At 43.3% G+C, this 57671-nt stretch carries 58 protein-coding genes and 1 other annotated feature (1 of these 59 running past the window's edge); of the genes, 34 read left to right on the forward strand and 24 right to left on the reverse strand.

Features of this window, described 5'->3' with window-relative positions; genetic code table 11:
- Positions 1–262 precede the first annotated feature (262 nt).
- On the forward strand, positions 263–1054 hold the full coding sequence (locus HC026_RS03670; protein ID WP_332871173.1) for a GRP family sugar transporter: 792 nt from the start codon (positions 263–265) through the stop codon (positions 1052–1054).
- Positions 1055–1318: 264 nt separating this feature from the next.
- On the opposite strand, the gene HC026_RS03675 is transcribed toward HC026_RS03670, so the two are convergent.
- Positions 1319–2509 carry an acetate/propionate family kinase gene (locus HC026_RS03675; RefSeq protein ID WP_168924646.1) on the reverse strand — a complete coding sequence of 397 codons (1191 nt, stop codon included), beginning with the start codon at positions 2507–2509 and terminating at the stop codon, positions 1319–1321.
- Between the two features lie 152 nt (positions 2510–2661).
- Positions 2662–3303 carry a histidine phosphatase family protein gene (locus HC026_RS03680; protein ID WP_168924647.1) on the reverse strand — a complete coding sequence of 214 codons (642 nt, stop codon included), beginning with the start codon at positions 3301–3303 and terminating at the stop codon, positions 2662–2664.
- A 162-nt stretch (positions 3304–3465) separates the two neighbouring features.
- Between HC026_RS03680 and HC026_RS03685 the strand changes: the two genes are divergently transcribed.
- A complete protein-coding gene (locus HC026_RS03685; RefSeq protein WP_168924648.1) occupies positions 3466–4251 on the forward strand; it encodes a carbon-nitrogen family hydrolase in 786 nt (261 codons plus the stop codon).
- Between the two features lie 62 nt (positions 4252–4313).
- Positions 4314–4787 (forward strand): S-ribosylhomocysteine lyase, encoded by a 474-nt coding sequence (locus HC026_RS03690; protein ID WP_168924649.1) that lies wholly within the window; start codon positions 4314–4316, stop codon positions 4785–4787.
- A 161-nt stretch (positions 4788–4948) separates the two neighbouring features.
- On the opposite strand, the gene HC026_RS03695 is transcribed toward HC026_RS03690, so the two are convergent.
- The 7 genes from HC026_RS03695 to HC026_RS03725 form a co-directional block, all read right to left on the reverse strand.
- Positions 4949–5149 (reverse strand): cold-shock protein, encoded by a 201-nt coding sequence (locus HC026_RS03695; RefSeq protein ID WP_089089176.1) that lies wholly within the window; start codon positions 5147–5149, stop codon positions 4949–4951.
- Between the two features lie 297 nt (positions 5150–5446).
- Positions 5447–6124 carry a phosphate signaling complex protein PhoU gene (gene phoU, locus HC026_RS03700; RefSeq protein WP_168924650.1) on the reverse strand — a complete coding sequence of 226 codons (678 nt, stop codon included), beginning with the start codon at positions 6122–6124 and terminating at the stop codon, positions 5447–5449.
- A gap of 14 nt (positions 6125–6138) precedes the next feature.
- Positions 6139–6894, reverse strand: coding sequence for a phosphate ABC transporter ATP-binding protein PstB (gene pstB / locus HC026_RS03705; protein WP_168924651.1), 756 nt, complete (start codon positions 6892–6894; stop codon positions 6139–6141).
- A gap of 14 nt (positions 6895–6908) precedes the next feature.
- A complete protein-coding gene (gene pstB / locus HC026_RS03710) occupies positions 6909–7709 on the reverse strand; it encodes a phosphate ABC transporter ATP-binding protein PstB (RefSeq protein ID WP_168924652.1) in 801 nt (266 codons plus the stop codon).
- A 7-nt stretch (positions 7710–7716) separates the two neighbouring features.
- Positions 7717–8604: a phosphate ABC transporter permease PstA gene (gene pstA, locus HC026_RS03715; protein ID WP_168924653.1), complete on the reverse strand. Its 888-nt coding sequence runs from the start codon at positions 8602–8604 to the stop codon at positions 7717–7719.
- On the reverse strand, positions 8601–9524 hold the full coding sequence (gene pstC / locus HC026_RS03720; protein WP_168924654.1) for a phosphate ABC transporter permease subunit PstC: 924 nt from the start codon (positions 9522–9524) through the stop codon (positions 8601–8603). Before pstC ends, pstA begins: the two co-directional genes overlap by 4 nt.
- Before the next feature lie 145 nt (positions 9525–9669).
- On the reverse strand, positions 9670–10566 hold the full coding sequence (locus HC026_RS03725) for a phosphate ABC transporter substrate-binding protein (RefSeq protein WP_168924655.1): 897 nt from the start codon (positions 10564–10566) through the stop codon (positions 9670–9672).
- Positions 10567–10748: 182 nt separating this feature from the next.
- Here HC026_RS03725 and HC026_RS03730 point away from each other — a divergent pair, with 182 nt between their 5' ends.
- Genes HC026_RS03730 through HC026_RS03740 form a run of 3 tightly spaced genes read left to right on the forward strand, consistent with a single transcriptional unit; the run spans position 10749 to position 12758 of the window.
- Entirely contained in the window at positions 10749–11462 is a 714-nt protein-coding gene (locus HC026_RS03730; RefSeq protein ID WP_168924656.1) for a winged helix-turn-helix transcriptional regulator, read from the forward strand.
- A gap of 43 nt (positions 11463–11505) precedes the next feature.
- Positions 11506–11973 carry an NUDIX hydrolase gene (locus HC026_RS03735; RefSeq protein ID WP_168924657.1) on the forward strand — a complete coding sequence of 156 codons (468 nt, stop codon included), beginning with the start codon at positions 11506–11508 and terminating at the stop codon, positions 11971–11973.
- Complete coding sequence (locus HC026_RS03740) at positions 11958–12758, forward strand: C39 family peptidase (RefSeq protein ID WP_232843613.1); 801 nt, start codon at positions 11958–11960, stop codon at positions 12756–12758. Before HC026_RS03735 ends, HC026_RS03740 begins: the two co-directional genes overlap by 16 nt.
- Here the strand turns inward: HC026_RS03740 and HC026_RS03745 are convergent.
- A complete protein-coding gene (locus HC026_RS03745; RefSeq protein ID WP_168924658.1) occupies positions 12755–13849 on the reverse strand; it encodes a DmpA family aminopeptidase in 1095 nt (364 codons plus the stop codon). The two genes, HC026_RS03740 and HC026_RS03745, sit on opposite strands and share 4 nt — an antisense overlap.
- 211 nt (positions 13850–14060) lie before the next feature.
- On the opposite strand from HC026_RS03745, the gene hisJ reads away from it, so the two are divergent.
- From hisJ to HC026_RS03810, 13 genes are all read left to right on the forward strand, one after another.
- Positions 14061–14903 carry a histidinol-phosphatase HisJ gene (gene hisJ, locus HC026_RS03750; RefSeq protein ID WP_211089398.1) on the forward strand — a complete coding sequence of 281 codons (843 nt, stop codon included), beginning with the start codon at positions 14061–14063 and terminating at the stop codon, positions 14901–14903.
- Between the two features lie 137 nt (positions 14904–15040).
- Positions 15041–15299, forward strand: a binding site (T-box leader).
- A 53-nt stretch (positions 15300–15352) separates the two neighbouring features.
- Complete coding sequence (locus tag HC026_RS03755; RefSeq protein WP_211089399.1) at positions 15353–16498, forward strand: ATP phosphoribosyltransferase regulatory subunit; 1146 nt, start codon at positions 15353–15355, stop codon at positions 16496–16498.
- On the forward strand, positions 16499–17137 hold the full coding sequence (gene hisG, locus HC026_RS03760) for an ATP phosphoribosyltransferase (RefSeq protein ID WP_168924659.1): 639 nt from the start codon (positions 16499–16501) through the stop codon (positions 17135–17137).
- Complete coding sequence (hisD, locus tag HC026_RS03765; protein WP_168924660.1) at positions 17137–18417, forward strand: histidinol dehydrogenase; 1281 nt, start codon at positions 17137–17139, stop codon at positions 18415–18417. The genes hisG and hisD overlap by 1 nt, the downstream gene beginning before the upstream one ends.
- Positions 18418–18428: 11 nt before the next feature.
- Positions 18429–19013, forward strand: a complete 585-nt coding sequence (gene hisB / locus HC026_RS03770) for an imidazoleglycerol-phosphate dehydratase HisB (protein WP_168924661.1) — start codon at positions 18429–18431, stop codon at positions 19011–19013.
- Entirely contained in the window at positions 19013–19639 is a 627-nt protein-coding gene (gene hisH, locus HC026_RS03775) for an imidazole glycerol phosphate synthase subunit HisH (RefSeq protein WP_168924662.1), read from the forward strand. Before hisB ends, hisH begins: the two co-directional genes overlap by 1 nt.
- A complete protein-coding gene (hisA, locus tag HC026_RS03780) occupies positions 19617–20345 on the forward strand; it encodes a 1-(5-phosphoribosyl)-5-[(5-phosphoribosylamino)methylideneamino]imidazole-4-carboxamide isomerase (RefSeq protein WP_168924663.1) in 729 nt (242 codons plus the stop codon). The genes hisH and hisA overlap by 23 nt, the downstream gene beginning before the upstream one ends.
- Positions 20335–21093, forward strand: coding sequence for an imidazole glycerol phosphate synthase subunit HisF (gene hisF, locus HC026_RS03785; protein ID WP_168924664.1), 759 nt, complete (start codon positions 20335–20337; stop codon positions 21091–21093). The genes hisA and hisF overlap by 11 nt, the downstream gene beginning before the upstream one ends.
- Before the next feature lie 2 nt (positions 21094–21095).
- Positions 21096–21431: a phosphoribosyl-AMP cyclohydrolase gene (gene hisI, locus HC026_RS03790; RefSeq protein ID WP_168924802.1), complete on the forward strand. Its 336-nt coding sequence runs from the start codon at positions 21096–21098 to the stop codon at positions 21429–21431.
- Position 21432: 1 nt separating this feature from the next.
- Positions 21433–21753: a phosphoribosyl-ATP diphosphatase gene (gene hisE, locus HC026_RS03795; RefSeq protein WP_168924665.1), complete on the forward strand. Its 321-nt coding sequence runs from the start codon at positions 21433–21435 to the stop codon at positions 21751–21753.
- Between the two features lie 10 nt (positions 21754–21763).
- Positions 21764–22840, forward strand: coding sequence for a histidinol-phosphate transaminase (gene hisC / locus HC026_RS03800; protein ID WP_168924666.1), 1077 nt, complete (start codon positions 21764–21766; stop codon positions 22838–22840).
- A gap of 169 nt (positions 22841–23009) precedes the next feature.
- A complete protein-coding gene (locus tag HC026_RS03805) occupies positions 23010–23879 on the forward strand; it encodes a helix-turn-helix transcriptional regulator (protein ID WP_168924667.1) in 870 nt (289 codons plus the stop codon).
- Between the two features lie 215 nt (positions 23880–24094).
- The gene (locus tag HC026_RS03810; protein WP_168924668.1) at positions 24095–25189 is read left to right on the forward strand and encodes a PTS transporter subunit IIC; all 1095 of its coding nucleotides are present in this window, start codon (positions 24095–24097) and stop codon (positions 25187–25189) included.
- 49 nt (positions 25190–25238) lie between these two features.
- Here the strand turns inward: HC026_RS03810 and HC026_RS03815 are convergent, their stop codons facing one another.
- Positions 25239–25853, reverse strand: coding sequence for a DedA family protein (locus tag HC026_RS03815; RefSeq protein ID WP_168924669.1), 615 nt, complete (start codon positions 25851–25853; stop codon positions 25239–25241).
- 221 nt (positions 25854–26074) lie between these two features.
- Here HC026_RS03815 and HC026_RS03820 point away from each other — a divergent pair, with 221 nt between their 5' ends.
- From HC026_RS03820 to HC026_RS03840, 5 genes are all read left to right on the forward strand, one after another.
- On the forward strand, positions 26075–26395 hold the full coding sequence (locus tag HC026_RS03820) for a PTS lactose/cellobiose transporter subunit IIA (protein WP_168924670.1): 321 nt from the start codon (positions 26075–26077) through the stop codon (positions 26393–26395).
- Between the two features lie 117 nt (positions 26396–26512).
- Positions 26513–27811, forward strand: coding sequence for a nucleobase:cation symporter-2 family protein (locus tag HC026_RS03825; protein WP_168924671.1), 1299 nt, complete (start codon positions 26513–26515; stop codon positions 27809–27811).
- A gap of 290 nt (positions 27812–28101) precedes the next feature.
- A complete protein-coding gene (locus HC026_RS03830; RefSeq protein ID WP_168924672.1) occupies positions 28102–28890 on the forward strand; it encodes a hypothetical protein in 789 nt (262 codons plus the stop codon).
- 75 nt (positions 28891–28965) lie between these two features.
- Positions 28966–29439 (forward strand): nucleoside 2-deoxyribosyltransferase, encoded by a 474-nt coding sequence (locus HC026_RS03835; protein ID WP_168924673.1) that lies wholly within the window; start codon positions 28966–28968, stop codon positions 29437–29439.
- A 381-nt stretch (positions 29440–29820) separates the two neighbouring features.
- Entirely contained in the window at positions 29821–31653 is a 1833-nt protein-coding gene (locus HC026_RS03840) for a glycoside hydrolase family protein (protein WP_168924674.1), read from the forward strand.
- A gap of 263 nt (positions 31654–31916) precedes the next feature.
- Here HC026_RS03840 and HC026_RS03845 read toward each other — a convergent pair whose 3' ends face one another.
- The gene (locus HC026_RS03845; RefSeq protein ID WP_168924675.1) at positions 31917–32798 is read right to left on the reverse strand and encodes a matrixin family metalloprotease; all 882 of its coding nucleotides are present in this window, start codon (positions 32796–32798) and stop codon (positions 31917–31919) included.
- A gap of 172 nt (positions 32799–32970) precedes the next feature.
- Between HC026_RS03845 and HC026_RS03850 the strand changes: the two genes are divergently transcribed.
- Positions 32971–34164, forward strand: a complete 1194-nt coding sequence (locus tag HC026_RS03850; protein ID WP_168924676.1) for an acetate/propionate family kinase — start codon at positions 32971–32973, stop codon at positions 34162–34164.
- Between the two features lie 94 nt (positions 34165–34258).
- Here the strand turns inward: HC026_RS03850 and HC026_RS03855 are convergent, their stop codons facing one another.
- On the reverse strand, positions 34259–34870 hold the full coding sequence (locus tag HC026_RS03855) for an alpha/beta hydrolase (protein ID WP_168924677.1): 612 nt from the start codon (positions 34868–34870) through the stop codon (positions 34259–34261).
- Positions 34860–35834, reverse strand: coding sequence for a ring-cleaving dioxygenase (locus HC026_RS03860; RefSeq protein ID WP_168924678.1), 975 nt, complete (start codon positions 35832–35834; stop codon positions 34860–34862). The genes HC026_RS03855 and HC026_RS03860 overlap by 11 nt, the downstream gene beginning before the upstream one ends.
- Positions 35835–36334: 500 nt before the next feature.
- Here HC026_RS03860 and HC026_RS03865 point away from each other — a divergent pair, with 500 nt between their 5' ends.
- The 6 genes from HC026_RS03865 (at position 36335) to HC026_RS03890 (ending at position 41947) form a co-directional block, all read left to right on the forward strand.
- Positions 36335–37237, forward strand: coding sequence for a GH25 family lysozyme (locus HC026_RS03865; RefSeq protein WP_168924679.1), 903 nt, complete (start codon positions 36335–36337; stop codon positions 37235–37237).
- Between the two features lie 601 nt (positions 37238–37838).
- Positions 37839–39008 carry an aminotransferase class I/II-fold pyridoxal phosphate-dependent enzyme gene (locus HC026_RS03870; protein WP_168924680.1) on the forward strand — a complete coding sequence of 390 codons (1170 nt, stop codon included), beginning with the start codon at positions 37839–37841 and terminating at the stop codon, positions 39006–39008.
- Between the two features lie 8 nt (positions 39009–39016).
- The gene (locus tag HC026_RS03875) at positions 39017–40033 is read left to right on the forward strand and encodes a D-2-hydroxyacid dehydrogenase (protein ID WP_211089400.1); all 1017 of its coding nucleotides are present in this window, start codon (positions 39017–39019) and stop codon (positions 40031–40033) included.
- A 167-nt stretch (positions 40034–40200) separates the two neighbouring features.
- Positions 40201–40968: an alpha/beta hydrolase gene (locus HC026_RS03880; protein WP_168924682.1), complete on the forward strand. Its 768-nt coding sequence runs from the start codon at positions 40201–40203 to the stop codon at positions 40966–40968.
- A 180-nt stretch (positions 40969–41148) separates the two neighbouring features.
- On the forward strand, positions 41149–41442 hold the full coding sequence (locus tag HC026_RS03885; protein ID WP_168924683.1) for a hypothetical protein: 294 nt from the start codon (positions 41149–41151) through the stop codon (positions 41440–41442).
- 13 nt (positions 41443–41455) lie between these two features.
- Positions 41456–41947 carry an alcohol dehydrogenase gene (locus HC026_RS03890; protein ID WP_168924684.1) on the forward strand — a complete coding sequence of 164 codons (492 nt, stop codon included), beginning with the start codon at positions 41456–41458 and terminating at the stop codon, positions 41945–41947.
- 125 nt (positions 41948–42072) lie between these two features.
- Here HC026_RS03890 and HC026_RS03895 read toward each other — a convergent pair whose 3' ends face one another.
- The 4 genes from HC026_RS03895 to serC form a co-directional block, all read right to left on the reverse strand.
- Complete coding sequence (locus tag HC026_RS03895) at positions 42073–43875, reverse strand: hypothetical protein (protein ID WP_168924685.1); 1803 nt, start codon at positions 43873–43875, stop codon at positions 42073–42075.
- A 16-nt stretch (positions 43876–43891) separates the two neighbouring features.
- Entirely contained in the window at positions 43892–45370 is a 1479-nt protein-coding gene (locus HC026_RS03900) for a BglG family transcription antiterminator (RefSeq protein WP_168924686.1), read from the reverse strand.
- A gap of 673 nt (positions 45371–46043) precedes the next feature.
- A complete protein-coding gene (locus tag HC026_RS03905; RefSeq protein WP_168924687.1) occupies positions 46044–47207 on the reverse strand; it encodes a phosphoglycerate dehydrogenase in 1164 nt (387 codons plus the stop codon).
- A gap of 12 nt (positions 47208–47219) precedes the next feature.
- Positions 47220–48296, reverse strand: coding sequence for a 3-phosphoserine/phosphohydroxythreonine transaminase (gene serC, locus HC026_RS03910; protein WP_168924688.1), 1077 nt, complete (start codon positions 48294–48296; stop codon positions 47220–47222).
- Positions 48297–48733: 437 nt separating this feature from the next.
- Between serC and HC026_RS03915 the strand changes: the two genes are divergently transcribed.
- Positions 48734–49345, forward strand: a complete 612-nt coding sequence (locus HC026_RS03915) for a histidine phosphatase family protein (RefSeq protein ID WP_168924689.1) — start codon at positions 48734–48736, stop codon at positions 49343–49345.
- A gap of 12 nt (positions 49346–49357) precedes the next feature.
- Here the strand turns inward: HC026_RS03915 and HC026_RS03920 are convergent, their stop codons facing one another.
- The 5 genes from HC026_RS03920 to HC026_RS03940 all read right to left on the reverse strand — a co-directional run bounded on the left by HC026_RS03920 (position 49358) and on the right by HC026_RS03940 (position 55718).
- Positions 49358–49843: a GNAT family N-acetyltransferase gene (locus tag HC026_RS03920; protein ID WP_168924690.1), complete on the reverse strand. Its 486-nt coding sequence runs from the start codon at positions 49841–49843 to the stop codon at positions 49358–49360.
- Between the two features lie 102 nt (positions 49844–49945).
- Positions 49946–50575 (reverse strand): hypothetical protein, encoded by a 630-nt coding sequence (locus tag HC026_RS03925; protein ID WP_168924691.1) that lies wholly within the window; start codon positions 50573–50575, stop codon positions 49946–49948.
- A gap of 226 nt (positions 50576–50801) precedes the next feature.
- Positions 50802–53873, reverse strand: coding sequence for a carbamoyl-phosphate synthase large subunit (gene carB, locus HC026_RS03930; protein WP_168924692.1), 3072 nt, complete (start codon positions 53871–53873; stop codon positions 50802–50804).
- Positions 53866–54936, reverse strand: coding sequence for a carbamoyl phosphate synthase small subunit (locus tag HC026_RS03935; RefSeq protein WP_168924693.1), 1071 nt, complete (start codon positions 54934–54936; stop codon positions 53866–53868). The genes carB and HC026_RS03935 overlap by 8 nt, the downstream gene beginning before the upstream one ends.
- 551 nt (positions 54937–55487) lie before the next feature.
- Positions 55488–55718, reverse strand: coding sequence for a P8 family protein (locus tag HC026_RS03940; protein WP_168924694.1), 231 nt, complete (start codon positions 55716–55718; stop codon positions 55488–55490).
- A gap of 222 nt (positions 55719–55940) precedes the next feature.
- On the opposite strand from HC026_RS03940, the gene HC026_RS03945 reads away from it, so the two are divergent.
- Positions 55941–56087, forward strand: a complete 147-nt coding sequence (locus tag HC026_RS03945) for a hypothetical protein (RefSeq protein ID WP_089088279.1) — start codon at positions 55941–55943, stop codon at positions 56085–56087.
- Positions 56088–56168: 81 nt separating this feature from the next.
- Here HC026_RS03945 and HC026_RS03950 read toward each other — a convergent pair whose 3' ends face one another.
- Entirely contained in the window at positions 56169–56540 is a 372-nt protein-coding gene (locus tag HC026_RS03950; RefSeq protein ID WP_168924695.1) for a glycine cleavage system protein H, read from the reverse strand.
- Between the two features lie 145 nt (positions 56541–56685).
- On the opposite strand from HC026_RS03950, the gene HC026_RS03955 reads away from it, so the two are divergent.
- Positions 56686–57671: the 5' portion of a lipoate--protein ligase gene (locus HC026_RS03955; protein WP_168924696.1), read on the forward strand. Its footprint extends 55 nt past the window's final position; 986 of the gene's 1041 nt are visible here — the first part of the coding sequence; its start codon is at positions 56686–56688; its stop codon lies beyond the right edge, outside the window.

Raw genomic sequence — 57671 nt, forward strand, 5'->3', positions numbered from 1 at the left:
TAACCTGGATAACCCCATCAGCCCGTTCAGTACCACCTTTAATTTTTACATGTTTATCATCTATGCCTAGCAACAACTTCGTAGTATTATAATTCATAAAGGTATTCCTTCTTTCTAGAAATCTTCGTCGTGGTTGATTTTAATGAATGGGCGGGAATGCCCGTTTTTTTATTAAATTAAATAGTAGTGTAACAAAAAATCTGTTATCAGTAATAGATAAAATCTATTACCAACAACAGATATTGTAGAACCATTATATCCAATCTTTTTAACAAAAATGGGTGGCAATTATTTTCAGCAGTTATTTGGAACAAGTGCCGGTATTTTCTTATTTGCGAGCATTGTTCAGGCGCTTTTTAAGTATCAAATTTCTATAAATGATTTTATGTTATATTTTATTTCTGGACTATTTTGGAGTATCGGGCAGGCGGGTCAAGTTTGGTGCTTTAAAAAAGCAGGTGTCAGTACAATAATGCCTGTAACTACGGCATTTCAAACCATTGGAAATTCATTGATTGGCGGGTGGCTATTCAAAGAATGGGTTGGCGTATTTGATAATTTATTAGGGCTAGCTGCGTTAATCATAATTTTACTAGGTGTTGCCATTTCTAATGGTTTGGTAAAAATTAAGCGTAAAGACATCATGATTTATTTGGTTTTGCTTGTGACAACTATCGGATATTGGGGATATTCTGGTTTCCCGCACTATTGTCATACTAGCGGATTAGCTGGCTTTTTCCCTCAGTCCTTGGGGATGTTCATCGGTGCATCCGTAATTTACTTTGTTGGGCACAAAAAGATATCTGGAAACGACCCATTGGGAATGAGAAATATCATTTCTGGGATCGTATTTGGTGGTGCAGCGTCTACTTACTTGGTATCATTGGGTTTAAACGGGTTAGTAAATGCTTTCGCTTTATCACAACTAAATGTAGTGATTGCGACAATGGTTGCAACGATAATTCTGAAAGAAAAACAAAAAAGCCAAATTATTTCAACATTAGCAGGGTTAGTTATTTTAATTTTTGGGGTGTTTATGATGGTAAGCATCTAGTAGTTAAGTAGGTTGATTCACTACAGAAAATAGCTTCAATGTTGTACTTGATTTAAAAATTCAGGGGTATAAAAAAATCGTCAGGAATTTGAAAGTTCTCGACGATTTTTTATGGTCCCAAAAATCAAAATACAGCCAATGTACATTTGGGGATGATTCAAGTGCCAAATCTTTCAAAACAATACCCTATAATATCACTTAATTTCCTCAAATAGCGGTACGCTCCAGATAACAACGCAGCGTTAACATTTTAATTTTAAGTGTTCACTTTTGTGTCAGTCGTTGCACATCCCGGACAATCATCAACTCTTCGTTGGTTGGGACCACCATGACTGTTACTGGGGCACTGTCAGGACTAATAACTTGTTCTTTGCCACGAACTTGATTACGATCGTGGTCAATTTGAATCCCAAAGTAGCTTAACTGATCCGCAATTTTGGCACGCATATCAATCCCGTTTTCTCCGGAACCAGCAGTGAACACTAAGGCATCTAAGCCGTTTAATTCAGCAATATATGAGCCGATATACCGAACGATTCGGTTGGCGTACATGTCCAACGCTAATTTTGCTTGTGGATTAGTATCCTGTGCCGATTCCAAATCACGTTGATCGGGCGATAGTTGAGAGATACCCAATAACCCTGATTGATGATTTAAAATATCAATCATTTCGCTCATTTTGACGTGTTTTTTCTCAGCTAAAAATGAGACCAACGAGGGATCGATGTCGCCAGAACGAGTCGCCATCATGACACCTGCCAGTGGTGTGAATCCCATGGAGGTATCAATGACTTTGCCATGATCAAAAGCGGAGATTGATGACCCAGATCCCAAGTGTAACGTAATCAGTTTGAGATCAGACAGGGGTTTACCTAATAGTTCAGCAGCCCGAGCAGAGACGTAGCGGTGGCTTGTGCCATGAGCGCCATATTTACGGGCACCATACTCTTTGTAGTATTGATAAGGAATCGGGTATAAAGCATTGATTTTAGGCATGTCGGTGTACAGTGCGGTGTCAAATACGGCTACTTGGGGCACGTTTGGCAGTAGTTGCTGAAAGATTTCAATGTATTCGGCTTCAATTGGATTATGCAACGGCGCATATTGAGCGAGCTCATGAATTTGTTTCAGTGCAGCGTCATCAACAACCGCGGAGTCTGAGAAAATTTCTCCACCAGCTACGATTCGGTGACCAATACCAGCAATTTCATGCAAATGTTTGACGATTCCAGCTTCCTTCAAGTGGGAAAGCACCATCGCAGCGGCTAATCGATAGTCAATATTGTCCTGCGTTTCCTCGAACTTATCACCATCTGGTCGTTTAACTGTAAAAATGGAACCGGGTAAATTCAAGCGGTCAACTAAACCGGAAGCAATCACGGTTTCGTCAGGCATTGAAAAGAGCTTCCATTTTAAAGTTGAACTCCCTGCATTGACTGCTAATATTTTCGTCATCTTATTTCCACCTCGTTGTTTTCTATAACTTAAACATAAGTCTAGTCTAGCGAAGTGTGAAACCGTTTTCAAGCAAAAGCAAAAAAAGATTCCGCTGGTATACCGGAATCCTTGGTTCTTCTCGACTTCAGAGTTGAAAGCGTATTGGAAGACTATTGATTATAAGCCTCTACGATAACTTCATCAGGGTAAACTGTTAATTCAGATATGCCACCGTTTTGCGGATAATTACCCTTGGTATCGACGCCGAGATAATCGATGATCGTACGAATGATAGTGCCATGACTGACCAGCAGAACTGATTCGCCGCTTTGACAGTGATCACGCAGTACTTTGAAGCCAGCTTTAACCCGTGAAATCACCTCGTCATAATCTTCCGCAGTGTGAGAAGGGTCGCTTTCTTTCATTGCTTTGCGAGCCTCTCTAAGCCCGCCAATTTCGAGGAGGTCGGCTTGGCTATTCTTACCATAAGGAGAGGCAATCCCCGCCCAAATGTCATCGGAATTCAAACCTTCGAAGAACCCAAAATTAACTTCACGGAATTCTGGCAGTTGATCAATCTCAGTGGGTGTCTGCTGGAGCTGGTTCAAGATGATGTTGCGGGTACTGATGGCCCGGCCAAGATCTGATGAAAAAGCACGGTTAATGACAGCTCCTTGTAATTTTTCTGCAGCTTGTCGAGCTTGCGTGATACCCTCTTCAGATAGGTCAGAGTCGATCCAGCCTTGCATCCGGTTGAAACTATTTAACATCGTGCTGCCGTGACGAACCAGATATACCGTAAATGAATCCATATTGATGACCTCTTTCAGATGTAATTTGTTATTATTGTGACGGAAATTGAACTAATGTGCAACCACGACTTATTTTTGAGAAATTTAATTGAAATCCAATTTTGGGTATTTGATAACTGAGATATCAGTATTATACTAAAAAGGATATATGGAGGCGTAGGCATGAAAATAACTATTTCACTAGCACAAATGGATATTAGTTTTGGCGAACCTGCCGCAAATTTTTCTCGAATTGAATCGTTTGTTTCCCAGGCGGCACTTGAACAAGCAGACATCGTTGTTTTCCCAGAAATGTGGAATACCGGCTATGATCTCAGTCGTTTTGATGATATTGCCGATGTTAATGGTGCCCAGACAATGCACGTCATTCAGGCGCTGGCTAAAAAATACCACATTATGATACATGCTGGATCAGTGGCTACTAAGCGAGATAATCAATTTTTCAATACCACGTATGTTGTTGATGAAAAGGGCGGGCTGCTGACAACGTATGATAAGGTTCATTTATTTGGTTTAATGCACGAAGATGAATTTTTGGCAGCCGGTGATCACAAAGATCGGTTCGAAGTTAAGGGAACACCAGCGACGAGTGTTATCTGTTACGACATTCGCTTCCCCGAATGGCTCAGAACCTTATCCTTAACAGACAGCCGCATCATCTTTGTGCCTGCTGAATGGCCGACATCACGGATGCCACAATGGCGAAAGCTCTTAGCGGCTCGTGCAATCGAAAATCAAAGTTTTGTCGTCGGTGTTAACCGGGTAGGTGCGGATCCTGAAAACCGCTTTGGCGGCAATTCTGTGGTGATTGATCCACTTGGTAACAACGTCTTGTATTTGGGTCATGAAGAAGAGTTAAAGACGGTCACGATTGATATCAGTGCAACCGATAAGGCTCGTGGTTTTATGCCGGTGTTTGCTGACCGGCGTCCTGACTTGTACGAATAACATGAATCAGAAATCAGCGGTATAATAAATAGTGCACGATATAAAATTCAAGGAGGATTCTCATGGCAAAAGTAGAAAGCTTTCAATTAGATCATACTAAAGTTAAGGCGCCGTATGTTCGTTTGATTACGGTGGAAAAAGGGCAAAAGGGCGATGCAATTTCGAATTTTGATTTACGGTTAGTTCAACCTAACGAAAATGCAATTCCAACCGCTGGCCTCCACACAATTGAACATTTATTAGCAGGTTTATTGCGTGACCGGATGGATGGTGTTATTGACTGTTCACCATTTGGTTGCCGGACTGGGTTTCATCTGATCATGTGGGGTGAACCAACAACTACTGAAGTTGCCAAGGCGTTAAAGAGTTCACTGGCACAAATCGCTAATGATATCAAATGGGAAGACGTTCCTGGCACGGACATTACCAGCTGTGGTAACTACCGTGACCATTCATTGTTCTCAGCTAAGCAATGGTCTCGTGATATTCTTGAAAAGGGTATTAGTGACGACCCATTTGATCGAAATGTCATCTAGAAATTAAATATGGACACACAAAAATAGGCATTCTCATAATCTGGGAATGCCTATTTTGTGTCCAACCGCAACAACCGCTTGCTTTCTCTGATCGAATCATGAAATAACAAAAAAAGAGTTCATCGACTAAATCGATGAACCCTTCTTATGGTTTAAACGAATTAAGCAACAGTAACGTTGGCTGCTTGTGGGCCGCGGTCGCCTTGTTCTACGTCTAAGGTTACATGTTGACCTTCTTCAAGAGTCTTGTAACCATCAGCATTGATAGCTGAGAAGTGAACGAAAACGTCTGAGCCGTTTTCCAAAGTGATGAAGCCGTAACCTTTGTCGCCGTTAAACCATTTTACAGTACCTTGTTCCATAAGAGTGAAACCTCCGAGCGCATAGCGCAATATATTTGTGTATCTGAAACTTTAGAAATCGGGGAAGTCATTCTTGCGAACGTCGTACCAAAATTCCGAAGCATTAAATACATTAGTTATAAGATTAACAGCTATTGGCGTGAAAAGCAAGGGTAGTAACTTAATTATTTGAAAATATCTAGTATTTTTGGAGATTCAACGGGCTCTTTATCACCGCTGTTACGGGATTCATATCGTTAAGTGGAATATAAAAATTTAATTGAACCTATTTTTTGTGGAAATGATGATCTGCAATTCTTATCCGTTTGGATGCAAGCGTCCCTGATTTAATTCCACAATTTCACCGGTTTGGTTGTAAACCATTTCTTCAGCTAAATTAACGATTCGATCGCCGATGCGTTCTAACAGCTTTGTAACCATCAGATAGCTAGCACCCGCTTCAGCAACAGAAGGGTCAACTTGGATTGCTGCAGTGATGTCACGACGAATTTGATCGAACTTAGCATCCACATCCTGATCTTGGTTGGCGACTGCTTGTGCTGACTGCATGTCAAAACTTTGTAAAGCGGCGAGCGCTTCTTTTAACATCGTGCGAATCATGACAGTTAGTGCGGCGATGTCTGTTTCCACATCTTTGTTGCGTTGCGACCCCTTAACACGGATGGTTTCCAAGGCAATTCCGGTGGCGTGATCACCGATTCGTTCTAAGTCAGAACTGGCCTTTAAAATGGTGATGACGTGTCGGAAATCGTCAGCGACCGGTTGTTGTAGGGTCATCAACGTGAGGGCTTGTTTTTCAAGGTCAACCTCGTTTGTATTGATAGAATTGTCTTGCTGAACGAGGGATTGCGCGGCGGCTTTATCGTGACTAATGTAGGATTCAGTGGCTTGTTCAATTTGCGCACTCACAGCTTCTCCCATTTCAGTAAAAACCGAGAATAGTTTTTTGAGTTCGGTTGTAAAAATATTATTCATTTTATTTTTCACTCCTAACCAAATTTACCGTTTAGATAGTCACTAGTATCCTGCTTTTCGGGGTTCGTAAACATTTTACTCGTGTTGTCATATTCCACTAGGTTCCCATTTAGCATAAAAGCTGTGCGGTCTGCTATTCGTGAGGCCTGCTGTAAATTATGGGTCACAATGATGATGCAGTATTCTTTCTTTAGCTCTAATAAAGTGGTCTCAATTTGAGCACTCGAAATAGGATCTAAAGCACTAGTAGGTTCATCCAACAAAATAATATCGGGTTGAACGGCCAATAATCGAGCAATACAGATTCGTTGCTGCTGTCCCCCAGAGAAAGACATGGCACTTTTATTGAGGTTGTCTTTGACCTCATCCCAAACTGCTGCTTGTTTCAGGGCTCGTTCGACTTGTTCATCGAGAAATTTTCGGTCACTATGACCAGTGAGTTTTAACCCATAAGTCACATTTTCATATACGGAAAATGGGAAGGGGTTCGGCTGCTGAAAAACCATTCCAATCTGTTTACGCAACTCAACGAGGTCGATTGTGGATGCGTATATCTCACGTTCGTGGAACTGAAAACTGCCAGTGATGGTCGTATTGGGAATTAAATCGTTCATCCGGTTTAGGCAACGCAGAAAAGTCGACTTGCCACAGCCAGAAGGCCCAATCAGTGCGGTGATGCTATTATCTTCAAAATCCAAATTAACACCGTGTAAGGCTTCTTTTTTACCATAGGACAAGTGAACGTCTTTTGTTTCGAGAATGATAGACATGACGTGATCCTTTCTTAACCAAAGTTACCAGTGACATAATCATGGGTTGCTTGAATCATTGGCGTTTGGAAGATTCTTTCTGTTCGATCATATTCAAGCACGTGACCCAGATGGAAAAAGGCAGTGTAAGTACTGATACGCGAAGCCTGTTGCATATTATGAGTCACAATAATGATGGTGTAGTTCTTGGCAAGCTCTTTGAGCGTAACTTCCAGTTTGGTTGTTGAAATTGGGTCTAAAGCACTAGCGGGTTCATCAAGCAATAAAATATCCGGTTTCATCGCAATTGCACGGGCAATGCATAGTCGTTGCTGCTGGCCACCAGACAAGGCCAGCGCACTTTTATTCAAATCATCCTTAACCTCATCCCACAAGGCCGCTTCCTTCAAACTAGTTTCGACTCGCTGCTTGAGTTCTTGTCGGTTGGTGATGCCTTGAGCCTTAAGGGCAAAAGTAATGTTTTCCGAGATGGATTTTGCGAATGGGTTGGGCTTCTGAAAAACCATCCCAATGTGCTTTCGAACCTCATAGACGTTAACTTTCGAATCATTGATGTTTGTATGACGATAAATGATTTCACCTTTAATACGCGCAATCCGATCGTTTAGACGATTAAGTGATCGTAAATATGTCGACTTTCCAGAACCTGAAGCACCAATCAAAGCGGTAATCTGAAACCGGGGGAAACTCAAACTAGCATCAGACATGGACGCGTGTTTACTGTTACCGTAATAGACTTGTAATTGATTAGTCGATAGCGCGATTTCTTCAGCTGGCGTAACAATGTGAGTTTGACTTAAATCGTAGGCTTGCATAGTAAATTTACTTTCCTCCAGTCATTTTTTTATACATCTGATTGCCAATCGCACGGGCACCAAAGTTGAAAATTAAAATGACAATGATCAAGACTGCTGATGCGCCGGCAGAAATACTGACGGCATCAGGTGTTACACCTTCAGTATTTACTTTCCAAATATGAACAGCCAACGTTTCAGCCGGCCGCATTGGGTTGAGAAAACTACTACTAGAGGTTGGGTTCCAGTTCGAATAATCAAGAAGAGGGGCACTTTGACCAGCTGTATAAATCAGAGCAGCGGCCTCACCGAAAACACGACCAGCGCTAAGGATGATACCGGTGAGGATACCCGGCAAGGCAACTGGCAGGATGATGCCACGGATCGTTCGCCAATTGGAAAGACCCAGTGCACTTCCTGCTTCTCGTTGACTATTTGGGACAGCGTGCAGTGATCCCTCAATACTCCGAACTAAGAGTGGCAAGTTAAAAAAGGTTAAGGCAATCGCCCCAGACAAAATCGAGAAACCCATGTGAAATTCAATGACGAATAAGAGGTAACCAAATAGTCCGACCACAACGGATGGTAACGAACTCAGTACTTCAATTGCGGTGCGAATTAGGCCGGTGAACCAATTATCGCCGGCGTATTCCGACAGGTAGATAGCAGACCCCAGTGCTAAGGGGAAGGAGATAATAAGAGTCAATACGAGCAGGTAGAGCGAGTTAAACAGTTGATCACGAACACCACCACCAGCACTAAAAGAACTGGAGGGTGAAGTTAAGAAGTGCCAACTGATGTGAGGAAAGCCACTGAGAACAATGTCACCTAATAAAAAGAGCAATATCAGTACAACGATTCCTACTAGGAGATTGATTAATTGAGTTGCAATCCGGTCAGATTGATGTGGTGTCATGATTTAATTTCGCCTCGCTTTCCGATATAGCGGATGATTAGGTTAAACACTAGGGACATTAATAATAGAATCAGTGCCAATGACCAAAGAGCGTTGTTCGGTAAGGTGCCCATGATCGTATTCCCAATGTTGGTAGTTAATTGGCTGGTCAATGTGGCCGTTGGGGTGACTAGATTGTGTGGCATTAACACCGCATTCCCAATCACCATTTGGACGGCTAGTGCTTCGCCAAATGCGCGGGCCATTCCAAAGATGACGGCGGTTAATAAACGGGGCATGGCTGCCCGGAGTAGTACTTTGTAAATGGTTTGAAAGCGGGTTGCTCCCAGTGCGAGCGAGGCTGAACGAAAATAGGCAGGAACCGCTCGTAAAGCATCAACTGCTAGTGAAGTAATGGTCGGTAATACCATTACGAATAAAACGATGGTCCCAGCCAGGATTCCCGAACCAGTGCCACCAAAGATGTGACGGATGGCTGGCACAACAACGGTCAAGCCAATGAACCCATAAACGACGGATGGAATACCGACTAGCAGTTCAATCACAGGCTGGAGAAACTTAGCGCCATTTTTAGGGGCAATATCGGTCATGAAAAGGGCTACTGCAATTGCAAACGGTGTGGCTAACAGAGCTGCCAAAATGGTGACACTAAAGGATGTCACGATCATGGGCAGTGCACCAACTTGTGGTTGACCATGATCGTTCAACGTTCCGGGATTCCATTCTTCGCCAGACAGAAATTGCCAGAGGTTAACGTGGTTGGTCGTAAATGTTGCCACTCCACGAGAAGTAATGAAATACAGAATGCTAATGACAAGGATAATGATTGCTGCAATGCAGGTATAACTGATGATTCGGCCGGTAATGTCTTCACGAGATGCTTTGGATGGCGACATTAATTTTTTTTGAATATCATCCATTACGATCGTTCCTCCTAATATCATGATGTACTTGTTTCAACGCCAGCAGGAACGATGAAATTCGAGCTGGTTTCCCATAGACAAGCGGAAAATCAAGGCTAAATGTTTCGCCTGATTTTCCGCTTATAGGGCATGTGTAAAAGATTTATTTTGTCACAACGTTTTTAGCGTTCTTAGTTACTTTCATGTCATGAATGCTGATGTAGCCAAGTTTGTTGACTAAGCTGCCTTGAACCTTGTCAGAACTCATGTATTTTAAGAAACCTTCAGTTGCTTTATCAGGTTGACCCTTCGTGTACATGTGTTCGTATGACCAAATCGTCCACTTGTTAGATGTCACGTTTTTATCGGTTGGTTTTACATTATCAATGGAAAGAGCTTTAACTTTTTCGTTCACGTATGAGAAAGCTAGATAACTGATCGCACCAGGTGTTGATGAAACCAGTTTTTGAACGGTACCGTTGGAATCTTGTTCCTGAGAAGTAACGGCCTTCTTACCTTCAAGTACTGCCCCTTCAAAAGTTGCTCGAGTACCTGAACCCTGGGCGCGATTGATGACAGCAATCTTTTGATCCTTGCCGCCAACTTGTTTCCAGTTGGTGATTTTACCTGTGAAGATGTCACGTAATTGTGCCATGGATACGTTGGTTACACCAGTACTAGGGTTAACAACCGGTGCCATACCTACGACAGCAACCTTGTGGTCAACTAATTTGTCCGCCTTGATGCCTGATGACTGTTCCGCAAAAATATCTGAGTTACCAACTTGAACTGCACCTTGTTGAACTTGGCTTAAGCCGGTACCCGACCCCCCACCTTGAACGGTGAGATTAACGTTCTTGTTTGAAGCCTGGTAATCCTGGGCTGCTTGTTCAACTAATGGTTGAAGAGCAGTTGAACCAACAGCAGTAATCTTCGTGACCTTTGCAGCTTTAGTATCATCAGAAGCTGACTTCTGACTAGACTTCGAACCACAACCTCCTAATAACAGGCCAGTGAGACTAAAAGCAACTAACGTGGAAACCAGAGTTTTCTTATGCATGAGCATATTCCCCTTTAAATGGATTGTGTCTTAGAAGGATTAATTCCTAAGCACAAGGTCAGTATAAAAGGTCTGCGTAAAGTTAATGTATAGGTCATGTAAAGTTTATGTAAAACGGGTTTTGTTGGGCATGAAAACGTGGGATAACTATGGTAACAACCGAAATGAAAAGGGGAAGCCTCATGGAAAAAAGCATTTTGCTGGTTAGTGATAACGCTAATCTCTTAAAACGATTGAGACAAATTATGGCTGATTGGCAGGTGATTAGCAGCCCAACGTATTTACCAGACTTCTTATTAAACCGTGATAACCAAACTTTAATTATTTTGGACTTAGACCATTTCTTTTCATTAGGGCATCGAATCGACACGCTGATTTTGATGCGTCAGCAGTTTCGTGGGCCACTATTAGCGATTCACAGGAAAAAACTAGGGATCAGTATGCTCTACGATGTGTTTGATCGTTACCATTTTGATGAACTACTCTCTCTAGAGATGGGGAACCGTGAATTACGCGCCCGAATTCAGCAAAAGATTTGGCGTTGTTATCAGCCACAATCAGAAAGCCGAGAAATGCTTAACACCGGACGGCTGCAAGTCGATTTTCAACACTATATGGTCACCATCAACGGTCGTCAGCTAACCATGGGCCCAGTGGATTTTCGGCTACTAGTCTACTTCATGCAACATGAAAACGTAGTCCTAACACGGAATCAGATTGCTGAAAGCGTCTGGCGTAACGGCCGAGACTCTACGCTGCGTTCGATTGATTCACACATCAGCAAACTACGAAAATTGATTGAGATTGATGCTAAAAATCCTCAATGTTTAAAGACGGTTCGCGGCTTTGGTTATATCTTTAAAAGTCCAAGTGAAGAGGCACAAGCCAGGAACTAACTGCTATAATAAGACCGAATAGTATACTTGAAAGGATGGTTTTATGGCGGACTATATTCACGAGATAAGAGCATTAGTCGGACACCGGCCAATGATTTTGAATACTGCAGCGGGTGCTTTACTGGACGAGGATAATCGATTGCTGCTACAAGAACGGGCTGATACAGGCGACTGGAGCTTCCCAGGTGGCTACATGGAATTTGGTGCCAGCTTTGCCGAAACCTGCCAGCGTGAATACCTTGAAGATGCTGGTATTGAAGTTGAACCGGTTAAACTGATTCAGTTATTTGATAAGGATTTTTATACTTATCCTAATGGTGATCAAACGCAGCTTATCACGGCGCTGTATTTAGTTCGCCAAACGGGTGGCAAACCACTGGATCACGTTACTGATGAAACCAAACAAGTTAGGTATTTTGATCTAGATAACTTGCCGACTTTATTTAATGATCAGTCTAAGAAAATGGCACAAGCGGTCATTGACGAGGTGAACTCATGGCAGGCCGGCTAAAGTTAGCACCACACCAACCCAAGCAACATGATGCTTATGTGATCAATAACCAGACCGCAACCTTAACTGCAGATGGCAGTCATGGCATACAGCTTGATTCTGGGACAATGGTTGAAGTGACGCGTGAATTTACGGATGACCACGGTGAACATTGGTATCAATTAAGTGACGGTGACTATGTATTGAAAAATGCCGTTACTTTGGCTCCGAGCTTATGGCGATTAGCCCTCGAAAAAGGTCAGCAACTTGTTAATCTTCATGCCGAAAACATCAACCAAATTTGGTGGGGAATGCCCAACGGCTGTGAACCTGCAGCACTGCTTGAAGGCTTGCACGTTAAGAATTACGCGATGACATTTGATTATTTAAGTTTTTTAAAGGAGATGCCCAGGGCGGCTGACTTTAACCCTTACCATGGGTTTGGTGGAGAACCTGATCAGGATGTCCCCGGACACTTTGAAGCGATTTTTCCGGAGCCGTTAGTTGAATGGGCAAAAAGATATGCCCCGGTCACGAATTTGAGTGGTTTACCTGCTGAAGAATTCCCACTTCATTTACAACAAAAAAAGCCCATCGTGGCTTACGTCACGGTGGGCTTTGAACAACCAGAATGGTCACAATATTCTTTCGGTCAAGCGTTAAGTAATAATCACGCGGTGCTAGTTGACGGCTGCTTTGGTAAACTTTTGCACGTTTCTGACCCGATAGATGGCCGTTACTGGCTGAGTATCACTGACTTTAAGACGGCTTATAATGCACGTCATTGGGCTGTCGAAATTAATTAGATGCCTAGCTGAGTTTGCAGCCGAGCAACTTCAGGATCTTGATAGTGAGTTTGGTAGCCCTGTAAGGCATCTTGCAAACTGAGACGGGGATTACCTTTACGATCATTTAGAGTTGTTGCGTGTGTTAGCACACTTAAAATGGCTTCTTCGACCACTGAGACCGTCATCCGGAAGTAACGGTCAATTTTATCATCTGTGATGGCGGCCTGCGAAGACAGCTCGGTTTTGGGATAGTGGGAAATGCGGTTGGCGGTGGAAAACGCTAAGACAATTTCACCACTACCGTTGCCAATAAAGGCACCGGTACGAGTGATGCCAACGCTGGCACGTTTAGCGATCCGGGTTAATTGACGAGAATTGAAGGGAATATCGGTTGCCAGAATGGTGACGATACTGCCCTTTTCTTTTTGCTTTTTTTCAGCATTAAAGGCCGCTAATTTTTCACCTACTGGCACGTTATAGATGTTAAGGTCTCGCAGAAAACCATAGTTTGATAATACCAGTGCCCCCATTGTAAAGGACTTGCCATCAATCTTGATGACCCGGCTGGCAGACCCGATACCACCCTTCAAATCATAGCAGCTCATACCAACACCGGCGCCAACGGTTCCTTCCTCGAAGGACTGACCAGTATGATGCAGTGTTTTCAATACGTCTTCCTTGGTGATAAAAACATCACGAATGTCATTAATATCGCCGTCGTTGCACTCCATGATGACGGGATTAACGGTACTGGTGGTATCGCCAATCGCAGGGTTTTCAGCCATCATGTCTTCTGCTAGTGCGGTTTCAGCGGTACCAACGGCAAAAGTATTCGTGAGGACAATCGGCGTTTCAAGTGTGCCTAATTCGTTGATTTGAACGAGACCGGTACTCTTACCGAACCCGTTGATGACGTGAGCGGCAGCGGGTAGCTTGTTGAGAAAAACGTTGTCGGTGGTTGGCTTAACTACCGTGATACCGGTATGGTGGGTGCCACTGTTAAAAGTTGTTTGTCCCACGGTCACGCCGGGCACGTCGGTAATCAAATTTAACGGTCCACGAACTGAATCTGTGCTAATGGTGTCTAAAAAGGGTTTTGAGAGTCCCAAAATAGTGCCTCCTCTTAATAATGACGAATTAAAACTTCAATAAATGATAAAACGGTGAGATAATCTAACTCATTATAGCAATTATTTATTGGTAATGGCACAGTTTACGACCAATATACTTGCCATTGTTTTCCATCAAACAGCCGTAAAACAATAAATTTTACGTCAGAATGTGTTACAACTAGGACAATTAATGTTAAGGAGCGATTTCATGCTGAAACAAGATGGCCATTCACACACCGAGTTCTGTCCTCACGGCAGTGGCGATGATGTAGAATTAATGATTCAAAAAGCAATTCGTCTAGGATTTGAACGTTACAGTATTACTGAACATGCGCCGTTACCAACCGCATTTAAACAAGAGTACGCAGGCCTGGAGACTGGCTACACAGAAGCGTCCATGGCAATGAGTGATTTGCCAGCTTATTTTAAAAAGGTCAAACGGATGCAAGATAAGTACGGAGCAAAGATTCACATCAACGTCGGTTTTGAAGTCGACTATTTATCTAACCACGTGCAGTGGACACGGGATTTCTTGAACGAATATGGGCCACAAACAACTGACAACGTTTTGTCGGTTCACTTTATGCAGGGGGCTAATCATAAGTTTTGGTGTGTGGACGACACACTGACAGATTTTGAAACCGGATTGCTGACACCCGCGGAGAATGGACAAGCACTGTATCGCCAGTATTTTAGGGCCGTTACAGAAGCGGTCACGGCAGATTTGGGTCAATATGCACCTAAACGAATCGGTCATATGACGCTGATTAGAAAGTTTCAGGATTATTTTGGATTACCACGGATCTATGATGCTGATACGTGGCAGGTCATCACGACACTACTACAGACCATTCAACAAAAAGGTGACCAACTTGATTACAATGCTGCCGGTCTTTATAAGGAGTTCTGCAACGAAACCTACCCGGATGATGCCATTCTTAAGCAGGCTCAGCAGTTAAAGATACCACTGGTTTATGGGAGTGACGCGCATAGCATTAAAGAGGTGGGTCACGGCTATCATACTTTGATGGCAATGATCAATGCTAAATAAATTTTAATTTAACTAAACGTGATTAAATTAGGAGATTGTTAGGTTATTTGGCTCAAATTAATGAGAATTATTAAAGGTTACGTTGACAAATTAAAATTTGGTGTTAAATTATATACAACAATTAAAATTGAATGACAAAATAAGTTGTGATTAGAACAAGTAGTTGATCCCCAATGTGCAGAGAACTTGGAATGCTGGAAGCCAAGTGATTGGGACAACGAAACACCTCTATGAACTGATCAGCCGAATGAAGTAAGCTGCTCCGCATGTTTAGCGTTATCAGGGTTACCTTAACTGTTCTTGAAGTGTCTTCAATGACTAGTTATTGGCAACGTAAGGTCGTCATCGTGAGGTGACGACAAATTGAGGTGGAACCGCGATGATATCGTCCTCGCAAACTAATTTATTTAGTTTGCGAGGATTTTTTGTTTATCCAGGAGGAGGACAACATGATTAAAAATCGAAACTTGCCAAGTGGGACGCGAGATGAATTTGGGCCGCGAGCTGCTGTTAAAGAAACAATTTCCGGACAACTGTTTTCAATCTTCAAGCAGCGTGGTTTTACTAAGCTAACCACACCAATTCTCGAGTACGCTGACGTCTTTAAACCACTGAACCTTGATAATTACCGGCCATATCAATTGCTGGATGAACAAGGGGAGGCATTAGTGCTTCGACCAGATTTGACTCTGCCGGTGGCACGGATGATGAGCACTACCGGGGTTGAACTACCAGCTAAATGGTACTACGGCGGCGATGTTTTCCGAGTCAAGAAGCAATTATCAGGCAGTTACAATCAAGTCACTCAAGCTGGTATTGAATTAGTTGGTTCTAGCAGCATCAAAGGTGAACTTGAGTGTTTAACGATTGCACTAGCAGGATGCCGGGCCACTGGTGTTAAAGAAATGACTTTAGAATTAAGCGATGCTCGGTTTGTGGAAGCCGTTTTAGCAGCATTGCCAGTGCCAGAACCGACGAAGGTAGCGCTTAAACAAGCCCTGTTCGCCAAGAACTTGACAGTTTATAACCAGATTTCAGCGTTACTGACTGATACCGAATTTGGTGGTTTTCTTGGTGAATGGCCGTGGCTGTTTGGCGATTTTGATACGGTGATCAATGTCGTCAAACGTCTACCAAAGATTTCAAAGGTGCAGACAGTCATTGATAATTTGACCGCTGTGAATCAATTTATTAAAGAGCTCGCTCCTGAGCAGCGAGTTGTCCTCGATCTCAGTATTCCGTCACCGCAGACTTACTATACTGGCATGGCATTCCGAGGTTACACCCAAAACGCGTCAGATTATTTGTTCAGCGGTGGTCGTTACGATGATTTGTTAACCAGTTTTCAGCAAATTAAAGAGCCAGCTGTTGGGTTGGCCTTTGATGTTGATGCCCTAGCTGACCGGGTGCCGTTGCAAGATGCACCGCGACAAACTTTGATTTATTTCGACTCTGATCAGTGGCAGCAGGCGGAAATACTATTGAAAGAAACTCCTAACAGTACGTTATGCTTGGCCGACAGCCGTGAAGAGGCTAACCGAATCGCTGTCAGTAACAATCAGCAACTATTGGATTTAACGAAGGAAGGTGAGTAAATGCCAATCAAGATTGCGTTAACCAAGGGCCGGGTGGAACAGCAAGTGGTGCCGTTACTTGAAGCAAGCGGAATTGACTGTAGCGGTATTCGTCATAAGGGACGGCGGCTAATCTTTAATGAAGATCCGGTGTACCAAACAATTTTAGTTAAGGGGCCCGATGTCCTCACTTATCTCAATAGTGGGTCGGTTCATCTAGGCATTGTGGGCAGTGACATTTTGGCTGAGCAGAACAACACTCAGTACGCCATGATGGATTTAGGGGTTGGCCGGTGCCGATTCGTTCTAGCTTCTACCAGTAATTTCAATCCTCAGCAAGCTCGCAGGAAGATTATCGCGACCAAATACCCCAACATCACGAAACGCTATTTTCAAAGTATTGGTGAAGATGTGGAAATTATTCGCATCGAGGGCTCGGTAGAACTAGCACCGCTGATCGGCCTAGCAGACGCCATTGTCGATATTACCGAAACAGGGACGACATTACGGGAAAATAACCTTCACGTTTATGCTGAATTACAGCCAGTCAGCACTCAACTGGTGGTGAACCGGTTAGCTTTGAAACAATATCAGTCGCAAATTAGAACCTTAGTTGAAAATCTACAGCAAGCTAAACTTAAATTAGGAGTGAATGAATAATGAAAATATTTAAAAATCAGACTTTAAATCAATTACTTGAACAAGTTGATCGTCAAACTGATCAGCAAGCCAACCAGCCGGAAGTTGAAGCAACCGTTGCCGGAATCATTGCCAACGTCATCAAGAATGGTGATAGAACATTAAAAGAGTATAGCCGCAAATTTGATAAAGTCGAATTAGATAGTTTGCGAGTGCCACAAGCTGACATTGACGCGGCGTATGAAAATGCAGACCAGGATTTGATTGACGCCTTGAATTTAGCTAAGAACAACATTATCAGCTACCACCAAAAAGAGATTCAACACGGTTTTGTTGATGCGGAACAAAAGGGTGTTGTCCGTGGTGAAAAAATCACCCCGTTAGCAGCTGTTGGTTTGTATGTTCCCGGTGGTACTGCCGCTTATCCATCATCCATTTTGATGAACGTCATTCCCGCTAAACTCGCTGGCGTGGGCAAAATCGTTATGGTAACACCGCCACAAAAGGACGGTATTGGCCAAGCCGTTTTAGCCGCCGCTAAGATTGCCGGCATTGATGAAATCTATCAAGTCGGTGGTGCGCAAGCCATTGCCGCTTTGGCATACGGGACTGAGAGCATCCCTCGAGTGGACAAAATTACCGGTCCAGGCAATATCTTCGTTGCTGTTGCTAAGAAACAAGTCTTTGGCCAAGTTGATATCGATATGATTGCCGGTCCCTCAGAAATCGGTGTGATTGCGGATGATGCGGCCAATCCTAAAGAGGTAGCCGCTGACTTGCTTTCCCAAGCGGAACACGACAAGATGGCGCGGCCAATGATGGTCACGCCGAGTGAAAAATTTGCGGTCGCTGTTAGTGATGAAATCGACCGTCAAGTGAAGACATTACCCCGTGAAGAAATTGCCAGTGCCTCCGTTGCCAATAAAGGCTTTATCGCAGTAGTGGATGACCTTGATGAGGCCTTTACCGTCATGAACGCCATTGCGCCAGAACACTTGGAAATCGAGTTGGAAGATGCTATGCAGTATCTTAACCAAATTAAGAATGCCGGTTCTGTATTCTTAGGTTTCAACGCTTCAGAACCCGTGGGTGACTATGTTGCTGGTCCTAACCACATTTTGCCAACCGGGGGGACTGCTCGATTCTTCTCACCACTTGGGGTTTCAGACTTTGTTAAACGGACTCAGTTTGTCACCTACTCAAGGGAAGCCTTGAAGAAGGAAGAAAGGGCGATTACAACGTTGGCACGAGTTGAGGGGCTTGAAGCCCACGCCCGAGCTGTTGAATCACGATTTAACTAAGGAGGCTCACCATGAGAGAAGCAACGGTTAAACGCAATACTAATGAAACACAAATTGAACTGAGTCTAAATTTAGATGACTACGATACGATCAGTATTGATACCGGAATTGGTTTTTTGAACCACATGCTGGACGCCTTTGCTCGGCATGGCCGGTTTGGTCTTGTAGTTAAAGCTAATGGTGACTTAAACGTTGACCCCCACCACACGACTGAAGATGTCGGGATTGCCTTGGGGATGGCGTTGAAACAAGCACTAGGTAATAAGGAGGGGATCGAACGTTTTGGTTCAGCTTTGATTCCTTTAGATGAAACGTTGAGCCGAGTGGTCATCGACCTGTCAGGACGTAGTTATTTGGTATTCAAGGCTGATTTAACAAATCCGCGACTTGGTGATTATGACACTGAAGTTACCGAAGATTTCTTCCAAGCCTTTGCTTTTAACGCTGAGTTAAACCTTCACGCGGAAGTCCTTTATGGCAGGAACACCCATCACAAGATTGAAACCTTATTTAAGGCACTTGGTCGCGCGCTTCGGGCTGCAGTGACCATTAATCCAGAAATCAAAGGAGTGCCATCTACCAAGGGAGTGATTTAATGATTGCGATTATCGATTACGACACTGGTAATACTAGAAACGTCAAAAAAGCAATGGACTTTCTAGCCATTCCTAATACGCTGTCAGCTGATCCCGATGTGATTTCGTCAGCAGATGGTCTGATTCTTCCTGGAGTTGGTGCCTTTGGAAAAGCAGTTGAGGCTTTGAAAGTGCGCGGCCTGATTCCAGTTATTCAACAGGCTGCCAAGCAAGGGATGCCCATTTTAGGCATCTGCCTCGGCATGCAATTACTATTTGACCGGAGCTTTGAATTCGGTGAAACGGCAGGGTTAGGCTTAATCCCCGGCGAAGTGGTTGCAATTCCAGAAAATCTTGGCGTAAAGGTGCCTCACATGGGCTGGGATCAGAACCAAGTGACACGCGTAGACCCAATCGCCAACGGCTTTGACCAGCAATCAACTTATTTTGTTCATTCCTATTATGTCAAAACCCGGGCGCAATACATCTTAGCTGAAAGTGATTACGGTGTTAAAATTCCCAGCATTGTACGTCATCAAAACGTGATTGGTATGCAATTTCATCCAGAAAAGAGTGGCCGGATCGGCTTGAATGGTCTAGCAGCATTTAAGGAGTTGGTACTTAATGGAAATTATTCCCGCAATTGATTTAAGAAATCAGCAATCTGTTCGGCTTTATCAAGGGGACTTTGAACAAACCACACTGATTGCCCAAGACCCGCTTCAGCAGGCTAAACAGATTGAAACAGCTGGTTTGAAACGGCTTCATCTGGTTGATTTAGATGGTGCCAAAAGTGGCCGGCCAGTAAACCGCGAACTGATCAAACGCATCTGTGCAGAAACTGATTTAAAAGTTGAAGTTGGCGGTGGTATTCGAACCTTAGCTCAAATCAATGGCTATCTCACCAGTGGTGTCTCCAGAGTCATTCTTGGTTCTGCTGCATTAACTGACCCACAGCTAGTTCAAGAGGCCGTTAATCAGTTTGGCAATGATCAAGTGGTAGTGGGGATTGACGGTAAAGATGGCAAAGTCGCCATTTCCGGTTGGCTGGAAGAAAGTGATGTATCCATGAGTACCTTGATGACGTCCATGGTGGCGGTTGGGGTGGTTAACTTTGTGGTGACAGACATCACTAAGGACGGTACATTAAGCGGCCCCAACGTGAACCTCTTGGGAAAACTCCAGCAGGAATTTCCAACCACCAGATTGATCGCGTCTGGTGGCGTGACCACCGTTGCTGATTTACAGAGCTTGGCTGACGCGGGCATTAAATCTGCCATTGTCGGCCGGGCTATGGCAACCGGTGATTTGCCATTGAAGACTTTAGCGGAGGTGTCCAGTCATGCTAGCTAAGCGAATTATACCTTGTCTGGACGTGGATCATGGTCGCGTGAAGAAAGGCGTCAACTTCGTTCATTTAACCGATGTTGGTGATCCCGTAGCAATTGCCGCTGCGTATGAGAAGCAAGGCGCGGATGAATTAGTTTTTCTGGATATTACGGCAACCAACGAGAAGCGGCCAGCGATTGTGGATACCATCGAAAAAGTCGCCAGTCAAGTGTTTATGCCCCTAACAGTGGGTGGCGGGATTCATAGTGTCGCCGATATGCAGCGACTGCTGAAAGCTGGGGCTGACAAAGTAGCGGTCAATTCTGCAGCGGTCCGCGACCCCAGCTTAATTTCTGAAGGCGCCGAAAAGTTTGGCGCCCAGTGTATCGTGTTAGCGATTGATAGTAAATGGGATGCAGAAAAACAACGCTATACCGTTTTCGTCAACGGTGGCCGAGAAGCCACTGATCTAGATGTCATCGAATGGGCCAAGCAGGGTGTCAAAGCTGGCGCCGGTGAGCTGATGGTGACGAGTATGGACAAGGATGGGACCAGAAGTGGCTTTGATATTCCACTATACCAAGCATTAACAGCGGCTGTGAATGTGCCGATTATCGCTTCAGGTGGCTGTGGCAAGATCGGCGATTTTAATGATATCTTTAATCAAACAGCTGTCGATGCTGCCTTGGCTGCTTCTGTGTTTCACTTTGGTGAGTTCACGATTCCAGATGTCAAAGCGGCGTTGAAAAAGGATGGAGTGACAGTACGATGACGTTGAAACCCAATTTCGATAAATACCCAGATGGGCTTGTTCCAACAATTGTAGTGGACGATAAGACCCAGCAAGTTTTGATGATGGCGTACATGAATGCGAAAAGCTATCAACTCAGTTTAGACAGTAAGCAAACCTGGTTTTGGTCACGCAGCCGTCAAGAACTTTGGCACAAAGGGGCAACCAGTGGCAATACCCAAGACATCGTGGCAATTCAGATTGATTGTGATGAGGACACGCTACTTGTGCGGGTAAATCCGGCTGGACCAGCCTGTCATACCGGGCATACTAGCTGTTTCTACCGTGATATTGAACTTAATTCAGCAGGAGGAAAATAATATGCAAGACTTAGACGAACTGTATCAATTAATTTTAGACCGTAAAAATAATCCTAAGGAAGGTTCGTACACGGATTACCTGTTTACTAAGGGTCTAGATAAAATTCTCAAAAAGGTTGGCGAAGAATCCACGGAAGTCGTGGTCGCTGCTAAGAATGATAGTGATGACGAATTTGTTTATGAAGTTGCCGATTTAGCTTATCACGTGCTGGTTCTTATGGTTGACCGCGGCATCAGCGTTGACCAGGTCAAAAAAGAATTAGCGCAACGTGAAGGGTTAATGAGTAAGACCAAGGAACGTCGAGACATTAAAGATCTGTAGGAGGTAGCCAATGCTGAAAGAGGCAATTAAAAAACTAAAGCCATATATCCCTGAACAGACCATTGAAGAAATCAAACGAGAACAAGGGTTAACGAAATTGGTTCGGTTATCGGCCAACGAAAATGCCTGGGGGACGTCTCCTAAAGTTGCTCAAGCAATTTTAGACTGGGGTGTACAAGATGCCAACCGGTATCCGGATAGTGAGTTGACTGGTCTTCGAAACGCAATTGCACAAGGCCTCAAGGTTAAGCCTGAGACGTTAGTTTTTGGTGACGGCCTCGATGAAATTATTCAGTTGTTGTCCAGAACATTACTTTCACCAGCGGATGAAGTCGTGTTAACCCAGCCGACCTTTTCTGAATACGCCCTTCACGCGGAAATCGAAGGAGCCAAGCTTGTCAACGTTCCCGTTGATACAGATGGTCTGACTGATTTGAAAGAGATGCTTGCCGCAATTACTCCTGCAACCGCGATGGTTTGGTTATGCAATCCCAATAATCCAACGGGGACGTATGTTACTCACCAAGCAATTGCGACCTTTATGGATCAGGTTCCTAAATCAGTGACAGTGGTGGTTGATGAGGCTTATATTGATTTTGTCACTGATGAAAAACAGGCCTCGGTAGTCGACTTATTGCAAAAGTTTGATAATTTGGTGGTTTTACGGACGTTCTCCAAAGCATATGGATTGGCTAATTTTCGGGTGGGGTATGCCGTTGTGGCACCGCAGTTAGCCAAAATACTACAAACAGTCCGACTGCCTTACAACTTGAGTACTTTTGCTGAAATTGCTGCTGAGGCAGCGTATGCAGATCAATCTTTCGTTGCAGACGTGGTTGATGCCGTTGCCAAGGAGCGACATAAGTGGCTATCGTTTCTTCAGAAATTAAAGGTTCAGTATTATCCATCACAGGCTAACTTCATCTTTTTTAAGATCACGGATGCTGCAAAACTGAGTCAAGAATTACTCCAAAATGGCTATCTCGTTCGAACAGGCTTGGGACCTGACTGGTTACGCATTACCGTTGGTCAGCCCACGGATAACCAAGTTGTACAGAACTTGATTCGAGCTTTCATTGAACAATAATAATTATAAAAAAAGTGCTACTGAGTTCGAAAAATATCGAATTTAGTAACACTTTTTGGTTGTTATCACACCTATGATATTGTTAGAATAAACATGGAGTTTTATAAATCAATTCATTCATGGTCAAATAAATGTGAAAAATAGTGAAAACGGTTAGGAGGAACGAAGCATGGCACAGACTGCGTATATCTCGTTGTCTTGCCTACCATTACCGACTTTCATTGAAGGCCGCCATCTTGAGCTTAAACCTGATGGTAGGAAAACTAACCAAGTGCACTTAGAATACTTTGTGTTCGCTTTTGTACGTGTCGGACACCTGACGATGGTTCATGATGGTGTGGAGCAGCAAATTAATCAGGGAGAAGTATTTATTATGACCCCGGGATACCATAAATATACCTGGTGGGCAGATGAGGATAAGGTCGAGCTAGACTGGATTTACGCCTATGTTGCCGGAGATTGGCACGTTCAATTATCGCTGACTCCGGCGCAAAATTCGATGAAATCGCTGATGCTTCATCCAGAAGTCCCTGTCCAAACACTATTTTTAAAGCAATTCAGATCAATCGAAGAGCCTGAAGTTGTTTATCCGATGGTTGATCAATTGGTGTCTAAGGAATTAAACTGCGATTCCAAACAATTTTTTGAAGCGCAAGGGATTTTTATTAAATTAATCTCGTGGATGCAGATTCAGGATAATGCGAAAAATGAAGTTACTCAGATGTCGTTAACCATTCAAAAATACCTCAAGAAAAACTTTAGTAAGAAGATTACTGCTGCCACGTTAAGTAAACACTTTAATCTTCGGCCAAACTATATCGTGCGAGTATTACGGCAAACGATTGGACTCACCCCAGCGGAATTTTTGATGCAGTATCGGATGGAAGAAGCAACTCAGTGGCTGTTGAATACGGAAGCTTCCGTGGAAGATATTGCTCTGAACGTTGGTTTTCAAAACATCTATTATTTTTCAACCTCGTTTAAAAAATATACTGGAGTTTCACCAACGCAGTACAGACAAGATGCAGAAGATTCTTAAAAATCGACTATCAGAAATTAGAGAAAAGGGCAGCTATCCAAGAAATTTGGGTAGCTGCCTTATTAATTTAGATTAAATGAGAATTAAATTAAAATTTACTGTGAAAAAGTATTGACATGATTTCAAGTTGATGGTTTAATAACAGCATAAACATTTTAATCATTTTCTCATTTTATCACATAATTCTCACAAAGAGGCAAAGAGAGGTCTTACATATGGAAAGTACACAAGCAGCACAAACTGACACTGAGAAAATGTCAGTCATGGATTATGTTTATAAGGTTTCGGCAGGTGTTTCAAATGCCGTCCTGGTCATGTTAGGGATTGGACTGTTAACCCAATCAATCGCTAACTTCGTTCACTGGCAAGCGCTTTTCCAAGTTGGTTCCATCGCACAATGGTTACTGGCACCCGCGTTCGGTGCCGCAATTGCCTCACAAATGAAAGTTAATACTTTGGTATTATTCAGTGCTATGATTTCTTCGACAGTTGGTGCAAATGCAGTTTACTTCACTGGAACTGCAATGCACGCCGCAACTGCGACGGGTAACAAGATGGTTGAAGCAGCTCAATCAGGGATCTTCACCACTGGGCAACCAATCAGTGCCGTTGCAGCTGGTTTAGTCGCTGTCCTAGTTGGTAAGTATCTTACTGGTAAGACACCGCTAGACATGATGTTGGTGCCATTAGCGGCTACCCTAGTGGGTTCGATTGCAGGACTTGGCTTGGCAAGTGTTACGACGCCAGCTTTGAACTGGATGAGTGCTTTCATCGCTCAATCAATGCAAGTTAACCCAGTTGTTGGTTCAGTATGTGTTTCCCTTGCTTGGTCATTATTCTTGATGACGCCTGCATCATCTGCAGCGCTATCAGTTGCCGTTATGCTCTCACCATTAGCTGCCGGTGCTGCACTAGTTGGTACCACTGCACAATTTGTTGGTTTCACTGCCATCTCATGGCGTCAAAACAAGATCGGTGCTAACATCGCTCAAGGAATCATCACACCCAAGGTTCAATTCCCTAACCTGTTGAAGAATCCTCGACTAGCAATTCCATCATTTATTGCTGCTGGGGTATGTGCACCACTAGCTACCGTGTTCTTCGGTTTTAAAGTTTCATATACCCTTGGTGGCTTGGGATTAAACTCTTTGATTGCACCAATCAACTTGGCTTCAAGCAGTATGCCAATGTTTATTGCCTACATGGTAATGGCAGTGTTGGCACCAGCAGTCATCTCATTGTTTGTCTACCGTTTGCTTCTCACCTTTGATTGGGTTAAGAGTGAACAGCTGCACTTGGAAATTGTTTAGTTTAATTTAAGTCAAATATTAAGACCGCATGACGATGCCATGCGGTCTTTTAGTGATTTCGTTTCTTATAGTAATAACGACCAATCAGCAGCGCAATTAGAATTGTCACGCCTACTAGTATAATGGTTGAAGCCTCTTCGAACCAGCCCATCACGACCTGCCAATGCGTGCCTGCCAAGCAGCCTGCGTTAATCAGTACTGTATTCCAAAGCAGCGTTCCTAATGTTGACAGGCCAACAAACGACCAAAAAGGAAATTCTGCCATGCCAGCGGGAATAGAGATTAAGCTTCGAACTACTGGAACAAAACGACCATAAAAAATGGCAATGGTACCACGTTGGTTAAAGAAGTCACCAGCTCGTTTAATGTCGGTTTGTTTTAGGCGAAGTAAGCGACCGGTACGAGTATTGACAAACTTACTGAGTCGGTCCACTGAAACTAACCGGCCAATGCCGTAAAGGATAACTGCACCCAGAATTGAACCAACCGTTGCAGCCACAATCGATCCCCAAACAGTGAGACTTGAGGTGAGTGTCAAAAATCCGGTAAAGGTAAGAATGACCTCTGAAGGAATCGGCGGGAAAATATTTTCTAAAGCAATCAAGAATACAATTGCCAGATAACCATACTGATCGATGAGAGTCATGATCGTTTGCGTGTTCATAGGCGCTCCTTATAGCGTAGTAAAAGAATTTCTTTAAGTGTATCGAAGTTTTAGTGCTTCAGTCAAACGACAGCAACGTGACTTAGAGATTCTTAAGAATTGAAGTATTGGGTGAAGCCTGAGGGATGGATGACGAAATTGCCCCCGTTTTAAAACGTTGCATTTAGCGTTGTTTGGCGCTACGCTAGTACTTAAAAAAACTTTTTAGATAGGAGTCAACAATGACCGATGACGAGCAACACGTTTCAATGCAGTTGATTTTGATTGCAAGTGACGTCAAGAAATTGGCTTTTGAGGGCATCAAATTGGCCAAACTCGGAAAGATTTCTGAAGCACAAGGTAAATTTGAGGCTGCACAGCAGCGGTTGGGTGAAGGACATCAAGCCCAAAGTAAGTATATTAGTGAACGGGTAAATTCCGATGATGGGCCATCTTTGCTAATGGTTCACGCGCAGGATCATTTAAGTATGGCAATGACGACGATTGAACTTGGACAAGAACTGGTTGCCATTTACGCACAGGTACAGCAACTCAAACGTTAATATCCGAACTTTATTGCATATTATATTTATAATGTTCATTATTTGTTTGAATAGGTAGTTGCAACATGATAATATAAAGTTATTGATTATATAAAACCGAATGAGGGGTAATGGCACTTGGACACTGTTAAAAACAATCGCTCCGTTGTTAAAAATTTAATTTTAGGCTTTCAGCATTTATTGGCCATGTATTCTGGTGATATTTTAGTTCCGTTACTCGTTGGTGGCGCGTTGCATTTTACCGCTGCTCAGATGACTTATTTAGTTTCGATGGATATTTTTATGTGTGGGATTGCCACTTTGCTGCAACTAAAGCGAACGGCAATCACAGGGATTGGCTTGCCAGTTGTTCTCGGGTGTGCGGTGGAATACGTCGCACCACTTCAAAGTATTGGTAACCATTTTGGTTGGACTTATATGTATGGTGGAATTATCACCGCCGGATTGTTTATCATTTTGGTTGCCGGACCATTTGCTAGTTTGAGACGCTTCTTTCCGCCAGTGGTAACAGGCTCACTCATCACACTAATCGGCTTTACGCTGATTCCCGTAGCGTTTCAAAACCTTGGTGGTGGAGATGCAACCGCTAAAAGTTTCGGCTCACCGATGAACTTGACGTTAGGATTTACCACTGCATTAGTGATTATTGTCATTAATATTTGGGGTCGCGGTTTCATCAAACAGATTGCAATCTTGATTGGCATTTTAGTTGGTACGCTCTTAGCGATTGCACTTGGGCGAGTTGGTTTTGCGCCTGTCAGTGCAGCTCACTGGCTGCAATTACCGCAGCCATTTTACTTTGGCGTTCCCCGTTTCGAGTGGTCGTCGATTGCAACGATGATTTTGGCCGCCGTAACTTGTATGATTGAATCGACTGGGGTGTACTTTGCCCTAGCTGAAATTACAGGACGTGACTTGAACACTAAAGATCTCAAGCATGGTTATCGTTCTGAAGGGTTGGCAGCTATTCTGGGTGGTATCTTTAACACCTTTCCCTATTCAACTTTTTCACAAAACGTTGGGATCGTTCAATTATCAGGAATCAAAACCCTACGGCCAGTTTATTATTCAGCCTTTCTGTTGATTTTCTTGGGTTTAATCCCCAAGTTTGGCGCAATTGCGACTTTGATTCCGGCCTCCGTTCTGGGTGGCGCTATGCTGATTATGTTTGGAATGGTGGGTGCCCAAGGAGTTAAGATGCTGATGAAAGTTGAACTCAATAATCGTAATTTACTGATTATTGCTGTTTCAGTGGGTCTTGGCCTTGGTGTTACCACCCAGCCGCAATTGTTCCAGTTTTTGCCCGCAGAAGCGCAAACTATTCTTAGCAACGGAATGGTTGTCGGCAGTTTTACAGCTGTGATTTTGAACGTGTTACTTAACAATACGTCGTTGCAGCATAAAATCGAAGACTAATTCGGGATACGTGTTTAGAAAAAGGCGCATCGTCGCATAAAAACGTTATTGATGACCAGTCAAGTCAACCATTCTCATTGAATTCTAATTGAACGTCATGACAAAATCCGCTACTATAAAGTTGCTAAACACTTGTTGGCATACGATTTCGCCGTCGTGTGCTAAAGGGGAACCGCAATGACGTGAGTTGTTGCGGTCCCCTTTTATTTTAAGCTCATTCGTTGCATTTTCACTGAAATTTCAATATGATTACGGCATCTTAAACGAAGTTGAAGTTAGGGGGTAACGTGATGATATCTGAAACGTATCAAAGAAAACCATTACCAGCAGAACTAGAGACTATCACTCTTTCCCAGCAATTAGTGAATCGATTACACGAAAGCTATGCGTGGGTTGCGGTGGCAGGAGAACAACCATTTGCTAGTTTGATTTCCCCAGCAGGGACGGATGAAGAGGCTTTGTATCACTTCATTGATAATGCAACCTTGAACCACCATCGGTTAAGCAGATTTATGAACCATCCGGTGACTGCAGAAGAAGTTCTCGGCAGTTTTCAAACTGATGAGGTGGTGCCCGTCGCTGAACAGTATTTAGGTAGTTATCTGTTGCAGCAAAGTCAGCGTAATGATCTACTGTTGCCAATGATGAACGTGCTATCGCTCGCAAATTATGATGTAATTGGTGTGTTTGCCGCCATGGTGACGCCCCAGACTGAATCGTTATCCGATACGTTGATCGAAATGACAGCCCGATTACTGGCACGGTTAGCACCAAATCTTATCACCCTCGATCATGTGCCTGATGAAGCAGATTATATTTTGCCGCCACACTTGTTGATTGCTATTGAGGATACTCAGGGTAACCCGAGTGATATACCAGTCGCTTTATTAGATTGGCTGCCTGATCATCTCACTCAGATCAAAACGTTGGCGGACGGTGACCAAAACGGGCTGCTTAACTTGCTGAACGAACAAACGGATGATGGCAGTACGGTAGTTCGTGACTGGCTGATTCGAAATGACGATAACCAACAGATATTTTCTCAGTGGATCTTTCAGCATCGAGAGCAGGTTAAATGAGCCCATTTTTAATGATTAAATCCGGGATATGTATGGTATTCTTATTGTTAATATATTAAAGGAGAATCTCTTGTCATGAATAATATTTACTTAGCAGCACCATTCTTCAGTGATGGTCAAAACCAGCGTGTTAACGAAGTGGTGAGCTTATTAAGAGCCAACCCTACAGTGGCGGATGGTGGCATTTTTATCCCTTCTGAACATCAGCAAGAAGATTTAGAGTTTGGTACGTTTAAATGGCAGGTGGCAACGTTTAATAGTGATGTCCGCCAAGTGCACAAGGCGGATGCCGTCGTTGCCATTTTGGATTACCAATACGAAGAAACCAAGGAAAACGAGCCGGATTCAGGTACCGTCTTTGAAATTGGTGCTGCGTGGGAAGCCGGTGTTCCAGTAATTTTGGTGCAATATGATGAGAGTAAAAAGTTGAACTTAATGTTAGCGCAGTCTTATACTGCTTTCTATAATGGCAAAGAAGCCATTCAAACATTAAAGACTTACGATTTCAATGATTTACCGCAACACTATACTGATAAAGAAGTTTTTTAATCGTTCAATAGCGAAGATATGGGACAAAAGTCTATATCGAAAAGTATTTAATTTAATTTCTTGACACACACATCCTAAAATTTACTTTAGTTCATTCCTAAATATAGCCTTAACCTGTTCCGCAACTCAGATTCCGGCCATATAACACCAAACAACGCCATCCCGATAAAAACCATCGGAATGACGTTGTTTGGTGTTATATTCTGGAATCTACCGAGTTGTGTCACAGCCTCTATATATATCATCAGCCATTAATTTCGAATATGTTATAAATTAGTAACATGCTTGAAATCGAAATATATTCTTAATAAATGTTACCTTGTGATATAATTTTCTATTGTTAGAGGAGTTTCAGTGTTTTATGAGAGGATGACGTGATATATGAGTAAACCAAGAAAGATGATCCTTGGCGTTTTAGCTTTAGGGGTTATCGTAGGCGTAGGGTTTACGCAGTTTGGGACAAGTAATAGCAGTGTTAGCCAAACCGTTGTAGCTCACGCGGATTCAACGATTAATGCTAAGGACAAGGGTATGGTTGGCGATGGGAAAACCGATAATGCTCAAAAGCTTCAAGATATTATTGATTCAGCTAATCCGGATCAAAATGTGACCATTCAAGTGCCAAAGGGAACTTACTTGTTCACCAATGCCGAATTGAATGCGATTGTACTCCATTCAAACCTTACCTTTAATTTTGATAAGGATGCCGTTTTCCAAATCAAGAAGGGCGACCGGATACCATTCGTTTATCCTAGTCCAAAGGGTGGCTACGATGGCGGAATCAGTAACGTCACTTGGAACAACGCCACTTTCCGCGGCGATTACAATACTAGTGATGGCCAAAGTGTGTTCGTTCAATCGATCCACCATGCTAAGAATGTTACCTTTAATAACTGTACTTTTGACAATGCTGAATCACCAACTGGTCACTACATAGATCTTGATGGTAGCCATGGTATCGACATCAAGAGTTCGACTTTTACTGGGTTTAACGCGAATACTAACTTTGATTACAAAGAAGCCATTCAAGTTGACTATTCTAACTCTAAAGCCATGTCGTACCACCAAGCCGGTGATGTGTATGATAACTTACCATCATATGATGTTAATGTGACGGGAAACAAGTTTGTCCCACTGTCAAATGCTTCAGGTACTGTGAAGTCATTTGCACCAAACCCAATTGGTCAACACGTGGTTTATGCCAAGGGTGTCGATGGTATCATCCACGACATTCATTTTACTGACAACTACGTGCAAGATGCGAAGCCACAGCTAAATGATGATGGTGCTAACATTCACTTCATCTGTGTGTCAAACCTTTACATCAGTGGTAATACCTTCGAAAACAAGGGTGCTTTAGGTTCAGGTAACTATATTCGAATCTTTAACACTTCACCAACTGTGAAGATGTCAAACATTCAAATCACGAACAACAAGTTTGTTAACTTGGATCCAAATAACCGTTATATCTTCTTTGATAACTCAAAGGGTGCTGGTATTTCGGGCGTTAAAGTCACTGGTAACAAGATTACTAGTTCTAAGAGCAATATTCCGTTTGTTTTAAGTGCGGGTATGGACTCTAGCGATATGACAGTTAGCTCAAATACTAACAACAAGAGCGCGGCAATCAAACCAACTGATGTCAAAAATACTTCTAAATTACAGAAGCTGACTGGTAAGTACAAGGGTAACAAGGCCACAAACAAAAAAGAATCATACGTTTCTGGTTACAATATCCAATACGCAAAGTTAACTTCATCGTATGCTAAGAAGTACAGTCTTTATAACCATATTCGTGGGCATAAGGGCTGGTACATCTTCAATTCTAAAGATGGTTGGTCACATGCGAAGAAGTCTGGCATCGTTTACGTTGACATGCGTGCAACGGCCGACAGTGGCAAGTGGTACCGGATTCGCTTTAGTTCTAGTACCAGTGCACGTAAGTACTGGGTTCGCTCTGGTGCGTTGAAATTTGATAAGATCACTTATGAGTCCTATGAACGGACGTTGAACCCATTGAAGAAGTACACCATGTACACCAAAGTCTTCAATGACCCACAATTAGCTAAATTAGCTGGGACAACGGCCGACTTAGGTTCCAAAGAAGTTTCCATCACTAAGCGAGCACGGCGAGTTTCAGTACTCAATGGTAAAACCTCTACCTACTATTTGGTTAATGACAAATATTGGACAAGAGCCAATGCTTTCTACTAAACCAAATTAAGTATTAAAAAAGCCGACCGTTGATATCGGTCAGCTTGAATGATTGCTCTATGTGCATTCACCATAAGTGAATAATGAAAAATTGGTGATATGTACGTTTGATTTCTCATCTATTATATTACCATGCCGGAAAGCTCGAATTCAATAACATTTGAATTTGACACCGGACTGTAATGTAGGTGAGAAATTTGGCAGAGAATAGAGGAACCTTGCAAAGTTATTCAAAATAGCTTGCAAGGTTCTTTTTTGCTGGTTTAGTGTTGTGCATCATGAATGGCAAGGGCTAACTTTGCACGGTTAATGTCTGTTTTGTCCAGAATGTTAAATCCGTTTTTACTCGTTTTCACCTTGTCGTAGTTGTAAATGTTCGGTGTGCTGCTATTGGCAGCCATGGCATCTCCTGCATTAGTAGAATGTTGCAAACCTAACGAGTGGCCCATTTCGTGAGCGACAATGTTGGCATATTCGAAGGTGCGGGCCTTCACGTCAATCTTTTGGCTCACGATAGTTCGTTTTTGCAAGGTGATCTTCTTTTTTACCTGGCTGAGCTGGTCAGCTCGATACAGATTGTAATCATGCGCAAAATTAGCTTTATTTGCAATCTTATGACCGTAAGCCTTCACTCTCTTGTTCAGTGTTTTTACGGCACTGGCTGTAGTTTGTTTAATCATTTTGTTTCGGATTGTCGGCAGCTGTTTAGTGTAATCCGTTTTTTCAAGTGACAGTTGGTGTTGTGCTGGCTTCCACCAGGCATCGGCGCTGGTATTCTTGCCAGTCATCGTCACCGTCAGCGTATGGTTGGACTGAGTGCCACCAACAAAAACTTTGTGTCCAAGTTTCTGATTCCAGTAATTCATTGCGAGCTGAACACTTTTCTTGACTTGAATATTTTTACTGGCTACGTACACTTTGGTGGTTTCATTTGGCAATAATGCGGTTTGAGACTTATAGCTTAAACCATAGCGGTCAGCCAGCTCCTCAGCGTGAGCTTGATAATATGTTTCACTATGGTGCAAGTCTGCTGCGGTCGGTGTCAGTGTGGTTGCGTGTCCGGTGGTCTCGGATAAGGTAAATGGTAACGTCAAGCCTACCATTAATGCTGACAGCACGACAAAAAAGCTTCCTTTTTTCAACATGATTCCCCCTCTAAAAGAATCCCTATTACTGGTGTTATTCAGCATTTTATCTAAAAGCAGGTAGTTGCTCAACGAATATGCACTTTTTTCGAAAGGTGTATGACCTTTCCGTGAACTTGACTTAAAAGGACATTATCTCCTGTAAAATAGAGGTAAACGGAGGTATTGACCTATGACCAAAATACTGTTGATCAATGCAGGGAGTTCTTCTTTGAAGTGGCAGCTGGTAAATATGCCGGCTGAGCACGTCATCGCCTCGGGGCAAGTTGAACGGTTAAATTTGCCTGGAACGATTGTTAAAGTTAAAGTCGGTAAGAAAAAGACGAAAGAAGTTGTGGAGACTCTGGATGAAATGACGGCAATTGATCGGGTTCTTAAACGTTTGATTACGGTTGGTGGGGTTGAGACTTTAGATGAGGTCGAAGCGGTGGGCCACCGAGTAGTAGCTGGTGGGACCCTTTTTAAAGGCCCGGTTAAATTAATTCCTAGCCGTATTAGTCAGTTAAAAGAGTTGGGTGAATTGGCGCCACTGCACAATCCGTTGGAAATTAAGTGTATTGAACTGTTAGCGCAAAGACTATCTGGCGTACCGCAGTATGCGGTGTTTGACAGCGCATATTTTCATAGCCTACCAGAAAAAACGGCAATTTATGGCATTCCGTACGAGTGGACGAAAAAGTATCAAATTCGGCGGTATGGTGAACATGGCATTTCTCACCAGTACTTAGCTAATCGAGCTGCTGAAATGTTGAATCAACCGCTAGAGGGCTTGAATTTAATCACCATGCATTTAGGCAGTGGGGCTTCAATTACCGCGGTGAAAGATGGTCAGCCATTTGATACCTCCATGGGCTTAACTCCAGTTACGGGTGTCATGATGGGGACTCGTAGTGGTGACGTGGATCCAACGTTAGTGCCATATTTAATGAAACGGTTGGAATTAGAAACACCGGAAGTGGTCTTACAGGAACTCAACGCGTCGTCAGGTTTACTGGGAGTTTCGGGTGTTTCTTCAGATATGCGTGATTTGCATGAAGCCGCTAAAAGTAACCAGCGAGCAAAACTTGCCTTAGATATGTTTGTGACTCAAATCGTGAAACTCGTGGGTGGGTATTACACGGAAATGGGTGGGGCGGATGCGTTAGTGTTCGCTGGTGGTATTGGTGAGAAGGACCCTGTAATTCGTCAGAGAGTTATTGAAGGGTTAAGCATTTTAGGGATAAAAATCGACACAGCATTAAATAAAGCAGGCAACACAGGATCATTAGAGACCGAAGATAGTCGCTCTAAAATTTTGCTTATCCCGACAAACGAAGAGTTAGCGATGGCTCGAGGAGTACAGCAATTGATGGATGAAGTAAAATGACAAAACTCGGTCACGTTAATAAGCCCCATCCCGGTTTCTGCCGGGACAGGGCTTATTTGTATTATTCAAAAATGTGGAATTGTCCAACCGCTTGTTAGAGATTCTTGATCCAAGACTGAGCCGCCATCAACTCCGTTTGGGTGAGATGGTGTGATTGATGATTTTTGAATACTTCGACTGACGCTTGCGCATTTTGTAGTTGGCTCATTAACTGATCAAAATTGTCTTCTGACACGATCGGATCAACGTCTCCGTAAGTTGCAAACGCCCTATAACCTGATAAATTACGGGTTTGCTGCGGTGGGGTGATCATCATCGGATGGAGTAAAACAGCCGTTTTAAAAGTTGTGGGCTGATTTAACCAGGCATAGGCAGCAATATTAGCGCCGTTAGAAAAACCCAGCACAATTAACTGCTTGGCATCAAGTTGATAACACTGTGTTTCTTTTTCAATTGTATTGAGTAACCAATCAGTTTCCTGTTTCAAGTTTTCTAAATCAAATGAACCATCTTCGTGGCGGATAAAGTAACGGTTACTGCCATTTTCACTAACGCGTCCGCGGATACCTAATTTTGGGTGCTCCGGAAATAAAAAGGTCGCAATTGGCAGCAGATCGCTTTCATCGCCACCAGTACCATGTAACATGAGGACGGGGGCTAAATCTGGATTGCCGGGGAAAAAAGCAGAGTGAATATCAGTTGTCATTGGGAGCCTCCTCTGAGTTAAACGGGATTAAGTTAGCTTCAATCGATGCGCGTTGTCCTTCCAAGAATGGTGGTAATTCCAAGTGAACACCTGCTTCATCGTAAGTTTCGTCCACTAGGAAACCGGGCCCGTCCGTCGCAATTTCAAATAGCACACCCGGAGCAGCTCGAAAGTACTCAGACTGGAAATAAAATCGTTCAACAAAGCCGGAATCGTGCAGACCAGCAGCTTGAATTCGCTTGATCCAGTAGTTCAGGCTATCTGTATCGGGTGTTCGGAAAGCCATATGGTGAACGGTACCATATCCCTGAATGCCATCTGGCAGGATTAGACTGGCTTCCACAATGACTTGGGCGCCGTGGCCACCTTCGTGTAGTTCATAAAGCGTTTGGGAGCCCTGTTTTTCAAGCTTGGTAAAGCCCATGGTACTGGTTAAAAGGTGTCCGAGTTTTTCTGGTTGGGCAACGGTGATGATTGTTGGGCCTAGCCCACTGATTGCCATATCGCTTGGGACTGGACTATGTCGATAAGGAGTCCCACCTGGTAAGCCGGTATTGTGCTCATCGGAAATTAATTGGTACCGCTGTTGGTCAAAATCATAGAAGGGGAGAATCTTAGCGCCAAAATGTTCCTGAATGTCATCGATTTTAACGCCATTTTCCGCCAGACGGTTCGCCCAAAATTTTAGAGCAGCATCATTTGGTACCCGAAAACCAATTCGAGAAATGCTATTTTTGCCATAATGACCTTGAGCTATTCCTGGAAAGTCAAAAAAGGTGAGGTCAGTACCAGCAGTTCCCATGTCGTCTGTAAAATATAAGTGGTAAGTTGACACATCATCTTGATTAACGGTTTTTTTAATTAAATGCAGTCCGAGCACAGTCGTCATAAAATGAAACATTTTGGGTGCACTTGATGTAATGGCTGTGATGTGGTGTAAACCGATTAAATCAGTCTTTTCCATTGTATTTCCTCCGGTATCAAAGCTTAATTTTGAACGTATTATGACAGATTATTGGGTTTTGGACAATTATATTGCCTTATGGTTGTGGGGTGGAAGCGGCCTACAACATGACTTAATTCTCTGAACGCCTGTTTTCACACCTTGGCTTAATCGGGCTACAACAGGCAGAGAGCTGCATGGAAGGCACAACGAACATAAATCCAAACCCGGGATTTTTGTCCGTATCACCTTCCACTCCGCTCTCTGAACGCCTGTTTTCACACCTTGGTATAATCGGGCTGCAACAGGCAGAGAGCTGCATGGAAGGCACAACGAACATAAATCCAAACCCGGGATTTTTGTCCGTTTCACCTTCCACTCCGCTCTCTGAACGCCTGTTTTCACACCTTGGTTTCACCTTGTCACACAAGCGTAAATGAACTGTAATTCCCATGTTTTCACTCTGTTTCATTCATGCGTTACACTAGACACAATTAATAATTTAGAACAAGGGGAATTACATGAAAACTAATCATTTACTCAAAAGCATTTTTACTGGCTCATTAGCACTCGTTAGTGTATTGACACTCAGCACGACGGCGTTCGCAGCTAAGACTAAAATTGCCGACGTTTCACAGTATCAGGGGAATATCAACTGGTCTAAGGCCTCCAAGGATTTACGGATGACCATTATTCGGGTTAAACACGGTAATCCTGGCGACAGTGACTATCGAGTTGATACGAAGCGTGACGTCAATGCTAACGGTGCCTACAAATATGGAACACCATTTGGTCAATATGACTATGCTGAATTCAATAGTACTTCAGATGCAGTGAGCGATGCTCGTCAATTCTATGCGCTATCCAATAAGCATGCAAAATTTTATGCGCTGGATAACGAAAAGCGAGTTGGAAAAGGTAGTGAACAGTCATACGTTAACGCTTGGTACAACACCATGCGGACACTGACTAAGAAGCCATTAGTTTACTATTCATACCAAAATTACGTCAACGTCCACAAAATTAGCTATTCTAAGTTTAACGGTTCATGGATCGCTAATTATTCCGCTAAACCGAATGTTTCGACTGATTTATGGCAGTATACCAGTTCCGGCTCACTTTCAGGCGTCAGTGGTCGGGTTGATTTAAGCCGGACCGTCGATAATTCAACCGTTACAAAATGGTACACGAATACACCAAAGGACACGTATTTCACCAGTGTTTCTAATGGTCAACAATTACGTGTAACCCGGAACATCAATCGTTATCAGACAGCTAATCTCACTGGTAAAAAGGGCAGTGTGAAGTACAATTCAACTGTTACAGCAAAATCCATTGCACGGTCAACCAGTGGCACTTACCGAATTCAGCTGACTGATGGTAGTTATATCACTGCTAACAAGAGTTATATCCAAGCAAAATAAGTTTGAAGTAGAAGTCATCGTCCCTTGGGATGGTGGCTTTTTTGTGCTTAACTGGGCTACAGCTCTCTAAACGCTTGCTGTCGCACCCTGGGTTTAACTGGGCTGCAGCAGGCAGAGAGCTGCATGGAAGTAAACAATGCCATAAATCCAAACCCAGGATTTTTGTCATTATTCACTTCCACTTCGCTCTCTAAACGCCTGCTTTCGCACCTTGGGTTTAATTGGGCTACAGCAGGCAGAGAGCTGCATGTAGGTGGTTTCCGACATAAATCCAAGCCCGGGATTTCTGTCAAAAGCCCCCTACACTCCGCTCTCTAGACGCCTGCTTTCGCACCTTGGGTTGATTTCTTTCATTAAAATGCTATGATAAAACTAACATCTATTCTGAGAGGTCGCCATTATGCATAAAATTAAGCCAACTCAATTGAATAGTCGATTTTACTTTTGGTTTTTCCAGTACTGATCTGTGAAGAGCCAGAAGCATTTTGTGATTAAATGCTAAATGACCACACAGATCAGGTTCTGACTGTGTGGGAGAGGCTTCAAGACCCGTGCAGTTACTGGCTGTACGGGTCTTTTATATTATAAGGAGTGTTTTGCTATGAGTCGATTGTCGGAAAAAATGAAACATGAGTTAAAACAGATTCAGCCTTCATCTATATTGAAGTTTAATCAAGAAATTTCTAAGGTGCCTGATATGGTGAAGCTGACCATAGGCGAACCGGATTTTAATACCCCTGATCACGTTAAGCAGGCAGCTATCCGCAGTATCGAGAATAATGAAAGTCACTACACGAATTCTCGTGGGACTGAAGGCTTACGCCAGGCTGCTTCAAAATTTTTACACGATAAATATAACGTTAACTACGATCCTGAATCTCAAATTTTAGTGACTACTGGTGCCACAGAAGGGATTTTCTCCTCACTGACAGCAATGTTAAATCCGGGTGACACTGTGATTATTCCAACACCGATCTTCCCGCAGTACATTCCGGTTGCTATTTTGAATGGTGCCAAACCGATTTTCCTGGATACTTCTGATAACGGGTTCATTTTGTCGCCAGAAAAATTACAAGCTACCATTGAAGCCAATAAGGATACCGTCAAAGCGGTTGTCATGAACTTCCCGTCTAATCCAACCGGCGTTACTTACAATCGTCAAGAATTGCAGGCGCTCGCGGATGTTTTAAAGCAATACGACATTTTCGTTTTAAGTGATGAAATTTACTCGGAATTAACTTACGGCGAGCATCACGTGTCAATGGGTGAACTATTGCCAGACCAAACCGTGCTCTTAAACGGGGTCTCTAAGTCCCATGCTATGACTGGTTGGCGGATTGGCCTAGTATGTGGGCCAGTAGATGTGATTTCAGAAATTGGCAAAGTTCACCAGTTTGCCATTACTTCTGCGACTGCCAATGCGCAAGCGGCAGCTGAAGAAGCATTTAAAAATGGTCCGGACGATGGGGTTGCAATGCGGAAAATTTACCAACAACGTCGAGATCTTTTGCTTGCCGGATTAAAGAAAGCCGGCTTCGAATGTGCTAATCCGAAAGGGGCATTCTACCTCTTTGCGAAGATACCAGCCAATCTGAACCAGGATAGCGTGGCATTTTGCTATGAGCTTGCCAAAGAGGCAAAAGTAGCTGTGATTCCAGGTGCTTCATTTGGTCCTGGTGGTGAAGGTTACGTTCGAATCAGTTACGCAGCCAGCACCGATGCATTGAAGAAAGCAGTTGAACGCATTCAAAAATTTGTTGATCAGCATTAATTGCATAAATGAGGAAGAGGGAAGACGCTTTGAAGTTTTTGTTATACCACGCACGTGAAGATGAATTAGTCGCCGTTAAGGAATGGATGAAGTTGCATCCTGATGTTCAAGTGGATACCAACGATGTCCCACTGACAGAAGAAACGGTTGAACTGGCTAAGGGTTACGATGGCATTGTGATTCAGCAACATATTCCGGTGGATTCGCCGAAAATTTATCAACGCCTTCACGAATTAGGTATCAAACAGCTAACGTTGAGAATCACTGGTTATGAAATTGTTGATCTCAAGCAAGCTGCCGAAAATCACTTGGTGGTCACCAACGTGCCGGCATATTCGCCCCGATCCGTTAGTGAACTAGTTCTAGCACATGTGATGAAGTTGGTTCGTCACTTAGGGATTGCGCAAGCCCGGGAAGCTCACCATGATTTTACTTGGGGTGGGTTGGAAGCAAACGAAATCCATAACCTGACCATCGGCATTATTGGTGCTGGAAAAATTGGTAGCGCGGTTGCTCGAATTTTTAAGGCCTTGGGTTCAACTGTAATTGCCGCTGACCCCATTCATCGGCCAGAGTTAGGGGATACACTGACGTATACTGATCACGAAACTGTTTATAAAACAGCTGATATCGTGACGATGCACACGCCGTTAACGGCTGAAACACATCATATGATCGACAAACACGTTTTTCAAATGATGAAGCCGTCAGCTTTCTTCATCAACGCTTCACGTGGTCCGGTTGTTGTGGCGGATGATTTAGTGGCCGCGTTGGAGCAGGGTGAGATTGCAGGGGCTGGAATTGATACCATCGAAGGGGATAGCCAGATTTTTAGCCAGGATTGGTCGGATAAGAACCTAAATAATCCACCACTGGAAAAATTACTGACGATGCCAAACGTTAGTGTCAGCCCGCACGTTGGCTTTTACACGGATGCTGCAGTAGCAAACATGGTGGAAATTGCTTTGGATGATGTGTTGACAATCGTTCAAGGTGGCAAGAGTCGCCATCAGGTTACCGAATAATTAAACTTCAGACCCCAGCTATGCAACATAAATTAGCACCGTCCCGATAAAGATCATCGGAATGGTGCTAGTTTGTGTTATATTCTGAAGTCTACCGAGTTGTGTCACACCTTTTTACACTCGGATAGTGTAAAATATTGTTAAAATAGTGAAAGTTGGTGATACAAATGGATCTACCGCAAGCTTTTTACTTTAAAGCGGGTAAACCAGCTGTATTATTGCTACACACCTTTTCCGGTACACCAAATGACGTTCGCGTAATGGGACGTAGCTTGCAAAAGCGGGGATATACGGTATTAGGTCCGATGTTTACGGGTCATGGTACAGTCGATCCGCAGCAGATTTTTCAAACAGGTAATCCGGCTCACTGGTGGCAGGATACAGTTAAAGCAATCCAGCAATTAACAGCGGACGGACATAACCAGATAGCGGTTTTTGGTGAATCCCTAGGTGGTTTATTTGCGATGAAAGCATTAACTCAGTCTGAAAATGTTGTTACAGGTGGCACCATTGATACACCACTTTTTCCAGTGGACACGAGTCGGGTTGCAAAGCGCTTTTTGGAAGAATGTCAAAGCTGGTACCAAAAGCAACGTCTGACAACTGATGAGATTATTTCAAAAATGCAGTTTTTATCTGAAAATATTAACCCCATGTTAGCAAGCATTGGTGAGTATACTCAACCGATTCACGATGAGCTTAGCGGCCTAACTAAACCGGTTTTTATCGCTCAAGGTGATGCTGATGAATTGCTTGATCGTAGTATGGGCCAGCGGTTAGCGGACTATTTGTCGGTGAGTGCGCCTGTGACTTATCGGCATTATCCAGGAGCGCCACACGTCATGACCTTTAGTCCACAGGGGCGTCAGTTAAACACTGATATTGGCGATTTCTTGGAGACGGTTATGCCAGTAGAATCTAGACGAAACGACTGATCAATTGATCGGTCGTTTTTTAGATTCTGGCTACGAGTCCCGTGAACACAAGGTTTTTCCATTTTTTTCGTTTTTTTTAAAAAAACTGGTAAACTAAATTCTCGAAGAAACGTTGATTTTAAGCGCTTCCAGCGTACTATTAATGATAGATACATAAATAATCAGAGGGGGCCGAGTAGCATGGAAAAACGACATATTTTGAACAAGCATACTTATTTTTTGGGGACGTTAGCAGTAGCTGTTGGATACGGTTTGACACAATTTCCGAATCTTGCTTATGCTGCTAGTAATAGCATACTGGCCAAGGTCAACCGTCAGAATTTGACGGAAGCAGTCTTTATTGGCATGGGGTTGTTTCTATGCTTACTAGGCCTTTTTGGCTTAGATCGCTATCGGGCTCGGCATCCGCGTAGAGAGAAGACGGGAATGCAGGCGAGCACTGAAATGACTGGGTCAACATCAACGCAGCAATAAATGGGGGATAGTCATGAAAAGAATCGATTTAACTAATCAACGCTTTGGCCGATTAACAGTGACCGGTTTTGCAGGTAAGGGGAAAAACGGGAATGCCTTATGGAACTGCAGGTGTGATTGTGGCGAGGAGATCGTTGCGGACGGCTATTTATTGCGTAAAGGCAACACCAAAAGTTGTGGTTGCCTTCGGCGCCAACGCGGTCGGGAAGCGATGAAAAGTGATGTCCGGCTGATTGCAAACTCTGGAAACGTTCGTAATCTTCAACAAATCAATGGGACTAGCGTTGTCTCAATCATGAAGAGACGAAAAACCAACACTTCGGGGATCCCGGGTGTTTGCTACGATAAGCAATCCAAGCGCTGGGTTGCACGGTTAATGATTCGGGGGAAGTACGTACTTAATCGGGGGTTTCTGACATTTGAAGAAGCAGCAACTGCGCGAGAAAATGCAGTTGAAGAAAACTTAAGTCAGGTTCTAGACAGACACGTCAAAGTGGTTCAGTAAATAACAGAATATACAAAAAATGATTACCAGTTGTTTGCAGTTGGTAATCATTTTTTGTGTGTATTAACTAAGTAGCGCAAAAAGCATTCATTTCCGATTAATTTTCAGAAATGAACGTTTGATTGCTATACTCTTGACCCGAGATTGATTTTACCAGAAAGACTGATGAAGTAGGCCCCTAATTGGGTAACGTGGGAGCCACCACCGCCATTATCCGCGGCAAACTGGTGAAGTGATTGTCCGTTGTTTGCAATTGCATCGCGAGATGTTTGAGCGTTTTGCTCAGTATCTTTAGAAGTAGCTTGCGCAGAGTTATGAGTTTGGGCAATCCGTTGCTTCTTCTGTGAATTGCTTTGGCTGGTCTGACTATTGTTCGTATTAGAATCTTGATTGCTAGACTTGTTAGTGGTTGCATTATTTTCCTGACGGACAGATTGTGAAGCATTCCCCAGTTGAATCACGATTGGCATTGTGTTGTTCTGGAAAGGATTCAGTTGTTTGCGAGCATTGCTGATTTTAATGGTTAACACTGAATCAGTTGTCCCTAAGGCTGTGTTTCCTTTGACACCGTTACTTAAAATGACGGTGCCATTCTGCCGCATGTCGTTTAATTGCTGCTGGATTTGCGCCCGTACGTTAGTCCCCGGTTGGCCGCTAACAGTCATCTGACCAGCAGGCTTTCCGCTTTCGTTAATGATGTTTACGGTTGCTGTAGGTGCGGCAACGGTACTTGCCGTGTTGCTGTCAGTGGTTGTTGCGATATTTGTATCAGTTGTAGCTGTTGAGCTGTTTTCACTGGTACCAGTATTCGTTGTAATCGAGCTACCTGTTGAGCCAGTGTTAGTATGCGCGTGAACGGGGCCGGTTTGGCCAATACCATAGCCACCAAGTTGCATCGCCGGTAAATTATTTCGTTTAACTGAAACGTTAAAACTGTATTCGCCGGTGGAGCCAATTGGGGTAGTTGCAGTAGTCACAATCCAGTTACTGGTGTCCCAAGTACTGTTTTGATTTGGCTCTGGTTTGTAGTAATAACTGACCGTGATTGGGTTAGAATCCTTTAACGACTTTACCGTCTGATCAATCGTGCCACTGGTATTGGCACTAGCATAATCGAAATCATATCCGGTAAAGGGAATCACGTTGGTGTCGGTCGTGTACTTTTGTCCCTCAGTTGCGTAGTTGGTTGGAATTGTATAAGTCCAAAGCACTTTGTCAGGATCAGTAACGTCAACGTAACGAACCACAATTGATGACAGTGGCATGTATACTAAGTTGGCGGTTTGAGGATCTTTTTCATAGGTACTTGGAATATCGGAATTAACGTCACCAACATACGAGTAACCAGGAATTTGAGCAACTAAGGCGTCCTTGTCTTTAATTGAGGAATCAACGGCACCCTGATAATTGCTAGTTTCAATTTTTGAATGAGTCAAACCATCAAAGGCATTTACCAGTAAATTACCCATTGGTTCGGTTTCTGTTGTCCCGTTGCCGGTATTATTGTTTGAACCAGTATTAGTACTGCTGCTCGATGAACTTGAACTATTGGAATTAGTGGAGCTAGTTATCACCGTGGTACTAGAATGGCTAGAACTAGTTGTCGTCGTAGAAGTAGATGTGGAGCTAGTAGATGTTGTACTGGTAGTTTGAGTTGTTGAAGTTGACGACGCAGAACTACTATTTGAGCTTGTGGAGGTGGACGAAGAACTCGAAGATGACAGAGTTACACTGTTGGTGCTAGTTGCAAAAGAGCCGGGTCTTTCTGCAGATGCAGAGCCGTTAGCGGGTGTACTGGTAACCGTAGTCGTTGTTTCCGGCTGACCAGCATATGCATCCATCCTCTGTAATTGAAAGCCAGCTAAAACAGTTGCTGAAAAGAGGCAAGCTGCTAACCATTTATCTTTTGCTGTCTTACTTAATCTCATCAACGCCACTTCCTTTCTATTCTGTGTCTTGGTTTGGAAATAAATCTGGTAACTTATTTCGCTTGGTATCTAGAATCAGATCTGCCAGGTTAGACCAATCAACTGGTGTAGGCGGATCCTGCCAGATAACCTGAGCTTGAGTCACTTTGTTTGAATGAAAATCAGAGATATAAATATCTGTGTCTTCGGTTAAATGGGTATCGATAATGATGTGCGCGTGATTGAACCCATCCAGAGAACGAATAACATAATTGGTATATAGCGTCCCCTGTGAGAAGTCTACGCAGATGTGAACTTGGTCGCGCATCAATTCGGTTGGCACGGAATTGATTAGCGCGAACATGTAACTGAAATACAAATTCACCGCCATCTTTTGGGTTAAAAGCAGGTCTTCTCGTCGCTGTAACTTTGTAATGTTATGCGAAACAGCAATGTCAAAGGCGGGATAAAGCTCCGAAAAGAATTTGACTTGGTCAGGATCGATAAAAGTCGTCGGTTCAATGTAAAAAGTTGTGAACTGAAAATGGATGCTTAACAGACTATCTTTTAATTGCTGATTATCCACTAAGCGAGTAGTGAGCAGAACGTTATTGTTCTCCATTTCGCCCATGAACTGCTGAGTTAATTCATCAACCGCAGGAATATCAGCGGCTAATTTGCCCATTTCGTCAAATCCTAGGTAGCCTTGTGCAATCAGAAAACTGTCCAAATAGTTGAACTCATCAGCAGTCAATGTCAGCTGCTTGGCCAGCAGTTTCTGGAGTTGATCCATCATTGCTTGACTCGATTCCGTTGGCTTGATGTGGAGCTTTTGATCAGAGCCAATCGGGTTAGAATCGAGCATCCGCAGCAACCAAACTCGCAAGAAAGTTGATAATTTGGTTGCTTGTGTTGGGTTCAGCTCATCCGGTAATTCACTTTGGATCGTTGAAACTATGTCAGAAATCAGTGGATTTAACGGTTCAAAGGGTTCTGAAACACCGTTGTACATTGTGTAATACAGTTGAAACAAGTGCAGTCGAATCGTAAATTCCTCACCCGCGTAAAGACTACTGGCTTGGAAGAACCCGTGCTTTCTTAAAACTGGGTCAAGCGAATCTAGCGCACGATAGAAAACCGAACTGCTCATATAATTGGCAGTGACGTATTGCCGCTTGGTGTATAAATTACTGTAGAAGAACTGATATTCCAAAGCTGTAAAAAGTGGTGACCGGTTTAAATACAACAGGGTGACTTTTTGCAGGAGATAAGAATTCAGCCCAAAAGCTTGCCACATTCCCTTATTAGGTTCGTCCAAATAGCAGGGCGTGTTTTCTGAAATGGCTGCTAAATCAGCATTCATAGTTTCAAAGTACTTATTCAACTGGTAGTTCGTCAATGACAACGACTGCGCTAACTCTTCTTTATTCAAGACTTGGTCAGCTTGTTGGGTGAAACGGGACAAAATGTCCAAACAAATGTTATCATTTTTCGTTAGTAAAAACGTATAATCCATGGCAGCCTTCCTAATCATTCTTACTCGATTAATATTCCACCCTAAATTATACCTTATTATAGTACGTTTGCGTCAATTAATCAGTTTTTCGGATTAATTTGGTTCACCATTTTTTTTAAAAAAAACAAAAAAAGTGGGAGACTCGAAGTATTGAATTAACGGGGCTTTCAAGCCATAATAAGACTGTATTAAAGGTGCTCTTGCTTAAGTTTGTTGATGGCTAACGACCTGGAAATTAGCTTGGGAATCTTAATACAAGGGTTAAACATGACGACATACTTGTATTTTAAATAGAAAACCGGGTGGCTTTGGGAGTTATTTTTTACAGTGAAGGTTGATATTGGAGAGAATATTGGTCCGAATGCAACTGCGAAAACCATCAGTTTAACTTTAAAATGTTGAGTGTCGTAATGAGTTGTGTTTGTCGCCGCGTGGGGGCGTGGTGGCAAGATGCAGCGTTAGATAAAAGTGTTTGGTGACGACGAGTCATTTAAACACCAGTTTTACCAGCGATAATGATTACTGTCGACACTGCTGACTCCCCGTCTGAGTGCCGGCTTCGAATGAATATCGCAATAAGCCAACTTTACTTCGCGTTCCCCAACAACAGTAAGGTTTTACAAAAATAACAGGTTATCAGCGTGTAGGGATGCTGGTAACCTGTTTTTTTGGATTATTTTCGGAGTAACCGGACGCGATAAACGGCGTCAATGGCGCTCAATTGGTCGAGAATGACCGCGTCTTGTTTTTGCAAATGGTTCACATCAATAATGGTATACGCAACCTTATCCTTAGCGGCGTTACTCATGTTTTCAATGTTAATGTTAGCGTTTGCCAAGATTGTGGCAATTTGGCCGACCATGTTAGGGATGTTTTGATGCATCACAGTGATTCGGTATGGTGTGCCAAATGGAATTTGTAAATTCGGCAAGTTCACGCTGTTCTGAACGTTACCAGTTTCCAAAAAATTCATGATGGTTTCGGCACCTTGAACGGCACCGTTAGTTTCGGCTTCGCCCGTAGAGCCACCAATATGGGGTGTGATTACAACGTCTTTGCGGTTAAGAATTTCGTCGCTACCGAAATCTGTAAAGTAGCATTTAGCATGGCCACTGTCTAGGGCTTTAAGCATCTCCGTGTTATTGACGATGCCACCACGCGCAAAGTTAAAGACAGTGACGCCGTCTTTCATTGCAGCAAAGGCCTTGGCACCAATCATCCCGGTCGTTTCCTCATTCTTAGGGACATGGACGGTTACGTAGTCAGCATTTTTAAGGGCAGTGGCCAAGGTTTTCGCCCGTTTAATATCAGTGGAGATTCGCCATGCGGCATCCGATGATAGATAGGGGTCGTAGGCGATAACTTTCATACCTAACTGGCTTGCTGCATTGGCGACTAGTGATCCAACGTGGCCCACTCCAATAACGGCCAACGTTTTGCCCAATAGCTCTTGACCACTGAACTTAGTCTTATCATGTTCGGTGCGCTTGGAAATATCAGCACCGCTATTGTGAGCGGCGTAATCAGCAGCAGCGAACAGGTTTCTGGATGCGGCAACCAACATAGCGACCATCAATTCCTTCACCGCATTGGCGTTGCTACCAGGAGTGGTGAAAACAGCGGTGCCATTGGCGGTGGCTTTGTCGATGGGCACGTTATTAAATCCCGCACCAGCCCTAACGATGACCTTTAAACTTTTGGGCAGCTCTAGTTCGTGAAGGTTCACTGAACGGATGAGATACGCATCCGCGTCATCGGTTTGGTTGATTTGGTATTGATTGGTAAGTCGATCTAGACCTGCTTTAGCAATTGCGTTGTACGTTTTAACCTGATACATAAAGATAACCTCCTACAAGTTCTTTTCAAAGTGATAGAGTTCGTTAACCAGTGCTTGAACACCTTCAAACGGCATGGCGTTGTACAGACTGGCCCTTAAGCCACCAACGCTACGGTGCCCCTTCAAGTTCAACAGTCCGTGAGCCGTTAGATCATCAATGGCTGCTTGATCGATTTTGGAATCGTCAGTCATGAACGGTACGTTAGTTAAAGAACGATCCGCTGGCTTCACTGGATTACTGAAGAGTTTTGATTGATCTAAAAAGTCATAGAGCAGGCTAGACTTCTTTTTGTTGAGGGCTTCCATCGCTTCGATACCACCAATTTCTTTTAGCCATTTTAGCGTTAAGCCGGTTGCGTAAATATTGAATACTGGTGGCGTGTTTGGCATCGAGTTCTTTTTAGCGAAGAGTTGGTAGTTAAAGACACTAGGAATATGGTCAACCTTTTTTATCAACGATTTTTTAACGATGACCAGGGTCACACCTGCAGGACCCAAGTTCTTTTGAACCCCGGCAAAAATTAAATCGAAGTCAGTGACGTTATAGTGTTGTGCCATAATGTTCGAGGACATGTCAGCTACCAACGGTGTACCATTGGTTTGGGGTAAGTCGTGGTAGGCAGTGCCTTCAATCGTATTGTTAGTACAAATATGCAAATAATCGTAAGTATCAACGGGAAGCGTTGATGTCCGGGCTGGCAGCCGGTCATAATGGGTGCCCTTGGTTGACGCTAACGTATCAACTTGATAGCCAAGGTTAGCAGCCTCTTCACCGGCTTTAGCTGCCCAGTGACCAGAATCCAGTAGGGCGATTCGATGATGTTTTGTGGCTAAATTCATAGGTACTGCGGCAAATTGTCCTGTACCGCCGCCCTGAAAGAACAACACTTCGTAGTCATCTGGAATCCCCATGAGATCACGTAGATCCTGTTGAGCAGTGTTGATGATATCATCGAAAAGTGCGGAACGGTGGGTAATTTCCATAATACTCATTCCTGTTCCACGCAACGACGGGAGTTCGGTTTGAATTTGGTTGATGACTTGGTCTGGTAACGTTGCTGGACCAGCGGCAAAATTATAAACTGTCATGAGATATTCCTCCAAATAAATTAAAATAAAAACCCTCACAGCGGACACTGTGAGGGTGGTTGATTACAGATATTACGGCCTCACAGTTGAATTAAAATTCATCTGTGTAGGACCAATGAGTGCACATGAAGAGCGGTCTACGCAGATGTGACTGTAGACCAGGAGGATGATACTGTTTGCATGTTATTTAGCTTGTTCATATCAATAACCTCCCTTTCTTTAATTAAAATTTAACAGAAGGGAAAAGACTTGTCAACGAAAATATTAATATTATTAGCCTCTTAAATGGAATGGAAACGGTTCCTGCTAATAATGGGCAATATTAAGAGTGATGAAATTTAATTAAGGTTGGAATTGTATGAGGATTGTTGATACTATAAAATCATTGGTAATCGCTTCAATAAGAACATAAATAGTGAGAAATGGGGACACAAAGTATGACTGAATTTTATTTCATCCGCCATGGGCAGACCGAAGCTAACGCACTTGGTCTCAAGCAGGGGACGATCAATTCCGATATCACCTTTTTAAATGAAAATGGAAAAAAGCAGGCCAAGCATCTACACGATCATTTTGACCTGAAATTTGCCGATCAGTTGCTTATCAGTCCCTTACACCGGACACAGGAGACCGCAGCGCTTCTGAATACCACGGCGAAACTTCCCACCGAAACGGATTCAAGATTACTTGAAATCTCATACGGCAAATGGGATGGCTTGAAGAATTTGGATCTGCAGACAAAATACCCTGATGTTTTTGATCCGGTACTACATGATGTTTTGCCAAGCTATACCAAGTATGCAACTGACGGCGAAACTTTTGATCACGTGGTTGATCGGGTAACAGCTTTTATGACAGATTATGCAAATCGTTCGGCAAACGGGAAATTCATCGTTGTTACTCATGGTTTTACGGTAAAAGCCGCCGCATTGGCAGCACTTCAGCCACAAGATGCAATGACGCTTCCTGAACCAGAAAATACCAGTGTGACCAAAATCAGTTTGATTGATGGTCGATATTATCTTTGGTTTTATAATCGGTTGTACTGATGTGGCAAACTATTAGAGTGCTTTAACCATATTATACCAGGTTTCACCGGCGTGGGTGGAAGCTGAAACACCTTCGTTAACGTAGCCATTACGCTCGTAGAAGGGAACTAACTTTTCCAGACAGGTGAGGGTGATAGCGTCACGATTCTGGGTGCGCGCAACTTTAGCTAGTTCACTGAGTAGTTTACTGCCGAGTCCTTGCTTGCGTGCGGTGGTAGATACTGCCAGACTTAAAACTGTTTGGTAACGGTCTGTTGGCTGATTAGCTTCAAGGTGATCGTACAGGGCATCATCGATGTAACGCTGATTAGAAGCTGGTCCCACAATATAGCCTAAAACTTGGTGGTTATCAGTGGCAACGATAAAAGTGTCACTGATGCGCTTGATACGTTCTGCCATACTCATTCGTGTAGCGACTTCGTCAGGAGTAAAGCCTTGATTTTCAATAATCATGATTGCGTCAAGTTGGTCTGCCTGGGCTGGTTGGAAAGTTATCATGTGTTGCCTCCGGTTAAATTAGTCAAAACAATGTTTTCATTATAATCGGAGTTTTGACAAAAAGAAAACACCTCAGCCAAATGGCCAAAGTGTTAAGTTCAACTAATTAGCGTAAAGCCAAACTCTCATAGTGAGTAAATAACCTTCAACTAACGGCATATCTTTTTTGTCGGGTAGGTTATTTTCTAATACTTCAATTGTTTTTTGGGACCATGGATGCAATTTCTTTTCGTTGGAGATTAATGCCAATTGACCGGGTGTGAATAGTTCTGCCAGTCCAAGACGCTTCACTCTACCAAAACGGTACCGCATTGCTAATGTCCAAAGATAATCGTAAATAGATTGTTGGGCAGTAAGATCTAACGGTGTTGTTTTAGTTAATTCATTTAATCGATCTGTTAATTGCTTTTCCAATTGTGAGTCAGAAATTGGAAAGGCCGTGACCAATTGGCCAGGTTTTGAAAGTGATTTTAAGAGATCCAAGGTTGCTCGGAATAAATAATTTTCCTGACCGTAAACGGCTACTTGCTGATCAACTGAAGGATCGACAACTAAACTGTAATGCGCCAGAAAGTCAGTTACCCAATTGAGGTCGTGACGAATAGTATCTGAATCGACATTTAAGATTTGAGTTAGCTCGGATAGCGGTACGTGTTTCGGCGCGTGGGTCACTAGTAAAAGGGTTAAATGAGTGAGTCGCTCAGTAGCTTGTGGGTCTTGATTTTTAATCATTTTCAATCCCTCCTTGATAACAAGTAGTTTCAATTCTATGCCTTTATAGTTTAATCATCGCAGGTTAAAAGCCCCGTGTCAATCATAAAGTAAACGGTTTCATCAAATTCTTGATAACGAACTGCTTACAATTCGATTATTTCAAATAGAACTGTTTTTCAGCATATTCTAAACAGCAAAACGCCCTCAGCATTTATTGTTGGGGGCGTTAGTTTAGTTAAAATTTTTATCCTGCTTGCTTAGCGCTCGTTTGCTTGACCAGTGCAGCAACGGTGTCAGCTGCGGTAAACAAGGTGACCTCGTGGCTCAAAGCGCGCGTTGTCAATTGTTTAGCCAAATCACTTTCATCTTCCGTTGCCAGAACAAAAGCGAGATTGTCTGGCCATTCTTGATCCAATTGGTAAACTTGGTGCGGATATCCACCAGCGTCGAGGGCGGTCATTAAATCAATGTTTTTGGCGTCATACGGTGTGACCAGAATTGGACCAGTTTTATCGCTGTCGAAGTCGTAGCTGTCAAAGAGGGCTTTATGCAGTGCTTCTGACAGTGTTTTACCGTGGCCAAGGTCTTCACCAGTTGACTTCATTTCTGGGCTAAGTGCGGTTGGTGCGCCCGGTAATTTGGCGAATGAGAAGACCGGTGCCTTTACATATACACTATCTGGTTCAGGATACATGCCTGGCTGCAGGTCGATTTCGTCGAATGACTTGCCAATAATGAGTTGGGTAGCCAACTGTGCCAAATGCATGTGCGTAATTTTACTCATAAACGGTACGGTTCTTGAAGCCCGTGGGTTCACTTCAATCACGTAGACCTGATCGGCAACGATAAACTGAATGTTCATCATCCCGATACAATGCACAGATTCACCAATCTTAGTTGCAATTTGAACGATTTCAGCCTTTTGAACGTCAGTTAAAGTCTGTGGTGGATACATGGCGATAGAATCACCTGAGTGCACACCGGCACCTTCTAAGTGTTCCATAATACCAGGAATAAAGACTTGGTTGCCATCACTGAGGATATCGACTTCACATTCAGTTCCCTTGATGTACTTGTCAATCAAGATTGGTTCGCCATGGCTGTGTTTCAAGGCAGGTACCAGATAATCATTGAGTTCATCTTGATCGTGCACGATTGCCATTCCTTTACCACCAAGAACAAAACTTGGCCGTACTAAAACGGGGTAACCTAATTTTGTAGCGATTTCGTGAGCACCAGGAATGTCAGTTGCGGTATCACCAGCTGGATGAGCAATCCCTTGGTCGATCAGAAGATCCTCAAATTCGTGTCGGTTTTCAGTCTGTTCAATACCAGCCATGTTTGTGCCGAGAATTTTAACCCCACGGTCTGTGAGTTGTTGGGTTAAATTAATGGCAGTTTGGCCACCGAACTGAACAATTACGCCAATTGGTTTTTCTAAGTTGACGATGTTCATGACTGAGTCGATGGTGAGCGGTTCAAAGTATAATTTATCAGAAATCGAAAAATCCGTGGAAACCGTTTCTGGATTGTTGTTAATGATAATGGCGTTGTAACCTGCTGATTGCAGGGCCTTAACGGAGTGGACAGTGGTGTAGTCAAATTCAACACCTTGGCCGATTCTGATGGGGCCGGCACCCAGAACAATCACACTGTTTCCGAGAGGCTGACTTTCGTTTTCAGTGCCCACAGTACTGTAAAAGTAGGGGGTGAAACTCTCAAATTCAGCAGCGCAGGTGTCCACCATTTTATAAACCAAATGCTGATCAGCCATGGCGTGAAGCTTGGCTAGTGCTGAATCGGTTACATCAGTCACAGCTTTAATCATATCATCATCAAAACCCAATTTTTGAGCTTTTAAAACCGTCTCGGCGGTTAGCATGGTCGTTGTGAGTTCCTTTTGCATGTCGATAATATTCATTAATTTTGCCAAGAAGAACATATCGATCTTGGTTGATTCATGCAATTGCTTGATGGTTGCACCTTTGCCAATGGCAGCAAAGATTTCAAACAACCGAATGTCGGTTGGCGTTTTGATTGTTTCCAGGAGTTCGGCCAATGACTTGTCTTTGGCATCGTCTGGTAAGAGACTGGCTTGCATCTGGGAATCCAATTCAAGAGATTGGACAGCTTTTAGGAGTGATTCTTCGATGTTGCTACCAATCGCCATCACTTCACCAGTGGCTTTCATTTGCGTACCAAGTTTACGATCCGCGTGGTAAAACTTGTCAAAGGCAAAGCGGGGGATTTTAGCGACAACGTAATCAAGCGCTGGCTCGAACATTGCGTAGGTCGTCTGCGTGATGGGGTTGATAATCTCGTCAAGATTAAGACCCACTGCAATTTTGGCCGCAATCTTGGCAATGGGGTAGCCAGTAGCTTTGGAAGCCAAGGCTGACGAACGACTGACACGTGGATTAACTTCAATGACGTAGTAGTGTTCACTATAAGGATCCTGGGCGAGCTGCACGTTGCAGCCCCCCTCGATTTTAAGGGCGTTAACGATGGTCAGAGATGCGTCCCGCAGACGTTGATACTCTTTGTCGTTCAACGTCTGAGTTGGCGTAAACACGATTGAGTCACCAGTGTGCACGCCGACGGGATCGAAGTTTTCCATACCAGCAACGATAATGGAAGAACCTTTGTGATCACGCATGACTTCGAATTCGATTTCCTTGTAGCCGGCGATGCTCTTTTCAACTAAGCATTCAGTTTCTGGCGACATGGTGAGACCACGATTTAAGACGGTCTTCATTTCGTCATCATTGTGAGCAAAACCGCCGCCAGTTCCACCCAGCGTATATGCTGGCCGGATGATTACTGGATAGCCGATTTCATGGGCAAAATCTAACCCAGTCTGAAGGTCATAAACCGTCTTCGAAGGCGGAATCGGCTGACTCAAGTCGTTCATTAAATCTTTAAAAGCTTCCCGGTCTTCAGCCTGGTTAATGGTATGCAAGTTAGTTCCCAGCAATTCAATTCCTAAATCTGCTAAGATGCCTTTTTTCGCAAGTTCCACGGCTAGATTCAACCCTGTTTGGCCACCCAAAGTCGGTAGGATAGCATCGGGCTTTTCCTTCTTTAAAATGGCGGTAACGCTATCTATCGTCAGTGGCTCTAGGTAGACCTTATCGGCAATTTCGTCATCGGTCATGATCGTAGCAGGATTGGAATTGATCAGGACCGTGTCATAGCCTTCTTCTTTTAAACTTAAGCAGGCTTGGCTGCCGGCGTAGTCGAATTCAGCTGCTTGACCAATGACAATCGGGCCGGAGCCAATGATAACAATTTTATTTAAATCCGTTCTTTTAGGCATGCTGTACTCCCCCGTTCGTGTTCATTAAACCCATGAATTTACTGAATAGACGTGTCGCTTCGTGTGGTCCTGGTGCCGCCTCTGGATGATACTGAACAGAGAAGACCGGTTTACCTGGATAGCGCAGTCCTTCGCAAGTATGATCATTGATTTCAACAGCAGTGACTTCAAGGGGAGTTTCAGAAACGGAATCGATATCGACAGCGTACCCATGGTTTTGAGATGTGATGATAACCTCATCCGTGAGTAGGTTTTTGACAGGGTGGTTGATGCCTCGGTGACCAAAGACCATTTTATAAGTGCGAGCGCCATTTGCCAGCGCCAAAAGCTGATGGCCTAAGCAAATACCAAACAGTGGGTAATGCTCTTGTAATTGACGGATGACGGGCAAAAAGTCGGTAAACTCTTCAGGGTCACCAGGACCGTTAGAGAGTAAGATACCATCAGGATTTAAAGCTTCAATTGACTCAAAAGTGGCCTCAGGAGTCACAACGGTAACGTTGGCACCAAAGTTTTTCAGGAATTCTACGATATTGGCTTTAACACCAAAATCAACCAAGACAACGTGGTCAGGCTTCTCGTCCTCAGGGTGTGAGAAAGTGGCTGACTTAACGATCATGTCGACTGATTGCGTCTTGTTAAAACTGCTGGTATCAAGTGGTTGATTGGTGAGACTAGCCTTCATAGTCCCGTGCTTTCTGATGATTTTGGTTAATTGACGGGTGTCAACACCTGCAATTCCTGGGACGTTTGACTTCTTTAAAAATTCATCTAAAGTCATGACGCTTTGATAATGAAAAACCGTCGATGCAAGTTCTTGCATAACAACGGCTGATGCGGCAACCGTTGGCGATTGGTTCGCATGAAGCGAAATGCCGTAGTTACCGATTAATGGGTAAGTAAACGTGATAATCTGATTCGTATATGAAGGATCAGTAAGTGTTTCTTGATAGCCCACCATGCTGGTTGTGAAAACCAGTTCGCCCTTAATTTCTTTAGTTAAGTCACCCACGGCGGTGCCAACAAATTGATCCCCATTTTCAAGCGTTAAATATTTTTTCATGTCTGATAGCCTCCTCAATTACCGCCTCGCTGGACGGAGTTAATTGCTTTTTGTATAAGATAAGGTTTTTTTAGAAGAATGTCAAGGCGGAATATACATAAAAGCAGCCATTTTCAATTAAATATAAGCTATTTAGTTAAAATATGAATACTTATAGAGATAAAATGCTACTATATTTTATGCATAACCTAAAACAGCGTACGATGACATATCTTGTTAAAACCCACGTACAAAAAGGTTTACAACAAACAATGGTAGAATCAGTAAGGCGTTAATCGAAAAGTGTTATGCAGAAAAATGAATATACAAAAGTTTTTTCTGAATATCTGCCTTCCACGGTAACGATCTTGCTAGATTTGAATTTGATTTTAAACTATATTTCCGAATAAAGCTAGTCAAATATCCATAATTAATTCGCTTTTAATCAGTTATTATAGATTAGCAGATGATTATATCTTGTATGAGATTGTAATTCACAAACAATTCAAAATAAGGGTGGCTCACCATTGCTGGTGGGCCACCCTTATTTGAACAAGTCTGCTGTTGATCAGTTACTTTGCACTGGCAGTCTTTAAATTGCCTTCAACATACTTGCGAATATCGTCTTCGGATTCAGTCATGAATGGTTTCATTTGTTCTTCGGTCTTCATTGTATCGTGACCGTTGTGCTCCATGAGGTAATCCCAAATGGCGTCGCGAACTGGCATTTCTTCGTCGCTCCAGTCAAAAGCGTCATTCATGTTGTAATCTAAGAATAAAGTCTTATCTACTGATTCTGCCATATTGAATTCCTCCTTATAACTTCATTGTAGTGCTTTATTTTTCAGTGTTAAATAATTTGCTTATCCATAAAATTAAGTGTTCTTTATAATACGCTTATGTGGATGTTCAGATCACCAAACAAGCAGTCTCGTTATTTAACAAAATCAACTTTTAGTGCTAGTATGAATTTGTTAGGGTATCCTAACGTATGAAATTTAGAAAATAAAGGGAGCGCGATTTAAATGGCTAACAAGTTAAGTAAAGAACAGCGTAAGGCATTGATCGAAAAGGCAGAGGAAGACCGTGCTAAGCACCCAAAGGCTAAGAGTGGCAAGTCAGGTTTTGCAACCATTGATGAAGCTGCTGAAAAGCTAGAAAACCAAAACTAATCAAAAACGGCTTTGGCAGTTGCCAAAAGAAACTTAAAAAGAGCGTGATCGCAGTCATTTCACTGTAATCACGTTCTTTTTTTAAGCAGTTTTGACGTCTACCAGCCAGTTATCTTGAGTAGCGTGACTAGCTAACTGGTCATTTTGTTTAAGCAGGTCATTGTTACGCGCAATAATCGTTCCTTTAACGGGTGACTTCAAAGTTTCAACGGCTTTTGCACCTTCCATTTCAAGCAGGTCATCATCGGGTTCTAGTTGATTGTCTGGCGATGAGAAATCCATAAAGGTGATGTCACCAAGATCTTCATAAACCTGATCAGTCATGCCAAGTCGCATGACACCCGGCTTGATTTCTTGATACCAAACACCATCCTTTTCTTGGGGTTCAAATTTAGCTGGTTTCCCACCGAATAAATGTTTGATGCTGGTAATTAATTTAGTCCAAAATGACATAGTGAATCGCTCCTCCTCATTCGTTCTTCATAGCATAGTATACCGAGGTTCATCCAAGAAAGAAAGCGTTTCACGTTGTGCTGGAATCCACTGAGAAAAACCCGTAAAATAGAATTATCAAATATCTGAAAAAGGGGCCTCTCTTATGTTCTTAATCGATACCAGCCGAGATGGCAAACCAGTTTATGATCCAATCGTAAATCAGTCCCTGGATAACTACTTGATCAATGATCTCAAGTTACCAGGTCACGGCCTGATCATGTATATTAACGAACCGTCTGTCATTGTCGGTGTGAACCAAAACGTTTTTGCTGAGGTTAACGTGCCTTACTTGCGTGAGAACAACATTGCGTTGGTTAGACGGACTTCTGGCGGGGGTGCGGTATACCATGATATGGGTAACCTCGTCTTCGAAAATATCGTAGTGGGCGAGACGGATGACGGTGCTGAATGGGGTAATTATAGCGTCTTTGCACAGCCGGTCCTTGATGCACTCCATGAGCTTGGTGCCACGGAAGCAGTTTTGCGGGGCAATTCAGACTTGGTTGTCAACGACCATAAGTTTACTGGCATGACCATGGTTAAATCTGGCGATGCTTACGCTGCGGGGGGAACCTTGATGTATGATATGAACCTTGAAGCCGCAAGTGAAGCACTCCACCCGGTAGAGACGCGCATTAACGGAAAATGGGTGAAGTCTAACCGCAGCAACATCGAAAACATTAAACACCATTTAAACCCCGAATATCAGAATTTGACCAGTGAACAATTCAAGACACAGTTATTATTGAAACTTTTCCACGTTGATAAGTTGGAAGAGATTAAAACTTATCACTTAAACGATCACGATTGGCAGATTATTGATGAACGGTTAGCGGAACAATACCGCACTGATGACTGGAACTTTGGAGCTAATCCAGGGTTTAACCGTTACCGTTTCAGGCAATTTGACAGTGGTTCGGTTGCAATTAACTTTATGGCTGAGGGTCAGCAAATGACCAAGGTTGCAGTTTACGGGGATCTGTTAGATGATAAATTAGCGCGGAAGCTAGAAGGGCAACTCACAAATGCGACACTGGATGCCAGCGACTTACGGAAACGACTGAGTAAGCGTTGGCTACGGAAGGTCAT

This window comes from Secundilactobacillus angelensis, from assembly GCF_012641075.1.
GTDB lineage: Bacteria > Bacillota > Bacilli > Lactobacillales > Lactobacillaceae > Secundilactobacillus > Secundilactobacillus angelensis.

Coding starts and splice junctions, on each gene's coding strand:
- hisD (WP_168924660.1), top strand. CDS start 17,137: ATGAAAATATTTAAAAATCAGACTTTAAATCAATTACTTGAACAAGTT.
- HC026_RS03925 (WP_168924691.1), bottom strand. CDS start 50,575: ATGATTAAAAATCAAGACCCACAAGCTACTGAGCGACTCACTCATTTA.
- HC026_RS03725 (WP_168924655.1), bottom strand. CDS start 10,566: ATGCATAAGAAAACTCTGGTTTCCACGTTAGTTGCTTTTAGTCTCACT.
- HC026_RS03850 (WP_168924676.1), top strand. CDS start 32,971: ATGACCAAAATACTGTTGATCAATGCAGGGAGTTCTTCTTTGAAGTGG.
- HC026_RS03940 (WP_168924694.1), bottom strand. CDS start 55,718: ATGGCAGAATCAGTAGATAAGACTTTATTCTTAGATTACAACATGAAT.
- HC026_RS03890 (WP_168924684.1), top strand. CDS start 41,456: ATGAAAAGAATCGATTTAACTAATCAACGCTTTGGCCGATTAACAGTG.
- HC026_RS03755 (WP_211089399.1), top strand. CDS start 15,353: ATGATTAAAAATCGAAACTTGCCAAGTGGGACGCGAGATGAATTTGGG.
- HC026_RS03695 (WP_089089176.1), bottom strand. CDS start 5,149: ATGGAACAAGGTACTGTAAAATGGTTTAACGGCGACAAAGGTTACGGC.
- HC026_RS03840 (WP_168924674.1), top strand. CDS start 29,821: ATGAGTAAACCAAGAAAGATGATCCTTGGCGTTTTAGCTTTAGGGGTT.
- HC026_RS03690 (WP_168924649.1), top strand. CDS start 4,314: ATGGCAAAAGTAGAAAGCTTTCAATTAGATCATACTAAAGTTAAGGCG.
- hisG (WP_168924659.1), top strand. CDS start 16,499: ATGCCAATCAAGATTGCGTTAACCAAGGGCCGGGTGGAACAGCAAGTG.
- HC026_RS03835 (WP_168924673.1), top strand. CDS start 28,966: ATGAATAATATTTACTTAGCAGCACCATTCTTCAGTGATGGTCAAAAC.
- hisA (WP_168924663.1), top strand. CDS start 19,617: ATGGAAATTATTCCCGCAATTGATTTAAGAAATCAGCAATCTGTTCGG.
- hisF (WP_168924664.1), top strand. CDS start 20,335: ATGCTAGCTAAGCGAATTATACCTTGTCTGGACGTGGATCATGGTCGC.
- HC026_RS03905 (WP_168924687.1), bottom strand. CDS start 47,207: ATGTATCAGGTTAAAACGTACAACGCAATTGCTAAAGCAGGTCTAGAT.
- HC026_RS03935 (WP_168924693.1), bottom strand. CDS start 54,936: ATGAAAAAATATTTAACGCTTGAAAATGGGGATCAATTTGTTGGCACC.
- HC026_RS03880 (WP_168924682.1), top strand. CDS start 40,201: ATGGATCTACCGCAAGCTTTTTACTTTAAAGCGGGTAAACCAGCTGTA.
- hisB (WP_168924661.1), top strand. CDS start 18,429: ATGAGAGAAGCAACGGTTAAACGCAATACTAATGAAACACAAATTGAA.
- carB (WP_168924692.1), bottom strand. CDS start 53,873: ATGCCTAAAAGAACGGATTTAAATAAAATTGTTATCATTGGCTCCGGC.
- HC026_RS03875 (WP_211089400.1), top strand. CDS start 39,017: ATGAGGAAGAGGGAAGACGCTTTGAAGTTTTTGTTATACCACGCACGT.
- HC026_RS03865 (WP_168924679.1), top strand. CDS start 36,335: ATGAAAACTAATCATTTACTCAAAAGCATTTTTACTGGCTCATTAGCA.
- pstB (WP_168924651.1), bottom strand. CDS start 6,894: ATGTCTATCATTCTCGAAACAAAAGACGTTCACTTGTCCTATGGTAAA.
- hisE (WP_168924665.1), top strand. CDS start 21,433: ATGCAAGACTTAGACGAACTGTATCAATTAATTTTAGACCGTAAAAAT.
- HC026_RS03860 (WP_168924678.1), bottom strand. CDS start 35,834: ATGGAAAAGACTGATTTAATCGGTTTACACCACATCACAGCCATTACA.
- HC026_RS03885 (WP_168924683.1), top strand. CDS start 41,149: ATGGAAAAACGACATATTTTGAACAAGCATACTTATTTTTTGGGGACG.
- phoU (WP_168924650.1), bottom strand. CDS start 6,124: ATGAATAATATTTTTACAACCGAACTCAAAAAACTATTCTCGGTTTTT.
- HC026_RS03740 (WP_232843613.1), top strand. CDS start 11,958: ATGGCAGGCCGGCTAAAGTTAGCACCACACCAACCCAAGCAACATGAT.
- HC026_RS03810 (WP_168924668.1), top strand. CDS start 24,095: ATGGAAAGTACACAAGCAGCACAAACTGACACTGAGAAAATGTCAGTC.
- hisH (WP_168924662.1), top strand. CDS start 19,013: ATGATTGCGATTATCGATTACGACACTGGTAATACTAGAAACGTCAAA.
- HC026_RS03685 (WP_168924648.1), top strand. CDS start 3,466: ATGAAAATAACTATTTCACTAGCACAAATGGATATTAGTTTTGGCGAA.
- pstC (WP_168924654.1), bottom strand. CDS start 9,524: ATGGATGATATTCAAAAAAAATTAATGTCGCCATCCAAAGCATCTCGT.
- HC026_RS03845 (WP_168924675.1), bottom strand. CDS start 32,798: ATGTTGAAAAAAGGAAGCTTTTTTGTCGTGCTGTCAGCATTAATGGTA.
- HC026_RS03900 (WP_168924686.1), bottom strand. CDS start 45,370: ATGGATTATACGTTTTTACTAACGAAAAATGATAACATTTGTTTGGAC.
- HC026_RS03680 (WP_168924647.1), bottom strand. CDS start 3,303: ATGGATTCATTTACGGTATATCTGGTTCGTCACGGCAGCACGATGTTA.
- serC (WP_168924688.1), bottom strand. CDS start 48,296: ATGACAGTTTATAATTTTGCCGCTGGTCCAGCAACGTTACCAGACCAA.
- HC026_RS03950 (WP_168924695.1), bottom strand. CDS start 56,540: ATGTCATTTTGGACTAAATTAATTACCAGCATCAAACATTTATTCGGT.
- HC026_RS03920 (WP_168924690.1), bottom strand. CDS start 49,843: ATGATAACTTTCCAACCAGCCCAGGCAGACCAACTTGACGCAATCATG.
- HC026_RS03815 (WP_168924669.1), bottom strand. CDS start 25,853: ATGAACACGCAAACGATCATGACTCTCATCGATCAGTATGGTTATCTG.
- HC026_RS03820 (WP_168924670.1), top strand. CDS start 26,075: ATGACCGATGACGAGCAACACGTTTCAATGCAGTTGATTTTGATTGCA.
- HC026_RS03855 (WP_168924677.1), bottom strand. CDS start 34,870: ATGACAACTGATATTCACTCTGCTTTTTTCCCCGGCAATCCAGATTTA.
- HC026_RS03730 (WP_168924656.1), top strand. CDS start 10,749: ATGGAAAAAAGCATTTTGCTGGTTAGTGATAACGCTAATCTCTTAAAA.
- hisJ (WP_211089398.1), top strand. CDS start 14,061: ATGCTGAAACAAGATGGCCATTCACACACCGAGTTCTGTCCTCACGGC.
- HC026_RS03805 (WP_168924667.1), top strand. CDS start 23,010: ATGGCACAGACTGCGTATATCTCGTTGTCTTGCCTACCATTACCGACT.
- HC026_RS03870 (WP_168924680.1), top strand. CDS start 37,839: ATGAGTCGATTGTCGGAAAAAATGAAACATGAGTTAAAACAGATTCAG.
- HC026_RS03915 (WP_168924689.1), top strand. CDS start 48,734: ATGACTGAATTTTATTTCATCCGCCATGGGCAGACCGAAGCTAACGCA.
- HC026_RS03735 (WP_168924657.1), top strand. CDS start 11,506: ATGGCGGACTATATTCACGAGATAAGAGCATTAGTCGGACACCGGCCA.
- HC026_RS03675 (WP_168924646.1), bottom strand. CDS start 2,509: ATGACGAAAATATTAGCAGTCAATGCAGGGAGTTCAACTTTAAAATGG.
- HC026_RS03895 (WP_168924685.1), bottom strand. CDS start 43,875: ATGAGATTAAGTAAGACAGCAAAAGATAAATGGTTAGCAGCTTGCCTC.
- pstA (WP_168924653.1), bottom strand. CDS start 8,604: ATGACACCACATCAATCTGACCGGATTGCAACTCAATTAATCAATCTC.
- hisC (WP_168924666.1), top strand. CDS start 21,764: ATGCTGAAAGAGGCAATTAAAAAACTAAAGCCATATATCCCTGAACAG.
- pstB (WP_168924652.1), bottom strand. CDS start 7,709: ATGCAAGCCTACGATTTAAGTCAAACTCACATTGTTACGCCAGCTGAA.
- HC026_RS03830 (WP_168924672.1), top strand. CDS start 28,102: ATGATATCTGAAACGTATCAAAGAAAACCATTACCAGCAGAACTAGAG.
- HC026_RS03945 (WP_089088279.1), top strand. CDS start 55,941: ATGGCTAACAAGTTAAGTAAAGAACAGCGTAAGGCATTGATCGAAAAG.